At 58.3% G+C, this 57,186-nt stretch carries 56 protein-coding genes, 2 tRNA genes and 1 other RNA gene (2 of these 59 running past the window's edge); 33 read left to right on the forward strand and 26 right to left on the reverse strand.

The genetic code is table 11. From position 1 onward, the window contains the following. Positions 1 to 315, forward strand: partial view of a hypothetical protein gene (locus tag BLW03_RS21245; protein ID WP_432279818.1) — the 3' portion only. 294 nt of this gene lie to the left of the window's left edge; 315 of the gene's 609 nt are visible here — the last part of the coding sequence; its start codon lies beyond the left edge, outside the window; the stop codon is at positions 313 to 315. Continuing rightward, positions 243 to 653, forward strand: coding sequence for a UBP-type zinc finger domain-containing protein (locus tag BLW03_RS01330; RefSeq protein WP_083350245.1), 411 nt, complete (start codon positions 243 to 245; stop codon positions 651 to 653). Before BLW03_RS21245 ends, BLW03_RS01330 begins: the two co-directional genes overlap by 73 nt. A gap of 634 nt (positions 654 to 1,287) precedes the next feature. Here the strand turns inward: BLW03_RS01330 and BLW03_RS01335 are convergent. After that, positions 1,288 to 1,379: transfer RNA gene (locus tag BLW03_RS01335), tRNA-Ser, on the reverse strand. Between the two features lie 451 nt (positions 1,380 to 1,830). Between BLW03_RS01335 and BLW03_RS01340 the strand changes: the two genes are divergently transcribed. The 8 genes from BLW03_RS01340 to BLW03_RS01375 all read left to right on the forward strand — a co-directional run bounded on the left by BLW03_RS01340 (position 1,831) and on the right by BLW03_RS01375 (position 11,173). Beyond that, on the forward strand, positions 1,831 to 4,308 hold the full coding sequence (locus tag BLW03_RS01340; RefSeq protein ID WP_074652000.1) for a ribonucleoside-diphosphate reductase subunit alpha: 2,478 nt from the start codon (positions 1,831 to 1,833) through the stop codon (positions 4,306 to 4,308). 193 nt (positions 4,309 to 4,501) lie between these two features. Further along, positions 4,502 to 5,554, forward strand: a complete 1,053-nt coding sequence (locus BLW03_RS01345) for a ribonucleotide-diphosphate reductase subunit beta (protein ID WP_074652001.1) — start codon at positions 4,502 to 4,504, stop codon at positions 5,552 to 5,554. Between the two features lie 86 nt (positions 5,555 to 5,640). Beyond that, positions 5,641 to 6,279 (forward strand): helix-turn-helix domain-containing protein, encoded by a 639-nt coding sequence (locus BLW03_RS01350; protein WP_244501910.1) that lies wholly within the window; start codon positions 5,641 to 5,643, stop codon positions 6,277 to 6,279. A 100-nt stretch (positions 6,280 to 6,379) separates the two neighbouring features. Then, the gene (gene pabB, locus BLW03_RS01355) at positions 6,380 to 8,440 is read left to right on the forward strand and encodes an aminodeoxychorismate synthase component I (protein WP_074652003.1); all 2,061 of its coding nucleotides are present in this window, start codon (positions 6,380 to 6,382) and stop codon (positions 8,438 to 8,440) included. A gap of 184 nt (positions 8,441 to 8,624) precedes the next feature. Then, entirely contained in the window at positions 8,625 to 9,404 is a 780-nt protein-coding gene (locus BLW03_RS01360; RefSeq protein WP_074652004.1) for a ZIP family metal transporter, read from the forward strand. 342 nt (positions 9,405 to 9,746) lie between these two features. Then, positions 9,747 to 9,968, forward strand: a complete 222-nt coding sequence (rpmB, locus tag BLW03_RS01365) for a 50S ribosomal protein L28 (RefSeq protein WP_074652005.1) — start codon at positions 9,747 to 9,749, stop codon at positions 9,966 to 9,968. Positions 9,969 to 9,973: 5 nt separating this feature from the next. Continuing rightward, positions 9,974 to 10,126 carry a 50S ribosomal protein L33 gene (gene rpmG, locus BLW03_RS01370; RefSeq protein WP_014785918.1) on the forward strand — a complete coding sequence of 51 codons (153 nt, stop codon included), beginning with the start codon at positions 9,974 to 9,976 and terminating at the stop codon, positions 10,124 to 10,126. Between the two features lie 189 nt (positions 10,127 to 10,315). Further along, positions 10,316 to 11,173: a hypothetical protein gene (locus BLW03_RS01375; protein ID WP_074652006.1), complete on the forward strand. Its 858-nt coding sequence runs from the start codon at positions 10,316 to 10,318 to the stop codon at positions 11,171 to 11,173. 80 nt (positions 11,174 to 11,253) lie between these two features. Here BLW03_RS01375 and BLW03_RS01380 read toward each other — a convergent pair whose 3' ends face one another. The 6 genes from BLW03_RS01380 to BLW03_RS01405 form a co-directional block, all read right to left on the reverse strand. Then, positions 11,254 to 12,306, reverse strand: coding sequence for an aminopeptidase (locus BLW03_RS01380; RefSeq protein ID WP_074652007.1), 1,053 nt, complete (start codon positions 12,304 to 12,306; stop codon positions 11,254 to 11,256). A 109-nt stretch (positions 12,307 to 12,415) separates the two neighbouring features. Then, positions 12,416 to 13,681, reverse strand: a complete 1,266-nt coding sequence (locus BLW03_RS01385; RefSeq protein ID WP_074652008.1) for a pyridoxal phosphate-dependent aminotransferase — start codon at positions 13,679 to 13,681, stop codon at positions 12,416 to 12,418. 217 nt (positions 13,682 to 13,898) lie between these two features. Further along, positions 13,899 to 15,002, reverse strand: a complete 1,104-nt coding sequence (locus BLW03_RS01390; protein WP_074652009.1) for a carboxylate-amine ligase — start codon at positions 15,000 to 15,002, stop codon at positions 13,899 to 13,901. A 112-nt stretch (positions 15,003 to 15,114) separates the two neighbouring features. Continuing rightward, a complete protein-coding gene (locus tag BLW03_RS01395; RefSeq protein WP_074652010.1) occupies positions 15,115 to 15,621 on the reverse strand; it encodes a hypothetical protein in 507 nt (168 codons plus the stop codon). A 125-nt stretch (positions 15,622 to 15,746) separates the two neighbouring features. Next, positions 15,747 to 16,769: an ATP-grasp domain-containing protein gene (locus tag BLW03_RS01400; protein WP_074652011.1), complete on the reverse strand. Its 1,023-nt coding sequence runs from the start codon at positions 16,767 to 16,769 to the stop codon at positions 15,747 to 15,749. A gap of 42 nt (positions 16,770 to 16,811) precedes the next feature. Next, a complete protein-coding gene (locus tag BLW03_RS01405) occupies positions 16,812 to 17,522 on the reverse strand; it encodes an esterase family protein (protein ID WP_074652012.1) in 711 nt (236 codons plus the stop codon). 63 nt (positions 17,523 to 17,585) lie between these two features. Here BLW03_RS01405 and BLW03_RS01410 point away from each other — a divergent pair, with 63 nt between their 5' ends. The 8 genes from BLW03_RS01410 (at position 17,586) to BLW03_RS01445 (ending at position 23,132) form a co-directional block, all read left to right on the forward strand. After that, complete coding sequence (locus BLW03_RS01410; RefSeq protein ID WP_074652013.1) at positions 17,586 to 18,431, forward strand: alpha/beta hydrolase; 846 nt, start codon at positions 17,586 to 17,588, stop codon at positions 18,429 to 18,431. A 442-nt stretch (positions 18,432 to 18,873) separates the two neighbouring features. Continuing rightward, positions 18,874 to 19,125 (forward strand): 30S ribosomal protein S16, encoded by a 252-nt coding sequence (gene rpsP, locus BLW03_RS01415; RefSeq protein WP_074652014.1) that lies wholly within the window; start codon positions 18,874 to 18,876, stop codon positions 19,123 to 19,125. Between the two features lie 206 nt (positions 19,126 to 19,331). Continuing rightward, a complete protein-coding gene (locus BLW03_RS01420; RefSeq protein ID WP_280138039.1) occupies positions 19,332 to 19,565 on the forward strand; it encodes a KH domain-containing protein in 234 nt (77 codons plus the stop codon). Beyond that, entirely contained in the window at positions 19,566 to 20,135 is a 570-nt protein-coding gene (gene rimM, locus BLW03_RS01425) for a ribosome maturation factor RimM (RefSeq protein WP_074652016.1), read from the forward strand. A gap of 83 nt (positions 20,136 to 20,218) precedes the next feature. Continuing rightward, positions 20,219 to 21,040: a tRNA (guanosine(37)-N1)-methyltransferase TrmD gene (gene trmD / locus BLW03_RS01430; protein ID WP_074655693.1), complete on the forward strand. Its 822-nt coding sequence runs from the start codon at positions 20,219 to 20,221 to the stop codon at positions 21,038 to 21,040. Between the two features lie 97 nt (positions 21,041 to 21,137). Next, entirely contained in the window at positions 21,138 to 21,494 is a 357-nt protein-coding gene (gene rplS / locus BLW03_RS01435) for a 50S ribosomal protein L19 (RefSeq protein ID WP_014785931.1), read from the forward strand. 133 nt (positions 21,495 to 21,627) lie between these two features. Further along, positions 21,628 to 22,410 carry a ribonuclease HII gene (locus BLW03_RS01440; RefSeq protein ID WP_244501912.1) on the forward strand — a complete coding sequence of 261 codons (783 nt, stop codon included), beginning with the start codon at positions 21,628 to 21,630 and terminating at the stop codon, positions 22,408 to 22,410. Then, positions 22,395 to 23,132: a PIG-L deacetylase family protein gene (locus tag BLW03_RS01445; RefSeq protein ID WP_083350247.1), complete on the forward strand. Its 738-nt coding sequence runs from the start codon at positions 22,395 to 22,397 to the stop codon at positions 23,130 to 23,132. Before BLW03_RS01440 ends, BLW03_RS01445 begins: the two co-directional genes overlap by 16 nt. On the opposite strand, the gene BLW03_RS01450 is transcribed toward BLW03_RS01445, so the two are convergent. Then, positions 23,129 to 23,815, reverse strand: a complete 687-nt coding sequence (locus tag BLW03_RS01450) for a protein-methionine-sulfoxide reductase heme-binding subunit MsrQ (RefSeq protein WP_074652019.1) — start codon at positions 23,813 to 23,815, stop codon at positions 23,129 to 23,131. The genes BLW03_RS01445 and BLW03_RS01450 overlap by 4 nt on opposite strands. 130 nt (positions 23,816 to 23,945) lie before the next feature. Next, positions 23,946 to 24,908, reverse strand: a complete 963-nt coding sequence (msrP, locus tag BLW03_RS01455) for a protein-methionine-sulfoxide reductase catalytic subunit MsrP (protein ID WP_074652020.1) — start codon at positions 24,906 to 24,908, stop codon at positions 23,946 to 23,948. Positions 24,909 to 25,072: 164 nt separating this feature from the next. On the opposite strand from msrP, the gene BLW03_RS01460 reads away from it, so the two are divergent. The 4 genes from BLW03_RS01460 to ligD all read left to right on the forward strand — a co-directional run bounded on the left by BLW03_RS01460 (position 25,073) and on the right by ligD (position 31,594). Further along, complete coding sequence (locus tag BLW03_RS01460; protein WP_083350248.1) at positions 25,073 to 25,861, forward strand: 2-keto-4-pentenoate hydratase; 789 nt, start codon at positions 25,073 to 25,075, stop codon at positions 25,859 to 25,861. A gap of 3 nt (positions 25,862 to 25,864) precedes the next feature. Beyond that, positions 25,865 to 27,454, forward strand: a complete 1,590-nt coding sequence (gene aceB / locus BLW03_RS01465; RefSeq protein ID WP_074652022.1) for a malate synthase A — start codon at positions 25,865 to 25,867, stop codon at positions 27,452 to 27,454. Between the two features lie 206 nt (positions 27,455 to 27,660). Further along, complete coding sequence (locus BLW03_RS01470) at positions 27,661 to 28,686, forward strand: non-homologous end joining protein Ku (RefSeq protein ID WP_074652023.1); 1,026 nt, start codon at positions 27,661 to 27,663, stop codon at positions 28,684 to 28,686. Between the two features lie 79 nt (positions 28,687 to 28,765). Continuing rightward, positions 28,766 to 31,594, forward strand: coding sequence for a DNA ligase D (ligD, locus tag BLW03_RS01475; RefSeq protein ID WP_074652024.1), 2,829 nt, complete (start codon positions 28,766 to 28,768; stop codon positions 31,592 to 31,594). A gap of 7 nt (positions 31,595 to 31,601) precedes the next feature. Here the strand turns inward: ligD and BLW03_RS01480 are convergent, their stop codons facing one another. After that, entirely contained in the window at positions 31,602 to 32,705 is a 1,104-nt protein-coding gene (locus BLW03_RS01480; protein WP_074652025.1) for an aldose epimerase family protein, read from the reverse strand. 176 nt (positions 32,706 to 32,881) lie between these two features. Here BLW03_RS01480 and ssrA point away from each other — a divergent pair. The 5 genes from ssrA (at position 32,882) to BLW03_RS01505 (ending at position 37,276) form a co-directional block, all read left to right on the forward strand. Then, positions 32,882 to 33,236: a transfer-messenger RNA gene (gene ssrA, locus BLW03_RS01485) on the forward strand. Positions 33,237 to 33,497: 261 nt separating this feature from the next. Continuing rightward, positions 33,498 to 34,607 carry a DUF5700 domain-containing putative Zn-dependent protease gene (locus BLW03_RS01490; protein ID WP_139285054.1) on the forward strand — a complete coding sequence of 370 codons (1,110 nt, stop codon included), beginning with the start codon at positions 33,498 to 33,500 and terminating at the stop codon, positions 34,605 to 34,607. A gap of 241 nt (positions 34,608 to 34,848) precedes the next feature. Then, on the forward strand, positions 34,849 to 35,913 hold the full coding sequence (locus BLW03_RS01495) for an SDR family oxidoreductase (RefSeq protein ID WP_074652027.1): 1,065 nt from the start codon (positions 34,849 to 34,851) through the stop codon (positions 35,911 to 35,913). A 114-nt stretch (positions 35,914 to 36,027) separates the two neighbouring features. After that, positions 36,028 to 36,114 (forward strand) — tRNA-Leu (locus BLW03_RS01500). Positions 36,115 to 36,235: 121 nt separating this feature from the next. Continuing rightward, positions 36,236 to 37,276: a tyrosine-type recombinase/integrase gene (locus tag BLW03_RS01505; RefSeq protein WP_074652028.1), complete on the forward strand. Its 1,041-nt coding sequence runs from the start codon at positions 36,236 to 36,238 to the stop codon at positions 37,274 to 37,276. A gap of 108 nt (positions 37,277 to 37,384) precedes the next feature. Here the strand turns inward: BLW03_RS01505 and BLW03_RS01510 are convergent, their stop codons facing one another. The 3 genes from BLW03_RS01510 to BLW03_RS20250 all read right to left on the reverse strand — a co-directional run bounded on the left by BLW03_RS01510 (position 37,385) and on the right by BLW03_RS20250 (position 39,102). Then, positions 37,385 to 38,176 carry a hypothetical protein gene (locus tag BLW03_RS01510; RefSeq protein WP_074652029.1) on the reverse strand — a complete coding sequence of 264 codons (792 nt, stop codon included), beginning with the start codon at positions 38,174 to 38,176 and terminating at the stop codon, positions 37,385 to 37,387. Between the two features lie 444 nt (positions 38,177 to 38,620). Then, entirely contained in the window at positions 38,621 to 38,872 is a 252-nt protein-coding gene (locus tag BLW03_RS01515) for a hypothetical protein (RefSeq protein WP_083350250.1), read from the reverse strand. Positions 38,873 to 38,874: 2 nt separating this feature from the next. Further along, complete coding sequence (locus BLW03_RS20250; protein ID WP_139285055.1) at positions 38,875 to 39,102, reverse strand: hypothetical protein; 228 nt, start codon at positions 39,100 to 39,102, stop codon at positions 38,875 to 38,877. A 434-nt stretch (positions 39,103 to 39,536) separates the two neighbouring features. Here BLW03_RS20250 and BLW03_RS01525 point away from each other — a divergent pair, with 434 nt between their 5' ends. From BLW03_RS01525 to BLW03_RS01550, 6 genes are all read left to right on the forward strand, one after another. Next, positions 39,537 to 40,331: a hypothetical protein gene (locus BLW03_RS01525; protein WP_074652031.1), complete on the forward strand. Its 795-nt coding sequence runs from the start codon at positions 39,537 to 39,539 to the stop codon at positions 40,329 to 40,331. 306 nt (positions 40,332 to 40,637) lie between these two features. Then, on the forward strand, positions 40,638 to 41,069 hold the full coding sequence (locus tag BLW03_RS01530; RefSeq protein ID WP_074652032.1) for a hypothetical protein: 432 nt from the start codon (positions 40,638 to 40,640) through the stop codon (positions 41,067 to 41,069). A gap of 151 nt (positions 41,070 to 41,220) precedes the next feature. Further along, positions 41,221 to 41,925 (forward strand): hypothetical protein, encoded by a 705-nt coding sequence (locus BLW03_RS20075; RefSeq protein WP_083350251.1) that lies wholly within the window; start codon positions 41,221 to 41,223, stop codon positions 41,923 to 41,925. 25 nt (positions 41,926 to 41,950) lie between these two features. After that, positions 41,951 to 42,214: a hypothetical protein gene (locus tag BLW03_RS01540; RefSeq protein ID WP_074652033.1), complete on the forward strand. Its 264-nt coding sequence runs from the start codon at positions 41,951 to 41,953 to the stop codon at positions 42,212 to 42,214. Further along, on the forward strand, positions 42,211 to 42,744 hold the full coding sequence (locus BLW03_RS20755; RefSeq protein ID WP_074652034.1) for a hypothetical protein: 534 nt from the start codon (positions 42,211 to 42,213) through the stop codon (positions 42,742 to 42,744). Before BLW03_RS01540 ends, BLW03_RS20755 begins: the two co-directional genes overlap by 4 nt. Before the next feature lie 6 nt (positions 42,745 to 42,750). Then, positions 42,751 to 43,593, forward strand: a complete 843-nt coding sequence (locus BLW03_RS01550; RefSeq protein WP_074652035.1) for a GIY-YIG nuclease family protein — start codon at positions 42,751 to 42,753, stop codon at positions 43,591 to 43,593. 575 nt (positions 43,594 to 44,168) lie between these two features. Here the strand turns inward: BLW03_RS01550 and BLW03_RS01555 are convergent. From BLW03_RS01555 to BLW03_RS01620, 13 genes are all read right to left on the reverse strand, one after another. After that, positions 44,169 to 44,423: a hypothetical protein gene (locus BLW03_RS01555; RefSeq protein WP_074652036.1), complete on the reverse strand. Its 255-nt coding sequence runs from the start codon at positions 44,421 to 44,423 to the stop codon at positions 44,169 to 44,171. A gap of 10 nt (positions 44,424 to 44,433) precedes the next feature. Further along, positions 44,434 to 44,970: a hypothetical protein gene (locus BLW03_RS01560; RefSeq protein ID WP_074652037.1), complete on the reverse strand. Its 537-nt coding sequence runs from the start codon at positions 44,968 to 44,970 to the stop codon at positions 44,434 to 44,436. Positions 44,971 to 44,994: 24 nt separating this feature from the next. After that, on the reverse strand, positions 44,995 to 47,439 hold the full coding sequence (locus tag BLW03_RS01565) for a GDSL-type esterase/lipase family protein (protein ID WP_083350252.1): 2,445 nt from the start codon (positions 47,437 to 47,439) through the stop codon (positions 44,995 to 44,997). A gap of 35 nt (positions 47,440 to 47,474) precedes the next feature. Next, complete coding sequence (locus tag BLW03_RS01570; protein ID WP_170834922.1) at positions 47,475 to 49,286, reverse strand: hypothetical protein; 1,812 nt, start codon at positions 49,284 to 49,286, stop codon at positions 47,475 to 47,477. Between the two features lie 1,458 nt (positions 49,287 to 50,744). Then, a complete protein-coding gene (locus BLW03_RS01580; protein WP_074652041.1) occupies positions 50,745 to 51,185 on the reverse strand; it encodes a DUF6950 family protein in 441 nt (146 codons plus the stop codon). Next, the gene (locus tag BLW03_RS01585; RefSeq protein WP_074652042.1) at positions 51,185 to 51,742 is read right to left on the reverse strand and encodes a DUF2163 domain-containing protein; all 558 of its coding nucleotides are present in this window, start codon (positions 51,740 to 51,742) and stop codon (positions 51,185 to 51,187) included. The genes BLW03_RS01580 and BLW03_RS01585 overlap by 1 nt, the downstream gene beginning before the upstream one ends. Continuing rightward, a complete protein-coding gene (locus BLW03_RS01590; protein WP_074652043.1) occupies positions 51,735 to 52,439 on the reverse strand; it encodes a hypothetical protein in 705 nt (234 codons plus the stop codon). Before BLW03_RS01590 ends, BLW03_RS01585 begins: the two co-directional genes overlap by 8 nt. A gap of 66 nt (positions 52,440 to 52,505) precedes the next feature. Beyond that, positions 52,506 to 55,196: a hypothetical protein gene (locus BLW03_RS01595; protein ID WP_074652044.1), complete on the reverse strand. Its 2,691-nt coding sequence runs from the start codon at positions 55,194 to 55,196 to the stop codon at positions 52,506 to 52,508. After that, positions 55,186 to 55,647: an HK97-gp10 family putative phage morphogenesis protein gene (locus BLW03_RS01600; protein WP_074652045.1), complete on the reverse strand. Its 462-nt coding sequence runs from the start codon at positions 55,645 to 55,647 to the stop codon at positions 55,186 to 55,188. Before BLW03_RS01600 ends, BLW03_RS01595 begins: the two co-directional genes overlap by 11 nt. Then, entirely contained in the window at positions 55,590 to 56,006 is a 417-nt protein-coding gene (locus BLW03_RS01605) for a hypothetical protein (protein ID WP_074652046.1), read from the reverse strand. Before BLW03_RS01605 ends, BLW03_RS01600 begins: the two co-directional genes overlap by 58 nt. 23 nt (positions 56,007 to 56,029) lie before the next feature. After that, positions 56,030 to 56,389: a hypothetical protein gene (locus BLW03_RS01610; protein ID WP_074652047.1), complete on the reverse strand. Its 360-nt coding sequence runs from the start codon at positions 56,387 to 56,389 to the stop codon at positions 56,030 to 56,032. Positions 56,390 to 56,391: 2 nt separating this feature from the next. Continuing rightward, positions 56,392 to 56,856 (reverse strand): phage tail tube protein, encoded by a 465-nt coding sequence (locus BLW03_RS01615; RefSeq protein WP_074652048.1) that lies wholly within the window; start codon positions 56,854 to 56,856, stop codon positions 56,392 to 56,394. A gap of 75 nt (positions 56,857 to 56,931) precedes the next feature. Then, positions 56,932 to 57,186 carry the 3' portion of a DUF3168 domain-containing protein gene (locus BLW03_RS01620; RefSeq protein ID WP_074652049.1) on the reverse strand. Its footprint extends 135 nt past the window's final position, so only the last 255 of its 390 coding nucleotides appear in the window; its start codon lies off the right edge, out of view; its stop codon occupies positions 56,932 to 56,934.

Below are 57,186 nucleotides of genomic sequence, written 5' to 3' on the forward strand. Positions count from 1 at the left end.
CGTCACCTCTGGACCGGGGACACTCGTTTCGCTATTGATCCTTACGGCATACCTCGCAAGCCGGAACCTCACGGAGAACATCCTCGACACACGGGAATCTTCCTCGCGGTGGTCGTGTCCAACGTCATCGTCTACGTCTGCTCCGCGCTGCGGCTCACATCCATCGTTTCTGAGTCGACGGCTACCGGCATCCCCGGGTCATCAGCTTTATCCTGCTCTGCATCGGCATTCAGTCGCCTCGAATGGCTTCTCCATACTCTCGAAGGCGACCTTCCCAAGGCACACAACGGCATAACGAAAGAGGACTCTCAGTGAAAGGCATCAAGCCATCCGCACTCCCAAGTGGAACTGGTTGCGTCGAATGCGAAGCCACCGGGGCATGGTGGCTCCATCTTCGTCGGTGCGCCGAGTGTGGACATATCGGCTGTTGCGACAGCTCTCCGGGTCAGCACGCCACAAAGCACTTTCACGCCACACAGCATCCGATCATTCGGAGCTTTGAACCAGAGGAAGACTGGTTCTGGAACTTCGTAACAGAGTCTGAAGTGGCCGGTCCTCCACTCGCTCCGCCTCAGCACCATCCGCTGGCCCAACCCACACCAGGGCCGGAAGGACGCGTGCCGAGCAATTGGCAGGACCTGCTGCGTTCCTGATTGCCTGTGGGGGACTTCCAGGACGGTACGATTGATTTGCCCGCGGGCCTTCCTGCAAAAAACGTCGAAATCTACTCTTTCGGGTGGTCCGTTCTTCGCTCGTGAACAGGTGTGAAAGCCCAACGGCACAGCCGTGCGTCTACCTGCATACCACCTGGTCATGTTGCAGGAACCCGAGAAGATTGCCGAGTGGTGGAGGACGCTGCGCTTCGCGCGCTGGCGAAGTAGTCGAGGTCAGGCAGGGTCGCGACGCTCTGCCGTCCTCTACGAAGCCGTGCATATACGTGATCCTGCTGGGCTTTGTAGTGTTCGATGGAGTCGCGGGAGCAACAGCGGTTCTACTTCTCCCGGGCTGGGTCCATCCGAAACGGTCCGCGAATCACGATGAACTGGATCTTTTCAACCGCCACTAGAGCGCCTGAAGCCCCGCGGTTCGACTCTTGCCGGGACTGCTGAGGTATGGATGAGCCGAAGAAGACCTGGCTGTTCACGCAGTGCGATCCCTGCCCTGCGGCTTAGTCTTTCATGGGGAATGCTGGTCCAAAGGCTGGATCTGGCAATCCAGCGCCGCCGGTCTCGATAAGACCTACATATACTGAGGCTTACCGTCGGATCCTGCGACAGAAATAAGGTATGGCGGAGAGTGAGGGATTCGAACCCCCGATAGACTTACGCCTATGTCTGATTTCGAGTCAGGTGCATTCAACCGGGCTCTGCCAACTCTCCTACCTGGATGAGTATAGAGGTTTGCCTCGGTCCCGGCAAACGTTACCAGTAGTTCAAGCACGAAGGTCCCGGGCTGGGCCGCTCTCGGCGTCATTCACTATCGAAGCATTTTCTCGAGCTTCGGGACCACATTTCCACGGGAACTCTTCGTACAGTTGGAGTTGCGGGTGCGCGGCCATTAGAGCACCACAAGAGCGGTCGAAGTTTTGCACCGATGCCCCACATCTTGTGCTTGCGTGCACACCCGGCCCGAGCTACAGTACATCTACTTCAGATGCAGTGCTCCGGACCGCTCCCCGGCGGACGCCACGCAAGCGAAGTAAAAGCGAAACAAGCAACAGTCAGACGATGGTTGAACGCAAGGCGGTCTTGCCGGAAAACACATCGCCCGAAACGAAGTCATCCACACCCATTTCGGCCGCGCCGTCCTACGGCGCATGCAAGGAGCATCATGGCGAGCACGACCGTCCAGACCAGCCTTTCCGACATTCTTCCCGGCTTCCCCGCCCGCGAAGAGACACCTGTCATGCACGTCAAGAAGCGCAACGGCGCCCTTGAACCCGTGGACGTGAACAAGATCGTCCGCGCCGTGCAGCGCTCTGGCTACGGTCTGCAGCACGTGGACGCGATCCGGATCGCATCGAAGACCATCGGCGGCCTGTATGACGGCGCCACCACCCGCGAACTGGACGCCATCTCCATCGATACTGCGGCGTCGCTCATCGCGGAAGAACCGCAGTACTCCAAGCTGGCGGCTCGCCTGCTGCTGGCGACGATCCTCAAGGAAGTCGCTGGTCAGAACCTGCACTCCTTCTCGCAGTCGGTCGAGTACGGCGCGCAGGTTGGCATCGTCTCGCCCGCCGTGGCAGAGTTCGTGCGCATCCATATGCGCAAGCTGAACCAGGCCATCAAGGAAGATAACGACGATCGCTTCGAGTACTTCGGCCTGCGCACCGTCTATGACCGTTACCTGCTGCGCGATCCCCTCTCGCGGAAGGTCATCGAGACGCCTCAGCACTTCTTCCTGCGCGTCGCCTGCGGCCTCGCGGGTACCGCGCATGAAGCGATTGAGTTCTACAACCTGATCTCGTCGCACGACTACATGCCGTCATCGCCGACGCTCTTCAACAGCGGCACGAAGCATCCGCAGATGTCGAGCTGCTACCTGCATGACAGCCCGCAGGACTCGCTCGAGAGCATCTACGACTCCTATAAGGACGTTGCGCTGCTCAGCAAGTTCTCCGGCGGCATCGGCCTTGCGTTTCACCGTGTGCGTAGCGAGGGATCGCTGATCCGCGCGACGAATGGTCTGTCGAACGGCATCATCCCGTGGCTGCGCACGCTGGATTCCTCCGTCGCCGCTGTCAACCAGGGCGGCAAGCGTAAGGGCGCATGCTGCGTCTACCTGGAGCCGTGGCACGCGGACATCGAAAGCTTCCTCGAACTGCGTGAGAACACCGGCGACGTCTCCCGCCGCACTTACAACCTCAACACCGCCAACTGGATTCCGGACCTGTTCATGAAGCGCGTGGATGAGGACGGCATGTGGTCGCTCTTCGACCCCAAGCTTGTGCCCCAGTTCCCCGACCTGTTCGGCGAGGAGTTCGAGAAGGCCTACATCCAGGCTGAGGAAGACAAGATCTATTATCGCCAGATCAAGGCGCGTGATCTGTACGCCCGCATGATGCGTTCGCTGGCCGAGACCGGCAACGGCTGGATGACGTTCAAGGACGCCTGCAACACCAAGAACAATCAGACCGGCAAGCCGGGCAATGTCATCCACCTCTCGAACCTGTGCACGGAGATCACCGAGGTCACCAGCAAGGACGAGACAGCTGTCTGCAACCTGGGCTCCGTGAACCTTGGCCGCCACATGAAGGTGGATGAGAACGGCAAGACCGTATTCGACTTCGAGAAGCTGGCGAACACCGTTCGCGTTGCCGTACCCATGCTCGATCGCGTCATCGATATCAACTTCTACCCGGTGCAGCAGGCGCTGAAGGCGAACAATCGCTGGCGGCCGGTGGGCCTTGGCGTCATGGGCCTGCAGGACGTCTTTTTCCAAATGCGTCTGCCCTTCGACTCGCCGGAAGCACAGGCACTCTCGACGAAGATCCAGGAAGAGATCTACTACTACGCCATGCTCGCGACGACGGAGCTTGCGGAGAAGAACGGACCGCATCCCTCCTTCGACGAGACGCGCCTGGCCCAGGGGCAGTTCCAGTTCGACCTCTGGAAGATCACGCCGAGCGAGCCGGAGCGCTGGGATGCGCTGCGTGCGCGCATCAAGAAGTCCGGCGTACGTAACTCGCTGCTGATTGCGATTGCCCCCACAGCAACCATTGCCTCCATCGTCGGCTGCTATGAGTGCATTGAGCCGCAGATCTCTAACCTGTTCAAGCGCGAGACGCTCTCCGGCGAGTTCCTGCAGGTGAACCGCTACCTCATCAACGAGCTGAAGGCGCTTGGCATGTGGAATGAAGAGATGCGTATGAAGCTGAAGATGAGCGAAGGTTCCGTGCAGAACATCGAGGACCTCACCGACGAGCTGAAGGCGATCTACCGCACGGTGTGGGAGGTTCCCATGCGCAGCCTGATCGACATGGGCGCGGCTCGTAACGCGTACATCGACCAGGCGCAGTCGTTGAACCTGTTCAGCGAGTCGCCCAACATCGGCCGCCTGTCGTCCATGTATATGTACGCATGGAAGCAGGGCCTGAAGACGACCTATTACCTGCGCTCGCGTCCTGCGACGAAGATCGCAAAGGCCACCGTGCAAAAGGCCGCCATGTCGTCCAGCCTGCCGCAAACCGCACAGGCGCAACTGCAGAACGTCTCCGTACCAGAGCCGGAGCAGAAGCCCATTGACGCCTCAGCAGCCATTGCGTGCTCCCTTGAGAACCCTGAGAGCTGCGAGGCCTGCCAGTAGCTTTGAGAACCGGCGGCCGCTGATGGCCGCCGGCCTCTCAACCAGGTTCCAAATCAATAGAGCACGTAACGTCTCGTGGCGAAGGGATCTGCTCTGTTGTCGTCCGGGCGGGACGTGATATCGACCTCCCCGCGCAAAGAAATCGTTGTCCGCCGACGAACCACATTCGATAACAGTTCAGGAGAAATCCAACATGTCCACGATTGCAACACCCGTCACTACGGCTAACTCCGTCGCAGCACCCACATCCATTCTCGATCCCGGTATGTGCCTCACGCTCCGGCCCATGAAGTACCCGGTCTACTACGACATGTTCCGCGACGGCATCAAGAACACGTGGACCGTAGAGGAAGTCGACTTCTCCACCGATCTTGTCGATCTGCGCGCGAAGATGAGTCCGGCTGAGATTCATACCATCAAGCGCCTCGTGGCCTTCTTCGCCACGGGTGACTCGATCGTGTCGAACAACCTTGTACTCAACCTGTACAAGCACATCAACTCTCCAGAAGCACGCCTCTACCTCTCGCGCCAGCTCTATGAAGAGGCCGTGCACGTGCAGTTCTACCTGACGCTGCTCGACAACTACGTGCCGGACCAGAAAGAGCGCGAGGAGGCCTTCGCCGCCGTGGAGAACATTCCCTCCATCCAGAAAAAGGCCGAGTTCTGCATGAAGTGGATGGACAGCATCCAGGCGCTTGACACGCTGGTGACGCGCGATCATCGCCGCCAGTTCCTTCTGAACCTCATCTGCTTCGCGTCGTCTATTGAAGGCCTCTTCTTTTTTGCGGCGTTTGCCTACGTTTACTTTTTCCGTTCGAAGGGCCTGCTGCACGGCCTGGCGTCGGGTACCAACTGGGTCTTCCGTGATGAGAGCTGCCACCTTGAGTTTGCCTTCGAGGTCGTGAACACCGTCCGTCAGCAGGAGCCCGACCTTTGGGACGCCGACCTGGAGCGCCAGATCATCGAGATGCTGGAGGAAGCCGTCGATTGCGAGGCTCAGTTCGCGGACGATCTGCTCTCCGGTGGCGTTGCCGGCCTGTCCGTGCGTGACATGCGCGCGTACCTTGGCTATGTCGCCGATAGCCGACTGCAGCGCCTCGGCATCGCGCCGCACTTCAAGACCAAGAATCCCTTCAGCTTCATGGAACTGCAGGATGTTCAGGAATTGACCAACTTCTTCGAGCGCCGCGTATCGGCTTACCAGACTGCGGTCGAGGGTGAAGTTGGCTTTGGCGAGGATTTCTAAACTTCGACCCTTTCCTGTTCACCAAATCAAGAAGCTGCCCAGACATCCCGGGCAGCTTCTTTGGGTTGTTCATCATCTCAAAATGCATGCGAGTGGAAGAAGAAGTCCGCATCCCCGACGCGGTGGATGTGGTGGAACCCGATCAGGTCGAATCCACGATCGAAGCAAAGCAGATTGGCGATCGCATCCGGCGTCTCCGGATGAAGCGCTCCATGGGCCTGGTCGAGCTCGGAAAGAAGACGGGCCTTTCGGCCAGCTTTCTCTCCCAGCTCGAAACGGGGCGCGTGGTCCCTACCGTGCGCAACCTGGCGCGCATCGCCATTACGTTCGGCAAAGACCTCTCCTATTTCTTCCGGGATGAGCAGCCCATCACCTTCCGCATTCTTCGTCAGTCAGAGCGCGTGCGCCTGCAAAAGAACGCCGGGGCAGTGCCGACCTTCCTGTCCGAGAATCTCAGCGGCCTGATCGCCGACAGCAGCATGGTGCCCTGCATCGCGGAGTTTCGCGGTACGGAAGAGGAAGTCTGCTTCCGCCCGCGCATCTTTGAAGGCATTGAGTTCACCATGGTCGTCGAAGGCAGTCTGACGCTCGTTTCCGAGATGGAGACACGCACACTCGAGTCCGGTGACGTCGCCTGGCTGGACGCCATGCGCAAGCGGCAGTACACCTGCGAGCCTGGTGAGCGAGCCCGCGCCATCATCATCACCCGCCCTAACCGCAATTAGTCTTACCGACCGTCCCCAAACGGGTGCCCACGTCTCGCGATGAGATGTGGGCTTTTCGTTGTTGTGACCGTAGTCGACGGAGACGCGAGACACTAGAACAATGCTGCCCGTTCCAACAGACCAGCCACAGCGGTGGACGCCTCTCCCAACCTCTTGGCGCGACACAGCCCTGAAGCATCAAGGCACGGTCCTGCTCGAGTCTTCTCTGCCGAGCCCCTCGCAACGCCATTCCTATCTCTTCACCGATGCACAGCGCATACTCACCGCAGACGCACCCGGCGATCTGGCACCGCTCTTCAACGAAATTGAGCAGGCACTCGCAGGCGGCCATTGGGTCGCTGGCTACCTGACCTATGAAGCCGGTTCTCACTTTGTTGATCTTCCTTCGCAAGCCACGCAAGAGCCGCTCGCAGTCTTCGGCATCTACGACGCACCACGCATCTTCAACCACGTCCGTGAAGCGTCGGCCGAGCCGACAGTTCCACCTTCTGCGCCCCTCCCCATCGCCCCCATGCTGCGCATCCGGCGGGACGACTATACCTCTGCGATTGCCCGCATCCAGGGGTGGATCGCCGCGGGTGCAACCTACCAGCTCAACTTCACGACCCACGCCGCCAGCCCCTACGAAGGCGGAGCTGAGACGATCTACGATGCGCTGAAGGCGCAACAGCCGTGCAGCTACGGTGGCATCCTACAGCTCTTGCCGGGTCGAACGATCCTGAGCTTTTCGCCGGAACTCTTCTTCCGCGCAGCACCCGACGGCACACTGACCACAAAGCCGATGAAGGGCACAGCCGTGCGCGGAGTGGGCGCCGAAGAGGACGATCTTCTTGCCGACGCGCTGCGCGCCGATGAAAAGAACCGCGCAGAGCACGTGATGATCGTCGACCTGCTACGCAACGACCTGGGCCGCGTCTGCGAAGCAGGCAGCGTGGATGTCGATCGACTCTTCGACGTAGAGCGTTACCCCACACTGCTGCAAATGACATCGACGATCACCGGCCGCATGCCACCGCACAAGCCCTGGTACCAGGTTTTCCAAGCGCTCTTTCCGTCGGGCTCCATCACGGGCGCACCCAAGCGACACACGATGGAATTGATCACACAGGTTGAAGCGGGCCCACGCGGCGTCTACACCGGAGCGATCGGCTACTTCGCACCGGACCGCAGCGCCTGCTTCAACGTCGCAATCCGCACGGTCGTGCTCGATGGCCACACGATGGAATTAGGCGTTGGCGGCGGTATCGTTGCGGACTCCACCGCGGAAGGCGAATACGACGAATGCCTGCTGAAGACGTCCTTTCTGCACCGCGCAGCGCAGCCCATAGACCTGATTGAGACCATGCGCTGGAGCAGCACCGATCCGGATGCCCCACGGACAGCCACTGCTCTGGATGTTCCACCCACCGCCACGGAACCGGGTGACCCATTCTTACGGAGCAAGGATGGGCTATTCGCTCAAAACGCGAACCAGCATAAACCACCGGCCCCTGGTGCCGACTCACAAAGGATTTCTCAGAACATCCCACTACTTCTATCCCACCTGCAGCGCCTGGAAAGCTCCGCGGCATCACTTGGCTTCCGCTTCAATACCCAATCCATACTCGAAGCCATCACCAAAGCCGCCGCCACATGGAACGGCCAGCCAAAGCGCATCCGGCTGCTACTCCACTGTGACGGGACCACCGAGATACAACACGCCGAAGCCCCATGCTGGCCGAGTCAAATGAACGTGACACTCTCATCACGAAGCGTCTTGGGTGAAGCTCCGCATCTGCGTCATAAGACCACCTTCCGTCCCGAGTATGAACCGGCATTCCGCGAAGCCGTTGCAGCGGGTTACGACGAAGCACTGTTCCAAAATGATCAGGGAGAGATCACCGAGGGGTGCATCTCGTCGCTGCTCGTCTGCAAGCATGGCCGCTGGTACACGCCCCCACTCCGGAGCGGTTGTCTTCCCGGTATCTACCGAGCAGAACTCCTCAGAGCAGGCCTGCTGCAGGAGCGAGTCATCACTCTGGACGATCTTCGAGAAGCCGAGCACGTATGTCTCTGCAACGCCGTCCGCGGAGCTGGCTGCGTCGCCTCCCTGCAACTCCCCCGTGGTGAGCGCATCCGTTACAAGATCGCCACCAAACCACCGCAACTACCGGCGTGGTAGAACCGGAAGGTAGACATCCAGAGTCTTGGCGGCCGGAGCGCCTTCACGGTATTGGCGATCAGGACAGCTTCAATCTCGGATTGGCATGGCTTCAGCCCTGCCAATCGGCAAACCAAACGGGATCGGCTTCAGCCGCTGAGGGAAACCTTGGCGATCCAACGCACAGCAGGAACGAGGAAGAGTTTTGGAAGCAAGCATTGCCGTAGCGGCAATCCAGGTGGTGGCCATGGCGGCAGCGCTTTGGCTGAGCGCGCGGCATCGCCTGTTAGAGCGCGGCATGGGATACCTGGTGAGCCTGGCAGTCGGTGTTCTGCTGGCGACGGCGCTCCTCCACATCCTGCCGGAGGCGATTGTCGCCGTCGGCAACCGTCCGGCGCTCTGGTTCACCTTTCTCGCCACCATCTTCGCTCTCTTCTGTTTTGAGCGGATCTTCGCCACGCTGACCGGTCACCCAGTCGAGACACCCGCCCAAGGCGAGCCTGACTGCGGCCCGCACCATCATCACCATCATGAGCACGGTTCGCGGCCTGTTTCGTTGATCTTCGGCGGCATGCTGCATAGCTTTGTCGATGGTGTCTCGGTCGCGGCCGCCTTCGCAGCCGGGAGGCGCATCGGCTGGCTCACTGCCGTCGCCATCACCCTGCACGAAGTTCCGCATCGCATGGGCGACTATGCCCTGCTGCGCCACCTGGAGGTCTCGCCCGCGCGAGCGCAACGCTTCCTGCTGTTGATCGCTGCCGCCGCCATGGCCGGCGTTGCGGTCGTCGGCTTTGCGGGGCATACCTTCGCCGCGACGAACTGGCTCCTGCCGGTCAGTGCCGCAAGCTTCGTCTACATCGCGCTGGTAAACCTGATGCCGGAACTGCCGGGAGAAAGCACCATCCGGAGTGTCTGTCTCCAACTCGCCTGCATGATCGCCGGAGCCGTTCTGGTCGCCATGATCCTGCGAGTGCCCGGCAGCTAGAAGCCAGACAGCGGACGGCGCGACGGAGCGGGCCTCGTTTTCTATCAAATTTCGCATCGAACCCGAAGCCCGTTCGATACAATAAAGACCAGCGTAAGGCTTCGATGGAAGAGCAACTCCAGCGGAATGATGGCTTTGCATCGGTTGCAGCCGACCGCGCGAGTTCTGCGAGACGTTCGCGGCCCCGTTCGCTAACCGGAGCGGGATAGCATAACGCGAACCAGTTGTGATTCCCCCTCGGTAGGAGTCGAAACACAAGAAAAGCTTGGAAGATTCTGCGAAAATCGTGACATAATCGTAGGGTTGGTCTGAAACATCAGGCCCGGCATCAGGAGATTTGGTATGGCGAAGGTATGTCCCATCACCGGCAAACGGCCGATGGCTGGTAACAAGGTGTCGCACGCGAACAATAAAACGCGTCGCCGCTGGGAGCCGAACCTGCAGTGGAAGCGCATCTGGGTTCCTAGCGAAAAGAAGTTTGTGCGTATGCGCGTGTCCACACGCGGCCTTCGCACCATTAACAAGATGGGCGTCGAAGCCGCTCTGCTCCAGGCGAAGGGATAACGGACATGCGCACAATCATTAAGCTCGTCTCCAGCGCCGGAACCGGCCACTTTTACACCACGACCAAGAACCCCAAGACCACCAGCGCAAAGCTGGAGTTCAAGAAGTACGATCCGGTCGTGCGTAAGCATGTCTCGTATCGCGAAGCGAAGATCTAACTCTTCCTTCAATACATCTCTCGCAACGCCGCGATCTTCGGATCGCGGCGTTTGTGTTTCTGATAGACGTGAATTCCTGAGGCCGACAGGCGACTTAGGCGAGTCGGTTGCATCTACCAAAATGACGCATGCCTTCCCTGTTGTCCGGAAACAGTTTGGCGGCCAAGTCTCACATAGGAGATTACCAATATGTATCACTCCGTCCGTTCGCTCGCGCTTTGCGCAACACTTTCCGTCGCCATGCTCGCAGGCTGCCATAGCAACAACTCTGCCACCGCCGGTTCCACCACCGTTCGCATGCCGGATGGCAGCACGCAGGTTATCGCTGCAGGCCAGCCACTCCCGGTGGGTTCAACCGTAATCGCTGTGGGCAATGGATCGAACGCGATCTCGCCCGCCACCGGCACACCGGTCGCCGTTGCGCCGGGCGGCACGGTCACCCCCGCTCCGGCAGCACCGCCGGCAGCCGCACCGGGCTATGCGCCGACAACGGCCGCTGCACCGGCGCCCGCCGCAGCCCCGATCGCACCGGCTCCCGCGCCCGCACCGTCGCTGGTTGTCCCCGCCGGAACTCGCGTAACCATCCGCACCACGGAATCACTCTCGGCCGAGCATAGCGGTGGTCCCGGCACCGGCTTCACCGGTGTCCTGAATAACGCCATCGTGGTGCATGGGGTTACCGCCTTCCAGCGCGGCACCTCCGTCCGCGGTGAGATCGTCAGCGCCAATGGCCGTGGCCACTTCACGGGTGCCGGCGCCATCGGCATCGAGCTTACGAACATCGGCGGCTACCGCGTGCAGACCAGTGAGTACGTCGCTCGCACCAAGGGCCGTGGCAAACGGACTGCGGGGTTCATCGGCGGAGGCGCAGGACTTGGCGCGCTGATTGGTGGCCTCGCAGGCGGAGGCAAGGGAGCACTGATTGGCGGCATGTCCGGCGCCGGAGCAGGCACAGTTGCAGGTGCCTACACTGGCAGCCGCGACACTATCATCCCGTCCGAGAGCGCGATCACCTTCCGGCTACGCAACGCCATCGAACTCAAGTAACAGGCAGCACCCGTACCGACAGCAAAGGGGCCACGAAACGGCCCCTTTTCTAGTTCACCAGTCGTCAAAACTGTGGACCATTACGGCTCGATGAGAAAGACGCCGTCGCGCATGATCTGCGACTCACCCTCAGCATCACCAAGCCAGATGTTGAAACCCAGACCGACGACGTCGATGTGTGTCGACGACTTCCATGGAGCACCCGTGTGCGCTCCATATGGATCGCCGAAAGCGATGTGGATACCCGGAAACTTCTCGTCCTGCAGGATGTTGCCGATGACTTCATGGACACCGATGTTGGTGCCGATCGCGAACTCGCCGACGCGGTCGCTGTTCTCATCGGTGTGTGTGTAAGCCCAGAAGTCGCGTTCGAGTTCCTTGTTCTCGCAGGAGATCCGCACAATGCGGTTGTTCTCGATCGCGATCGACAATGGCGTGTCCCGCAGGATGCCGTAGCGCGCGCAGAGGAAGTCACCGACAACCCCATCGACCACGAAGACACCATTGACCTCACCGGGAGCGGTGAAGCACTCGCCCCCGGGCAGGTTTCCCCACTTTTCGGTGGAGATGATGCCCGAAGTCTTAAACCACTTGTAGCTGGGATTCAGCTGCGCGTGAATGTCGGTCCCGGCGGGCGTCGTTGCGCGCACGTAGGTGGCTTCGCGGACACGATCCAACACGGCCTGCGACAACGCGTCGACTGCGTTGAAGTCGGCGCGCATTCCCTGAACCATGATCTCTGGCGTGACGTTCACCATGTGCGCATGACGCATCCGCCGCCGGTTCACGACGTCCGTCATCTCCATGCGGCTGCGGAGTTCGTTTGGCTGAACTTCCACGGCGAAGATGCTGACCTGGCTTGACTCCATATCTTCAAGTACCGCCGCAGGCATGCCTACGAGCGGCCGCGGAGCAAGTTCTTCCAGCACGAAGCCGTTCCAATGGCAGCCGATCCGGTCGAGTTCAACGGCGATGGACGCGGCGATATGCATCGTCTTCTCGTCCGTGATCACCGTGACCTTTTCGCCGGGCTGAATGCGCAGGCAGGTCGTGACTGCGTTGCGAGCGCCCTGGCCAAACGACGGCGGAAAAGGCACTGAGGAAAGACGCGTCGAGGTGTAGGCAGCTGGCATCGTTCTCCTTCAGATGCTCTAAGGGTACTCCGCGGGCGCGTCAATCGCTGAAAATGGAAAACCCCGGCGTAAATCGCCGGGGTTCTCCATTTCGCCTGTGAAGGCAGGGTTAGCTGCGGTACAGCTCGTGCGGGATGTCGTTGATGTCCAGGTGAGCAGCCACCGGAGCGGTAGGCGTGTTCATGACCTTGGTGAAGGCCGTCTGGAACTTCTTCATCTCGTCCGGCGTACCCACGGTGACGCGGACCATGGTCGGGTAGATCGGCCAGACACGGCCGATAGCAACCTTCTCACCCAGCATCGCGCGCTGCACTTCAGCACCAGGACGCTTCACATCGACCATGAACATGTTGGCCTGGGCGCCCGGGATGAAGGCATAGTTGTTCTTCTGGAGGTACTCAAGCGTGGCGTCGAGCGTGTCCTTGTTGATCTTGCGACGCAGCGGAACCAGCTGCGGGTCGTTCAGGCTGGCGGCTGCGGCTGCGGCCGAGGTCAGCGAGATCGAACCGATCTGACGGTTGTTCGAGGTAACGGTCTCGAACTTTGCCAGCAGGTCAGGGCGTCCGAAGGCGAAGCCGGCGCGAACGCCTGCCATGCCGTAGATCTTCGAGAACGTGCGCAGAACGATGACGTCCTTATCGGCAGCGACCATGTCGATGACGGAATCTTCGGTCGAGAAGTGGTGGTAAGCCTCATCGACGATGACAACCGAACCAGCCGGCTTGTTCTTCACGAGCCACTCGATATCCGACTTCGGCGTGATGGTGCCGGTCGGGTTGTTCGGGTTCACGATGTAGTACGCACCGGGATTCGGATGAGCAGCGAGCATGGCCTTCACGTCATACGCGTAGGTCTTCTTGTCCAGCGGCACCTGGATGTACTTCGCCTTACAGGTCTGTGCAGCGCGGAAACCCTGCTCGTAGGACGGATCGCCCAGGATGAGCGCCTTGTCCGGTCCAATGTTTGAGTACAGGGCGAGATCCAACGGTCCGCCCGAACCCGGGTAGATGCGGACGTAGCCCGGCTTCAGCTGGAACTGGTCGCTGATGGCCTTCGTCATCGCAGTCGAGTACTCGCGGTCGTAACGTCCGCCCTTCTTGGCGGCGGAATTGATCGCCTCAAGAGCGACCGGAGCCGGTCCAAGCGGGTTCTCGTTCGAAGAGATGATGACCGTATTGGGATCGCGCGGTGCGCGTCCGCCGCCCATGTCATCGCCCATACCGCCACCACGGCGGCCGGTCTGCGGCGCTGCCGGTGCAGCCTGCATCGCGAATGCGGGCATGGATGCCACTGCTGCCGAAGCAATGCCAGCGGTGCGCATAAAGGAACGGCGTGAGAAATACTGTTGGGCGGAAGCGAAGTTCTTCAAATCCATACGACTCTCCTCAGTGAGACTGCGGTGAACGAATCGAGGTACACGTCGGCGACACGACGCGACTTTGCGTTTGCAAGAAAACGTGGAACTGAAGCTTGGAATCGCCATGCAGGACGGCAATTTTGCATGGGGATTTCCTTCACAATAGCGTGAATTCTTCGCGAATGCGCAACCGCAGACAACTTTTTTTCGCAGCCGTCTGGAAACGTTAGGTTTCCTACAGTCCCGCGCGAGTCTCGGACGCCATGTAGTCCACCACTGCGCGCAGATCGTTCGTCTCGCGCCAGACTTTCAACTGCCTGTCCGCGCCGCTGCCGTTCTGCAGCATCGAGCGAATGTAGTTGATTTCGTTGCGTGATCCGAGCTCGTCGACCACATCGTCGATGAAGTGCAGGTACTCCTCGATCAGCTCGCGCTCGGGAACTTCCGTTTCTTTTCCAAAGTCGATTAGTTTACCGTCCAAACCATATCGAACTGCCCGAAACTTGTTTTCCATCAGCAGCGCTCGCGAATACTGGCGGAAATCGACATTATTCGCGTGCAGGCAGTGCAGCTTCATCGCGGTCGCCTGGATCAGAGCGGCGATCGCCACGGACTCCTCCGCGCGCATGGGAATGTCGCAGATGCGCACCTCCACCGTGTTGAAGAACGGATGCGGCCGAACATCCCACCAAAGCTTCTTGGCGTTGTCGATGCTGTTGGTCTTAATCAGCAGGTTTACGTAGTTCTCAAACTCCGAGTAGGAGGCAAAGCTGTCCGGGAGATTCGTCCGCGGGAAATTCTCGAATACCTTCGCGCGATAGCTCTTGTAACCTGTGTCCATCCCCAGCCAGAACGGCGAATTGGTTGAAAGCGCAAGGATGTGCGGCAGGAAGTACCGCAGAGAGTTCATGATGCGGATCGCCGCCTCGCGGTCCTCGATGCCCACATGCACATGGAGGCCAAAGATCAGGTTTGCGCGCGCGACCAACTGCAGATCCTCAACAACCTTGTCGTATCGCGGATCCGGATAGATCTCCTGGTTGCGCCAGTCGGCAAAAGGATGAGTCGCGCCGGCCACCAGCACCAGGCCGTTCTCTTCGGCCAGGCGGATCATGTTGCGACGCAGGTCGTAAAGATCCTCGCGAGCCTCGTGAATGTTCTGGCAGACGCGCGTTCCGACCTCGATGACGGACTGATGCATCTCGGCCTTCACACGCTCTTCCAGCCGCAGCTTGCCGTTTTCCAGCATCTCCGTCGCCACGTGTGAGCGCAGGTCGCGAGTCACCGGGTCAATGGTCTGGTACTCCTCTTCAATGCCCAGCGTGAACGAGGGTCGCATAGCAAACTCCGATGCCGCGGACGGTACCTTGAGTGGCTTTGGGGCTTGCCAGTCAAACGGGTCGCGGGTGAAAACGAGAGTAGCATCGCAAACCGCGCCGACGCCCCGCGCCTTAGTTCCCGGAGTTGCGGTTCAGGTTCTCGTACCAGCGCGTGGGCCGGACAAACACGATCAGTTCGCCGGGCTGTGGGCGGACGGCGACCGTGCCGCAACCGTTCTCTGCTGCAAGGCCCGACTTTGCAATCTCGGCCATGTTGTAGCCCTGCGGTGGGGCATAGCGCGCCGGCCTACGGCAGTCGTTGTAGTCAAGCGTGGTGACAATCACTCGCAGCGGGTCGCCGACAGGCGCCGGCATCAGCCCGACTCCCCGCGCCCCCGTAGCCAGCTCGTAGCCTGCGCCCGATGGCTCGTCATACCAGAGCTTCACGTGACCGTTCGCAATGGGCTGCCCGTTCCGTCCGTCCATCAGTCGAACGCGAAAAACGCGAGTGTCCGGGGCCACGTCCACCGACGGTGAAGTCACGGCGGGCTCGGGGGGCGGCGGCACCGCGATCCCCGCTGGAGCTCCGGTCTGTTGCTGCGCAGAAGCGATCCCACCCAGCAGCAGTAACGACAGCAACCTCCACCGCGGCCGGGTGCCCCATTCTTTGCGAAGCAAAGGCTGGGGTATCACGCGATACCCCGTTCTTTCGCGATGAAGCCACGAAAAAATGGGGCACCCGGTCTTGTTCGTATCCTTAGACATCACTTGATCGGTTTCTTCTGCCGGACAGCCTTTGTCGCGGCGGCCTTCGGCTCAGCTTTCTCTGAAGGTGTTGATGCTGTTGACGGAGACTGGTAGCCGAGGAACGACGACCAGCGCAATTCCGGCGGAGCTCCTTCGTTCGCCAGCGCCCGCTCAACAGCAAGCTCTGCGACCTTCTCTACAATCCAGTTGAAGTTCTCTTCGCCAACTGAGACTCGATCCGCATCCGGAGCGGGATTCATGAAGTCGATGGCATAGGGAATGCCGTCTTCTACTGCAAACTCGACCGTGTTCAGGTCATACCCGAGCGCCTTGCACAGAGTCAGTGCATCCTTCTCGACGCGTGCAAGCAGCGCAGGATCGTAGGTCGGCGGGTTCATCACGTACCGCTCCGCATGCGGACGCGATGGGTCGTAAGGCATGATGCGCACATCTTTCTGTCCGACGACGTAGCAGCGGAAGTACTCGCGGAACTTGACCGCGGCCTGCAGGGTCATACAGAGAGTGCGCGTCTGGTCATAGGCTTCAAAGAACTCGCGCTCATCATGAACGTGGAAGACATCTTTCCAACCGCCACCGTCATGCGGCTTCAGGAAGGCCGGGAAGCCAACGTACTCGAAGACGCTCTTCCAGTCGTACGGGTACGGCAGGTTCCGAAAGGAGATGTCGTTCGTGTCGGGCGGCATCTGCTTGCTGGGCAGGATCACCGTCTTGGGCACAGCCACGCCCAGTTTCGCGGCGAGCGCGTAGTTGAAGAACTTGTCGTCGGCAGACCACCAGAAGGGATTGTTGATAACGTGCGTGCCCGTCAGCACAGCGTTCTTCAGGTAGGCGCGATAGAACGGAACATCATGCGAGATGCGATCCACAATCACGGAGTAGCCGCAGGAGACGGCTTCCTTCACCGGTCCAATCGCAACGAACTCTGCCGTGATCCCGTTCACGTTCATGGAGTTCACCTTGTCCACGAATGCCTGGGGGAAGGTATTCTCCATGCCAAACAGGATGCCGATCTTCTTCATGCTGATCTCCTACGTTGTGGATGCAGAAATGGTGTCACGCGGTCACAGATAGGTTTGCAGCATGCGTCGCCAATACGGCCAGTCGTGCCCGGTGTTGTCGCCCCACACGTCCAGCCGAACGGGAATGCCTTTACTTCGCAGGATCGCGGCAAGGCGCTCATTGTCGTTCCAGCACTGATCGTGCTGCCCGGTAGCCAGGACGTAGGTGTTGTGCCGGAACTTATCCAGATACCAGTGATCATTGAGGTTTGGCAGGAAGTCCATGGGCAGCGTGTAATACACGTCATCGTCATAGTGCCCGTTCAGAAAGCGGGCCAGGTCGAAGGCACCGCCCATCGACAGCATGGCGTTGATCTTATCCGGGTGGCGCAGCGCCATACTGGCCGCGTGAAAGCCACCGAAGGAACATCCCGCCATGGCGATCATCTGGTTCCAGTTCTTGTAACGAATGTGCGGCAGCAGTTCATGCATGATGTACTGCTCATATTGCAGATGCCGTGCAATCTGCCACCGTCCGCTTACGTTCGTGTTGTACCAACTCTCCGCGTCCACGGAATCCACGCACCACAACTGGATATGGCCGCGATTGATCTCACCCTCAATGGCCGCGACCATGCCCTGGTCTTCAAACTCGTAGAAGCGCCCGCAGGACGTGGGAAAGACAATCACAGGTAAACCGTCATGGCCAAAGACGAGCCGCTCCATGGGACGGCCAAGCGCAGCAGACTGGTCGACGTGGTATTCACGGTGCATGGTGGGGTGGCCTCCGGTAAAACCGTGCTCGCGCTCTGCTACTCTTCGAAGGAATCTTAGTTCATGGAATTCGTTGCCTCCCAGCCCGACACTGACACACATCTGACCGTGCCAGGACCCATGTTGGCGGACGCTGAGGCGCAGGGCCGCTACGTCCGCATCCGTGACTGGGAATCGAAATTCCTTCCGAACTCACGCGACATCTTTCTCTACCTGCCCGAGGCGTACCTGCAAGAGCCGCAGCGAAGCTTTCCCCTGCTGGTCATGCACGACGGACAAAACCTGTTCGACGGCGACCTGTCCTATGTGAAAGGTAGTACCTGGCGAGCCGGCAGCACGGCAGACGAAGAGATCGCAGCGGGCCGGGTCGAACCGTTGATCCTGGTAGGCGTGGCGAATACCGGCGCGGACCGCATGGCGGAGTACACGCCAACGGCGGACGCCAGGCTCGGCGGCGGTCGCGGCCCTTTCTACGCACGCATGCTGACCGAGGAACTGCTGCCGATGCTGCGCGAAGAGTATCGCGTGCTCGCCGGGCCGGAACATACAGGCATCGCAGGTTCGTCACTGGGCGGACTGATCTCGCTTGCCATCGGTCTGCGCTTCCCGGAAGTCTTCGGCCGCATTGGTGTTCTGTCGCCTTCCATCTGGTGGGATAACCGTACGATCCTGCGCGATGTTCGTTCCCTGAGGACCACGCTGCCGCTGAACATCTGGCTGGACATGGGCACGGCTGAGGGCCTGCGACACGTTCGCGACGCTGACCTGCTGTCGCAACTGCTGCAGACCAGGGGCTGGCAGCAGGGTCGTGACCTTCGATACCAGAAATTTCCCGGTGCTCTCCATAACGAGACGGCCTGGGCCGACCGCTTCGGCGAAGTCCTGCGCTTCCTGTTCCCCGCGCTTTAGAACCGCACAACCCATCACGCCGGGTAACCCATCAGGCCGGGTGCCCCATTCTTGCGGAAAAGGGTGGGGGTATCGCGCATCAGCGGGACAGCTTCCACGCTGCCAGACGTTCTCCTCCAACTCAGCTGACCCGGCCTGAGCTAAGAACCGCCACAGATATTGCGCTCGGCGCGATGCCCCACCCTTTTCCGCAATGGAGCCGGACAGAGTGGGCGGCCGGCACCCTTCCTGCGGCAGCGATCGTAGGTCGAATTACAGCCTGACCCTCCGCAGGTACATCAGCAGCCTTGTGTTCCGGCCGGAAATGGCCCACAATAGATAGGTTGGAAAGAGCTGCGCGCCGTTGCTTCACCCGGCCGGCAGAATCTCTGCCGCGGCAGTTGGCCCCGTTGGACGGGGTAACCGAGACATCTTTTAAGAGTGAGGAAGTAAACCAGTGGTCATGATTCGTCTGGCGCGCGTAGGCGCCACCAAGCAGCCGTACTATCGCATCGTTGTCATCGAGAAGGATCGCGCCCGCAACGGCCGTTCCATCGAAGTGGTTGGTACCTACAATCCCCGCACGGAGCCTGCAACGGTCGACCTGAAGCATGATCGCATCGCTTACTGGACCAGCGTCGGAGCACAGATGTCGGACATCGTTGCCAAGCTGGTGAAGAACGCACCTGCGGCAGCTGAGCCCGTCGCAGCGTAACTCTCCTTTCCCGTTTAAAGCCACGTTTCGATCGCATGGCGCGATTGCAGCGTGGCTTTTTGCTATCTGGATACTTCGTCGTGGAAGAGATCGTTTATGCTCTAGAAACGATTTTTCTCCAAAGGTACGTTCTTCCTGAAGAGCAGTTCTAAGTTCACCCCAAGGTACGTATGACGGACACTCCCCCACCCAGCTCTGTGCAGCAAATGTGTGACTTGATCTCCGGGATGGCCACCGCACTGGTGGACCAGCCCGAAAAGGTCCGAGTGGAAGCCGAAAGCTTCGATTCTGAGACCGTTATCCGCCTGTACGTGGCAGAAGACGATTTGGGCAAGCTGATCGGAAAGCAGGGCCGCACCGCTCGATCGTTGCGAACTATCCTTGGCGCTGCCGGTAGCAAGCTGCAGCACCGCTTCAGCCTCGACGTGAAATCGGAATAGATGACACAGAACTCCAAAGAGTGGGTGACGCTGGCACGCGTGGTCCGGCCCCAGGGCCGCCGAGGCGAAGTGTTGTGTGATCTGTTCACGGACTTTCCGGATCAATTCAAAGATCGCCCAGAGGTCTCGCTGCTTACCCCCGGGGGCCTCCGGACGGACGGTTTCGTCGAAGACCACTGGATGCCGGTCGGTCGCAGTGCCGGTCGAATTGTTCTCAAACTCCGCGGATCTGAATCGATTCAAGAGGCAGAGGATCTGGGCAAGTCAGAAGTTCAAATCGCGGCTGATGAACGAGTTGCGCTTGACGATCAAACCTATTACGTGAACGATCTGATTGGCTGCGTTTTAACCGATGGCGAAACGGAAATCGGCACGGTCGACGACATGCACTTTCCCCAGGATCCGCAGGGTAAGCGAATCGAAACGGCCGCGGCCATCTTCGTCGTAACGCGGGCCAACGGCGATGAAGTGATGATCCCCTTCGCGAACGACTTCGTGGCGAAGATCGACATCACCGCGAAGCGCATCGAGATGCAGCTCCCCCACGGGCTCGTCGACATGAACGGCTAAGGTTGGGGCAATGCCAGCGATGAAACAATAGCCATATGCCGTCCGTGCCCGATATCACGATCGAACCCGAACCGAAGCAGCCTTTGCGCTTCGATATCGTGACCATCTTTCCTGACTTCTTCGAGAGCACGCTCCGCAACGGCGTCGTGGCGCGCGCCTTGATCACGGGCATCGCGCAAATCGGAACGGTCGATCTGCGCAGCTTCACCCATGATCGTCACCGCACGGTGGATGACCGTCCGTTCGGTGGCGGCGAAGGCATGGTCCTCAAGCCTGAGCCCCTCTCCGAAGCGATCGAGTCCCTCGGAATCTCTCCCAAACCCGTTCGCGACACTACTCGCGAGACCGTGATCCTCCTCTCCGCACAGGGCTCACGCTTCACGCAGGCGGTGGCCCATGAACTGAAGTCGATGCAACGGATCGTCCTGATCTGCGGACGGTACGAGGGTGTGGACGAGCGCGTGAATGAAATGCATTGTGACCGCGAACTTTCGATTGGAGACTATGTGCTCTCAGGCGGAGAGCTCGGGGCCGCCATTATCGTCGATGCGGTGACACGCCTTCTTCCCGGTGTTCTGGGCAATCCTGACTCGGCGCACTACGAGAGCTTCGGCCACGCGCATGACTCTGCCCGCGATGAGAATGCCCCGCCCCAGGCTGTAGCAGCTTCTGCTGGTCTGCTTGATTACCCACACTACACTCGGCCCGCGGAGTTTCGCGGCGTCGGTATTCCAGAGGTCCTTTCGGGCGGTGACCATCTTGCCATTCGCCGCTGGCGAAGGCAGCAGGCGCTTCAGAAGACGCTGCAGAATCGACCAGACCTGCTTGCAGAAGCACCTCTAACCAAGGAAGAACGCCGCTACCTGGAAAGCCTTCGAAAAGCAGCTAAGTTGAACCAAGACTGATTCCCTCAAACGGAAATGCGATTTCGCCCGTCCAATATGGTTTTTTGGCGTCAGTTGGGATAAACTGAACAACGACTCTAAGTAAGGAAACAGCATCATGTCGATTCACCCCATCATGCAGAAGCTCGCGGCTAAGCTCGAGCGCACCGACCTTCCGGAATTTGCTCCCGGCGACACCGTCCGCGTGCAGGTAAAGATCAAGGAAGGCGACAAAGAGCGTCTTCAGGCATTTGAGGGCATGTGCATCGCCCGCAAGAACGGACCCCAGGGTTCCTTTACGGTTCGCAAGATGAGCTTCGGCCAGGGCGTGGAGCGTATCTTCCCGTTCAACTCGAAGGTTGTCGACAAGGTCGAGAAGGTTCGCTCGTACGAAGTACGCCGCGCCAAGCTGTTCTACCTCCGCGGTCTGCGCGGCAAGGCTGCTCGTCTGCGCGAAGTGGGCCGTACCGCCTAAGCTTCTTTTCCGCCTCAAACTGGAACGAGCGCCTTCGGGCGCTCGTTTCCCTTTGTGCCGGAGATTCATCAAGAGCCATTTGGGCCGGTACATTTCAAGATCGCCCTGCGCTTTGTACACTGGCATAATAAGCATGCAAATTCCCCTCCCCATGCGCCGCAAGCGCCCGATGATCCCGGAAGGGCAGACCAAGCAGCAGATGTTGCGCGACCTTGTTTGCTCCGACGCACCCGAGCAGGCACTGCGTTACCACGGCTTTTGCTGCATCGCCGGTGTGGACGAAGTTGGACGAGGAGCTCTTTTCGGTTCCGTGGTCGCCGCGGCGGTTGTGTTGCCGGAGCGCACCACAAGGCTGCAACGCCTGGGTTTACGCGACAGCAAGCAGTTGACTCGCGAAGAACGTGAGCAGCTTGATCACGAAATCCGTAAGTGCGCGATTGCGTTTGCAGTCGGCGAGGTCGACGCTGAGACCATCGATCGGATCAACATCTATCAGGCATCGCGGCTGGCGATGCGCCTGGCGGTGGAGCAGCTCGGCTGCGTCCCGGATCACCTTCTGATTGACGCGATGCGCATCGATCATTCCTGCGCGCAGACGAAGCTGATCTACGGTGATTCCCTCTCGGTCTCCATTGCCGCTGCGTCCGTGCTGGCAAAGGTGCACCGGGATGCGCAAATGCGTGAATGGGATCTGACGCACCCACAGTATGGTCTTGCGTCACACAAGGGCTATGCCACGCCGGAACATCGCCGCGCACTAGAAGAGCACGGACCTACGCCGTTGCATCGTAAGTCTTTCGCGCCCGTTGCCAGGTTCTTCGGTGATGAAGCGCTGGAGCAGGCCGTGGCTATGACGGAACTGCTCTTCGACGAAGCAGAGTTACAGGAGGAGTTCGAACCTTGCCAAAGCGCCTGATGTGCGTCGTAGCCCACCCGGATGATGAGTGTTTTGCCTTTGGCGGGGCCCTGGCTCTGGCAACGAAAGCTGGTTACGAGACCTACGTGGTTTGCCTCACCGACGGACAGGCTGCGACCAATCGCGGCGATTCCGCAGATGGGCAGGATCTGGGCCGCATGCGTCGTGACGAGTTCGCACGGAGTTGCGAGGTACTCGGCGTAACCAAGCACGAGACACTGGACTACCAGGACGGCCGGCTCGAATTCGAAGAGTTGAATGGCGTAGCGAAAAAGCTCGTCGAGCGCATGCGCACGTGGAAGCCGCAGATCGTACTGACCTTCGGTCTGGACGGATCGCTGAATGTGCACGCCGACCACACCATGGTCAGCTGCTTCACAAGCGCTGCGTTCCACTGGTCGGCACGCACCAAGCGCTTCCCTGATCTTGGACTGCCACCGCACGCGCCCCAGCGCCTCTTCCACCAGAGCACTGAGTTCACCTTGGCAGACCGCGAGCCGCAGCTCCCGGCGCCGTGGACAGTGGAACTGGATGTATCAACGGTGAAAGAGGTCAAGTTTGCTGCCTTCCGTGAGCACACCTCGCAACTGGCCGTCATGGAAAAGGTCCGCCCCTATTGGGAGAAATTCGGCGACCGGGAGCACTACACGCTTGCTGGAACCTTGACTCCCCAGGCCGCTGTGCTCGCACAGAGCATGTTCGACGGTATCGTCGAAGATTAGGCAGCGACACGCACTGCAGGCTTCTTCTTCATCCAGGTATAGGCGGGCCGCGCCAGCAGGAGTACCAGAAGAACAGCCGTGTCCTTCCATGGCGCCAGTACGCCTTTCTTGACCAGCCACCAGTAGTGAATCGCGCCGAAAATCGCGGCGATATAGACCATGCGATGAAGCGTCTGCCACGGCCTGCCACCCATGCTGCGCATCACTCGCTGCGGCGACGTCAGTGCGAGTGCCAGCAGAATGACGTACGACAGAAGACCCACCTGAATGAAGCGGCGCTTCTCCACGTCCTCGACCATCGTTGGCCAGACAGCAACCCAATCCTCACGCAGCACATGGAACTGTCCTTGGCGCGCAGCATCCAGCGCACCCGTCAGATCGAAGCCGCTGAAAAGCAGAACATAGGTCAGCAGGTGCAGCGTTGCGTAAAAGAACGCGAACAGGCCCAGCATCCGGCGGAAGCGAATAAGCCACGCAAGCTTCGGCGACAGACGGCGGATCGGCGTGACTGCCAGAGAAATCAGCAGCATCCAGATGGTCCAGTCACCGGTCCAGTGGGTAATGCTCTGCACAGGATCGGCACCGAGTTGGTCGGTATGGAAGCTCCACAGAATGCCGAAGAAAGGTGCCAGGGCAAGCAGAAAGACAAAGGGCTTCAGGATCTTGATCGTGCGATTGGACATGGGCTCGCTATGGAAAGGATTCTCGGACAGGGCCGCCGAATTTGAGTGAATCGGGCGAGAGAGTTCGACTTAGATCGTATGGGCCGCCACACAGACTCTGAAGCGAGCCCATGGCGGCCCACGCGCCGTGTTAATAGTTCTTGTTCAGATCCATGCCCTTGTACAGCGAGGCCACTTCGTTGCCGTAACCATTGAACGGCAGTGTAGCGACCGTGCGCGGGAAGACACTGGCATCGATGCGGCGCTCGTGTGCCTGGCTCCAACGCGGATGATCGTGGCTGGGATTTACGTTCGAGTAAAAGCCGTACTCCGACGAGGAGATGTCATTCCAGGTCGTCACCGGCTGCTTGTCCGTAAAGCGGATACGGACGATTGACTTGGCGGACTTGAAGCCATACTTCCAAGGAACAATCACGCGGACTGGTGCGCCCTGCTGGTTCTCGAGCGTCTGCCCATAGGCACCGAAGGTCAGCAGCGTCAGTGGATGCATCGCCTCGTCCATGCGAAGGCCCTCGGTGTAGGGCCAGTTGAAGCCACCGGGCAAATCCATCTGGCTGCGATCAGCCAACGAGAAGAATTCGACATACTTCGCCTCAGGTTTCGGCTGCGCAAAGTTGATGAGGTCCGCCAGCGGGTAACCTACCCATGGGATGATCATGCTCCAGGCCTCAACGCAGCGGAAGCGATAGGTACGGTCCTGCAGCGGCTTGTATTTCAGCAGCGTGTCGATGTCGACCGTCTTAGGGTTGTTGCAGAGACCTTCGATCTTGACGGTCCAAGGCCGCTGCTTCAGCTTGCCCGCATTTGCCTTGGGGTCCGCTTTGTCCGTGCCGAACTCATAAAAATTGTTGTAGCTGGTTGCCTTTCCCTGTGGCGTGATGGCGTCGCTTATGGCGGGCGCCTGACCGGGGACCGTCGGAAGCTTGGAGGCGGCGTGGACTGTGGGGGTAAACAGAGGTGGCATCTTCTGGTGCCACTCGTATGCGAGGCCCGCTGCTGCCAGTCCACCGAAGATCAGGTTTCGCCGATTCAAAAAGCTTTCGCGCGGCGTAATCTCAGACGACTTGAACTCCGGTGCTTTGCCAATCAGCATGTGCCCTACCTCTTCCTTCTCACGCAGCTTTCGCTGACATCCCCAGTTCGCAACAGAACATTGCGCCGTCTTAGTATGACGTGCGGGCGCGACCACCGGTTTGCGTCCAGCCTCACATTGCGAAAGACTTGTGCGTGGGTATTCGCACCACGAAAGGTAGATTCATGACGATTCCGGCAGCACGCGAGGCAGTTTTACGGCAGACCGCGGACATACTTCTCACAGCGCGGCGCACCGCCTCACCGATCCCGGACCTCCCCGCAGATCTGCACCCCGCCAACGAAGCCGAGGCGTTTGCCGTACAGGACGCCATCGTGGAAGCCTACCGCCCCATTGGCGGATACAAGGTTGGAGCACGCGGCCCAGAACACCAGCCCTTCTTCGCTCCTATGCCTGCAGCATGGATGGGCGAGAACGGCGCACTCTTCCGTGGCGATAACCATCGGCTGCGCGGCGTTGAGGCGGAAATCTGCTTCCGCATCGGCACTGCCTTACCGCCCCGCGATGTCCCCTACACGCGTGACGAAGTTTTCGGAGCGATCGAGAGTTGCCATCCAGCGCTTGAGATCCTGGAGTCGGCTTTCACTGATCCCACCGTTGTCTCGCGCGAGTGCATGCTGGCCGACCTGCAGATGCACGGTGGCTTCGTCGCCGGCCCTGCGGTACGGGACTGGCAGACGATCGACTGGTCCCAGGAGCAGGTCACGCTTTCTGCAGACGGCGCGATCCGCGTGGAGAATACCGGCTCCAACCCTGGCGGCCACGACCTCATCCGCTTACTGGTTTACATGGCGAATGAAGGATCGAAGCGCACCGGCGGCCTCAAGCGCGGCGACTGGATCACCACTGGCAGTTGGACCGGCGTCACCTGGACGTCGCATGGCACAGAAGTTGTCGCGAACTTCAGCCATGCTGGGCGCGTCAGTCTGCAATTCGCGACGGAGAAGTTGTAAGCCATGCCGAACATTGCGTTTAAAACACCGCTCACCGCAGCGGACGAGCAGATCCTTACGCCAGAGGCAATTGCCTTCCTCGGCGAACTCCATCACAACTTCAACGAGCGACGCCTTGCACTACTGCAAGCGCGCATCGAGCGCCAGGCACGGCTGGATGCGGGCGAGCGACCGAACTTCCTGCCGGAGACGGCCCGAATTCGAGAGGCTGCATGGCGCTGCGCCCCGATCCCAGCCGACCTGCAGGATCGTCGCGTCGAAATCACCGGGCCCGTTGAGCGCAAGATGGTTATCAACGCCCTGAACAGCGGTGCGAAAGTCTTCATGGCGGACTTTGAAGATTCCACGACGCCAACGTGGACGAACCTGCTGGAGGGCCAGGCGAACCTGCGTGACGCCGTCCGCCGCAACATTACCTTCGAAGACCCGAAAAGCGGTAAGAGCTACAAGCTGAACGAGAAAACCGCAGTCCTGTTCGTACGGCCACGCGGCTGGCACCTGCCAGAGCAGCACATGACTGTCGACGGCCAGCCGATGAGCGGTTCCCTCTTCGACTTCGGTCTGTATCTCTTCCACAACGCGGCAGAGTTGCTGGCACGCGGCTCCGGGCCGTACTTCTACCTGCCCAAGATGGAGTCGCACCTGGAAGCGCGGCTCTGGAATGACGTGATCGTCTTCGCGCAGAATCACCTCGGCATCCCGCAAAGTTCGGTACGTGCGACCGTGTTGATCGAGACAATCCTTGCAACCTTCGAGATGGACGAGATCCTCTACGAACTTCGAGATCATTCTGCGGGCTTGAATTGCGGCCGCTGGGACTACATCTTCTCGTTCATCAAGAAGCTCGCGGCAGACAAGAGCATTTTGCTGCCTGACCGCGGACAAGTAACGATGGCGACGCACTTCATGCGTTCGTACTCGAAGCTTGCCATCAAAACCTGCCACCACCGCGAGATCAGCGCTATGGGCGGCATGAGCGCGTTCATCCCGATCAAGAGCGATCCTGAGGCGAATGAGCGTGCGCTGGCGCAAGTTCGCGCGGACAAGGAGCGCGAAGCCGGCGACGGTCACGACGGCACATGGGTTGCTCACCCGGGGCTCGTCCCAATCGCCATGGAGGTCTTCGACCGCCTGATGCCGGGACCGAACCAGATTGAGAAGAAGCTTGAGGACTACACGGTCACCGCAGATGACCTGCTGCAGATCCCGAGCGGCCAGATTACGGAAGCCGGTCTGCGGCAGAACGTCGCCGTGGGTCTAGGCTACGTGGAGGCATGGCTGCGCGGCATCGGCTGTGTGCCGCTCTTTAACCTGATGGAGGATGCGGCCACTGCGGAGATCAGCCGTGCGCAGCTTTGGCAGTGGGTTCATCACAATGCGACGCTCGCCGATGGCCGGGCCGTTACGGCTGACCTTGTCGACACCATCATTGACGAGGAGCTGGGCAAGACCAAGCCGACCGTGGATGCGAAGCGGTTTGCAGCCTACGAGCGCGCGGCGACGATGATGCGCGACCTCGTCCGCAGCGACCGCTTCGCGGACTTCCTGACGCTGCCCGCCTACGCTTCGGTCCTCAAAGAAGGCCTGGCATAGGGGAAGAGATGGCTGCCCTGCGTCTCGATTCTGAGACGTGGGTTCCACACAACGCCGTGAAGAACCTAACCCACAGGGCGCCAGCCTTTGTTGACCAGTCGGGTATTCACCAGTCAGTAACGGCATTGACATCGCTGTGCCTGCGATACATCCTGCCATTGCCCCGTAAGAATCACACAACGGTACACAGGGAGCAGGTAATCGCAATGGCTCGTCCATATTGGTCAGGCACCATCCAGATTTCGCTCGTCTCATTCGCGGTGAAGTTCTTCGTCGCCACCGAAGCAAAGAGCCAGATACGCTTCCACCAGATCAGCCGCTCCACCGGCGAGCGCGTTCGGCACCAGAAGGTGCTGGCGTCTTCGCTTGAGGAGAACGATGGTGGCAGCGGTGAGGACGAGTCCCAGGCATCGTCGACCGTCGGTAAAGACGATATCGTCAAGGGCTACGAATACGCCAAGGGCCAGTACGTGATGATCGAGCCCAGCGAAATTGCCAATCTCCGCGTGCCGTCGAAGCATGCCATCTCCATTGAGCAGTTTGTCGACGAGAGCGAGATCGATCCCGCGTACTTTGAGAAGCCCTACTTCGTCGCTCCCGATGGGGATGCGCAGGCGGAGGCCTTCGCCGTGGTCCGGGAAGCAATGGGCAAGGCCGGCAAGGTTGGCATCGGCAAGATTGCCTTTGCCGGACGCGAGCACGTCGTTGCCATCATGGCCAGCAAAGACGACGAGGGCCGCGGCCTGATGGCGTACACCATGCGCTACCAGGAAGAGTTACGCAATCCCAACGTGTACTTCGCCAGCATTCCCAAGGTGGAGATCGAAGAGGATCAGCTGGAACTCGCGCAGCAGCTCATCAAAAAGAAGACTGCGAAGTTCGATCCGAAGCGTTACAAGGATGGCTACGAGGTTGCACTCAAGGAACTCGTCGATGCAAAGGTCCACAACGAACCGATCCCTGTGGAAGAGCCAGCACCGAAGCGCGCGAAGGTCGTCAACCTGATGGATGCGCTGCGTAGTAGCCTCGCTGGCAAAGCCGATGCGGATGACGAGACTGACGCGCCGCCTCCCGGAACCAAGAAGACGGCTGCAAAGACCGAGACGAAGAAGTCTTCAAAGAAGAGCACGGTCACCGAGATGCCGCGTCGCGATCAGGTGACTCCGGAACGCAAGAAAGCATCGGCAAGCGTCAAGCCTGCGAAGGCTTCGCCCCGGCATAAGTCGGCCTAGGATACCGGCAACGACACACACAGGGTGCGGCTTCGGTCGCACCCTCTCTCTTTGGCAAACTCAAGCATCATAAACACCCATGGCAAAGGCGAAGAAAGCCACGAACTCTGCAGTGTCCAGCGCGGGCGATGCTGTTGACGAACAGCTTGCTCGTTACCGCTCCATGCGCGACTTCAAGGTCACGGCGGAGCCCAGCGGCGCAGCGAAGTGGAAGACGGTTGAGGCGCTGCCCTTTGTCATTCAGAAGCACGCTGCTACGCGGCTCCACTATGACTTTCGGCTGGGCTGGAATGGTGTCCTGAAGAGCTGGGCCGTCGCCAAGGGGCCCAGCTACAACGTGCACGACCGGCGGCTGGCCGTGCAGGTGGAAGATCACCCGATGGAGTACGGCGGCTTCGAAGGCATCATTCCTCGGGGCCAGTATGGCGGCGGTACTGTGATGGTGTGGGACCAGGGGACGTGGGAGCCTCACGTCGATGTTGAGGAGGGCCTGCGCAAAGGCTCGCTGAAGTTCGGCATCAACGGCACCAAGATGCACGGCAACTGGACGCTGGTCCGCATGGGTGGCAAGGCCGCGCAGGGGGGCAAGCCAAACTGGCTCCTCATCAAGGAGCATGATGAATTCGAGCGCGGCCCGGACGACCCGTGCATCACGGAAGAGATGCCGAATTCGGCAGTGACGGATCGATCGCTCGAAGAGATTGCCACCGCCAGCACCCATGTGTGGAACAGCAAGGAGACCGCCGGCGAAAGCCAGGCCTGGTATCGGGACCGTGCACGTGACGCCGACACCGCATCCACGGGTGTAAAAGCTGCCGTGAGATCAGCGAGCAAGCCGGCCGCGAAAGGCCCGGGTAAGCTCGCGGCTGCCTCTGCGATTGACTTCAGCCTGATCGAGAAGCTGCCCAGGGAGCGGCTGCCGGAGTTCCTGAAACCGCAGCTTGCGGGTGAGACAACGGCACCACCGGCTGGCGATGAATGGATGCATGAACTGAAGCTTGACGGCTACCGCGTGCAGGCGCGGAAGCATGGCAACAGCGTGGAACTATATACACGCAGCGGGCTCGACTGGACGCACCGCATGAAACCCATCGCAGAGGCCGTGAAGAAGCTTCCGGTGGAGGATGCCCTCCTTGACGGCGAGGTGTGCGTGCTGGATGACAAGGGCCTTTCGAGCTTCGCGCGTCTTCAGGCTTCGTTTGAGAAGAACGAAAAACATCCGCTCACCTTCTTTGTCTTCGACTTACTGCATATCAATGGGCATAACCCGCGAAACCTGCCGCTGCGCGAACGTAAGGCGCTGTTGCAAAGTTTCGTCACCGGTGATGCCGACGTTCGAATGAGCGAAGATCTTGTCGGCGACGGCACAAAGATCTTTCATGCCGCTTGCGAACTGCACGCGGAGGGCATCATCTCGAAGCGAGCGGACGGAGTCTACTCCCCGGGCCGCAGTGCGCAATGGGTGAAATCGAAGTGCGTCCACGAACAGGAGTTCGTCGTGGGCGGATGGGTCGATCTGTCGAACGGCACACGAGGCATCGGCTCGCTGCTGCTGGGCTATTACGACGACGCGGGAAAGCTGATCTATGCGGGCCGTACCGGCACCGGCTTTACGCAGAAGATCCACAAGATGCTACGCGATAAGCTCGATGCGCTGGAGCAGAAGACGATGCCGTTTGCGGCAATCAGTGCAGAAGGTCGACGCGGCGCGCACTGGGTCAAGCCGAAGTTGGTCGTACAGGTCCGTTTCGCGACGTGGACCGCGGATCAACAGGTCCGGCAAGCCTCGTATCAAGGTCTGCGCGAAGACAAAGCTGCTGACGAAGTGCGGCGCGAGATGGGGCCACCGTCAGCGAAACACAAGATAGCTGCATCGCCGGTGAAGGCTGATCTTGCAGAGTTGAAGGCACCGAAGAAGCCTCTCCCGAAAGCTGCGAAGGTCAGCGTACGGGACCAGAAGATCGCACTGGTGAAAGGCTCACTGCCCCCGTCAAACGAAGGCTCGCCGATGCCGGCCATTCGGCTCACGCATCCCGACAAAATCGTCGATCCCGAGAGCGGCGTGACCAAGCAGAAACTTGCCGAATATCTATGGGCCGTCGCGCCGCAGATGTTGCCGCCCATCGCGGACCGACCTCTGAGCCTGGTGCGATGCCCAGAAGGTTCGTCGAAGCAGTGCTTCTATCAAAAGCATGTCAACCACCTGCTGCCGAAGGGCGTCGGCTCAGTAATGGTAGCGGACAAAAAAGGTGGCGCACCGGAACCGTACATCACGCTGAACGATGCGGAGGCTCTCGCAGGCCTGGCGCAGATGTCCGTGCTGGAGATTCATCCGTGGGGCTCGCGAAATGAGCACCTGGAGGAGCCCGATCGCATCATCATTGACTTGGATCCGGATGAGAGCCTGGCGTGGTCCACGGTGTGCGAGGCAGCGCTGGAAGTTCGCAGCCTGCTGGATGCGATGAAGCTGAAGAGCTTTGTGAAGACAACTGGCGGCAAGGGACTGCACGTCTGCTTCCCCATCGCTCCAGAGCACGACTTCGCGGTGATGAAGGCGTGGGCGCATGGTCTGGTTCAGGCCATGGAGAAGGCGCGTCCGGAGCTCTACCTGTCGAAGATGTCGAAGGCTGCTCGGACCGGCAAGATCTACCTGGACTACCTGCGGAATGAGCGAGGCGCTACGGCCGTGGCGCCTTACAGCATGCGCGCCCGGGCTGGGCTGCCGGTTAGCGTTCCGCTGGAATGGGAGGAACTGACGGGCAAAGAACGGCCGCGTTTCACGGTTGAGGACTTCGCAGAGTGGCGGCACCGGCTAGCGAGCGATCCCTGGAATGCCATGCTCTTGGTAAGACAGAAGATCAGAAAGGACGCGCTGGAGCGCTTCGCCGGGAAGACGAAGCGCTCCTGAGCGCCGATTACTTCGTGACGCCGAAGGTGAAGACCGTCATTGACTGGAAGGTTTGACCCGGCTTCAGCAATGTGGTCGGGAACGCCGGATGATTGGGCGAGTCTGGGAAGTGCTGCGTCTCGAGACAGAAGCCGCCGCGACGGACATACTTCATTCCGCCAGTGCCGGTATTCACGCCGTCTTTCATGGAGTTGCCGGTGTAGAACTGAACGCCTGGCTCCGTCGTCGAAACGGTGAGAGTACGGCCTGATCCCGGATCGCTGACCACTGCGGCCGTATGCAGCACACCGGCTTTGCCGTTGAGGACCCAGTTGTGGTCGTAGCCACCGCCCAGCTTCAACTGATCGTTCTTCAGATCGATGCGCTCCCCGATGACGTGCGGCGTGCGGAAGTCAAAGGGCGTGCCAGCAACCGGCGGCAGATCGCCGGTGGGGATCAGCACAGAATCGACCGGCGTATAGCGGTCCGCGTCAATCTGGATCTTGTGATTGACGATGGTTCCATTCCCTTCACCGCCCAGGTTGAAGTAGGAATGGTTCGTCAGGTTCAGCACCGTGGACTTCGTCGTGGTGGCGCTGTAAGCAATCTTCAAAGCATGGCCCTGCAGCGTGTAGCGAACATGCGCGGTGAGCTCGCCGGGGTAGCCCTGGTCCCCATCGGGCGAAACCAGCGTCATCTCGACGCCCTCAGGAATAATCTTCGCCGTCCATACGCGCGCGGAGAAGCCATCCGTGCCGCCGTGCAGCGACTGACCATTGTTGTTGATGGGGACGTGATAGGTTTTGCCATCGATCGTGAACTGGCCCTTCGCGATGCGATTGCCGTAACGTCCGACGACCGCGCCAAAGTAGGTGCCACCATCATTGACATAGCCGTCAAGATTTGCGGAACCGAGCACAACGTCTGCCGTCTTGCCGTGGCTATCCGGTGCGAGGATACTCTGGATCCGCGCGCCGTACGTGATGATCTTTACTTCCAGGCTGGCGTCTTTCAGCGTGTAAATGTCGACCGCCTTGCCATCCTTCGTGGATCCGAAGGAAGCCTTGGATACCTGTGCCTCTAAGCTCATACCCATCAATCCCAGCGCCAGCAGCGCAATCGCATGTTTCATCGTCCGGTTCCTGCCTTCCACCGCTGTAATCGCGGCACCGGCGAAGTATAACCGCCAACGCTCCGTCCCGCGAGACGCCGTGTGTATTCAGTGGTATGTCCCACTGTGACGATCTATACTGATATCAGTTCTTTGACAGCGCTGCATTTGCAACGCTCGAAGCTGCTCCACCAAGTGGGGGCGTCATGGTTTCGACGGGGTTGCTTGTGGCAGAGAGGCATGCCGGGGTGTGGACACCCGTAATCGCTCACAAAACTATAAGTGCCGAACCTCAGTTCGCTCTTGCTGCTTAATTAGTTAATCAGCCGATCGCTCAAGCTTCGCCTACGGGCCTGTACCGATCGTCGCACAGTAGGCTGGTCAAAGCTGTTCCGTCTGTACGGCAATGACGAGATCGATCAGACTGGTCGCCGGCGCATCTTCGTCCGTTCTAAGTTCCGGTGACGAGACAAAAATGAACAAGGAAAAAGCATGAAAGCTCTCTGTCGTTGGTTTCTTCGGACGGGAGTTCGATTCTCCCCGCCTCCACCACTTCCTTACAATCTGCGCTTCACACCTCCCCGATTCAAGTCGGGGGCGATCGGCCCGTTGTTGTTTGATGAATGGCGCTGCAGCTCCGCATGCGCGTTGACGTGGCAGGTCGACAACGTACTCCTGCTGGTCCGCGCGTCGATCTCCATCGAGGATGATGTTCTGCAAAATGTGCTCTCTTTTGACAAGAAACGTCTCCGCTGGCTCCTCGATCCTTGAGTAGAGGCCAGGCCGTTCCGGCTCCGGAGGCGTTCCAAAACGATGAAACGGTCAGCAATGAAGATTATGGCGATCGTCGTCTTCGCCTTGATGATGGGCAATGCGAAGGCAGTCGTCGTAGCGATGAATGCAGATTCCGCGACAGCCGTTCTTACTGCCTTAGAGAATCCCGCGTTATCCCGCGAGGAATGCCTCAGAATCGCGGCGATGCCTGGCAATCAGGGCGTGATACGTAAGTCGCGAGAGTTCGGCTTCGACACAAACACGCAGAATTTTGCCGATGCTCTCTACGCCTCGGCGCGTGGCATAGCGCCAAAGGATTCGCTTGCCAGGTCATACTACTTCGACATAGTGAAGCAGAAGACGCCGCAGATCCGCGCGTTGATTCGGCAGATTAACGCGAACCCAGATAACTTCCAAGGCGCAATCCAGAAGCGCCTTGCTCCGTTCACGCCGCAAGGAACTGACTTGCCGCTGCAGGGGTACATCGTAGCTGCGGGTGACGGAGGAGGCTATGCATTCGGGGGGACCGACTTCTATCTGAATCTCGGAAACATGAACGACTTCTTAAGCGCGAGAGTGACCACGGCACATGAGCTCTACCATGCGATTCAAGGTGTCTTTGCAACGTCTCGTGGGAGCTTCGGCGATCTTCCTCTTCTCGAGGGACTGAGCAAGACGACGCAAGCATGCCTGAAGACAAAGCAGCTCTTTTCGAATCTCTACGAAGAAGGTTCTGCGGTCTACGTGCAGGGTTCTGGACCGTCCGAACTGGATAACGGGACTTCGGAGATCGCAAACAGACAGAAGGCCGATCTCGAAGACGGTATCAGATATGCCCGGGCCAATGCTTCTCTGCTGGAGATGTCTGTCATCTCGCTCAACGCCCCCGAGGCTATGCCGTACGACGATGTATATCGCGTCGATTTCTTCGGACATGGGTTCCTGTACAGCACCGCCTATCTCATGGCCAAAGCCATCGTGGATCAGGACGGACCTGGTGGTCTCAGTGCTCTGCTTGAACTTCCGCCCGAGCAATTCATTCTTCGTTACACGCAGCTCAGGGCATACGGGAAAGGCAATGACCATCCGAAGCTCGGATCGAATACGATCCAGGCCGCGAGGTCTTTGCCGAAGGTCTGTCCTCGCTAAAGCGCGAGCGAAGCAACCGTTAATTTTCCTTCTCGCGTTGTTGAGCATCCGCCCGACATTTTGCAAAGCCTGACTTGCGATTTCCCTTCGCATTGCTTTATCTGCAAATTGCAGGCAGGAGGGCGCGACATATTGGCCCTGCGTTAGTGCTTCCGTCGCATACTCACTGACTTTCCGCTTCTCCCGCCGCCTGCAGACCATCTAATTCCTGTCAAGCAATCGGTTCACGAAGAGGAGTTTCATGTCTCAGAAGACAGCACTGGTAGTCGGCTCGACCGGCATCGTTGGTCTTAATCTCGCCACGCATTTGGCCGAACAGGATTGGGCCGTCTACGGGTTGGCACGCAAGCCGGCGTCTGCTCCAGGCATCCACGCCGTCGCGGCAGACCTTCTTGATCCGGCTACGCTCGCTAACGCTTTAAAGGAAGTCAAGCCGACGCATGTCTATATCACCACGTGGATGCGTCAGCCGACCGAGGCGGAGAACATCCGTGTGAACAGCGCGATGGTCCGCAACCTTTTGGCAGCAGTCGCTGTATCGAATTCGGTTGAACACGTTGGTTTGGTGACAGGCCTGAAGCACTATCTGGGACCGTTCGAGGCATATGGCAAGGGCAAGCTCCCCGCGACCCCCTTCCGCGAAGAGCAGGGTCGGCTTGATATCGAAAACTTCTACTATGCGCAGGAAGACGAAGTCTTCGCGGCAGCCAAGCGCCAGGGCTTTGGCTGGAGCGTCCACCGTCCGCATACCATCATCGGCTATGCCGTCGGCAACGCCATGAACATGGGCGTCACGCTTGCCGCCTACGCCTCCATCTGTCGCGAAACGGGTCGGCCCTTCGTGTTCCCCGGTTCGGCTGCACAGTGGAATGGCCTGACCGACATGACCGATGCACGGCTGCTCGCGCGTCACCTCTTGTGGGCTGGAACGACTCCCGCGGCACGGGACCAGGCATTCAACGTCGTGAATGGCGACGTCTTCCGCTGGAGCTGGATGTGGGAACGCATCGCCGACTGGTTTGGCATCGACCCTGCACCGTTCCCCGACACGATTTCGCCCCTGGAAATACAACTCGCCGACGCCGCCTCGATCTGGGCCGATATGGCGCAGAAGTACAAACTGGCTGAACCGAAACTGGAAACGCTCATCTCTCCTTGGCACACAGACGCCGATCTGGGCCGGCCAATAGAAGTGATGACCGACATGAGCAAGAGCCGCAAGCTGGGCTTCCTCGACTACCAGGCCACGGATGACAGCTTCTTCGACCTCTTCACACGCCTACGGGAGAGCGCTCTGATCCCGTAAGGGCTCTTGTTGCAAGCCATTGCGTTCCCTGGTTATCAGCGAACCGAATCGGACCTGATCGAGAAGTTCGATCAGGTCCGACCTTTGCGCGAAATACAGATAAACTTGAAGGACGCCCGGATGGTGAAATGGCAGACACAGCGGACTTAAAATCCGCAGACCTTAACGGTCGTGCCGGTTCGAGTCCGGCTCCGGGCACCAAACAAGACATCTAGAATGAACCACATGGCCTTCCCGTAACCGGGCGGGCTATACTGCTTGCGACAGACGGAAAGCGTCTGTGTGTCGGTTTATGTGTCGGTTTGCACCGCACGGAGGGTCTATGGGCCGTAAGGCGTCAGCAGCACTTAAGGTTCGAGGTGTGTTTCAGCGGAAGGAAGACCCCGGAGTCTGGTGGATTCGGTATCACGCACATGGGCAGATGAAGCGTGAACGAGTCGGGCTGAGCAAACAGGAAGCTATCGATAAGTACCGGCAGCGCAAGACCGAGATCAAAGCCGGAAAACAGCTGCCGCGCAATCTGAAAGATGCAAAGATCACATTCCAAACTCTGATCGATGACGTGCTGGTCTACAGCGAACGTCACCACAAAGACACCCGCAACGTGACCTCCCGATGCGCCATCATCGGCAAGGAATTTGGAACTTGGGCTGTCGAAGACATCCGTTCTAAGCACATCGAGTCTTGGCTTCACGAACGCAGAACGCCAACCGGTGCGAAGCCATCCGGCGCAACCTTCAACATCTACCGCTCTCTGTTCTCCCTCATATTCAGACAGGCGATCAGAGACGGAAAGGCCACTGAGAACCCGGCCAAAGGGATCAGAAAGAAACCGCTGCGGAATACCCGAGAGAAACAACTAAGCCCTGATGAGTTCACCAGGATTAAAGAGATCGTCCAGAGACGATGGCCTGACCGTTGGCATGAGTTCGTCATCTCCCTTGGAACGGGCATGAGGCTGTCTGAGCAGTACAACCTCACTTGGCGGTCAGTGGACTTCACCAGGGGTGTCGTCGACCTGAGGAATACGAAGAACGGAGAGCCAAGAGAGATACCGATGGGACCAGAGGTTGAGGCCGCCTTTACAGCTATGAAGGGTCTGTGCTTCGACACTGGACCAGACGGCAGAGTGTTCATCAGCTTGCGTCCGGGAAAGTGGTTCAAAGAGGCCTTGAAAGACGCGAACATCGAAGATTACGTCTGGCACTCAAACCGTCACACCTTCTGTTCACGTCTAGCAAAGAACAACGCTCACATGAAGACAATTCAGAAGCTAGCCGGTCACAAGACGATCACGATGTCAGCTCGGTACATCAAGACCGATGATGAAACTTTGCGTAATGCTGTGACCGGGTTGTTCTAGCCCATCGGAAATGGGTAGTCGAGAGACGATCACATACGAGCCCCATTAGGCTATGACGGACGATGAGATTTGCTGAACGCCGACACAGGGTTTAATCCAACTGGCTAGTCACTCTGGTGGCAGCACAGTCTGGTCAGGCACACATGCGTATGCACGCATCGGGAGCTTTAGAAGATTCCGCTGCGACCCGACAGTGTGCATGGCGCCACCGTACGTGCGATCAAGGCCTAGCGCAATCTTCTTGGCGTCAAATTGCAGTATCGCTGTAGAGCGAATTCCGTCCGTGTCGGTGAGAACAATCTGATATTCGCCTGTCCCACTGCGTTGCAAGCTGTCCGGAGTAGATAGGAAAAGCCAGCCTTCGACAGTTTGACCGGGACCAATACTCTTGGTCAGCCGTTCGTCTAGATAAGAGAACTCCACTTCGTAAGCTTGCGACGGATCAGCAACTACTGCGTAATTTCTCCCAGCATTCCAAGGTACACGAGTAAGCTCCAACCACTCGCCAGAATCCATCTTTTCTTTGATCTCTAAGTCGCCTACTGTGGCCGCCAGCGCCGTGCCGTTTCGGACCAGGATGTACAGTGCGGTCGGTTCGGGAACGACGACTTCGCCCGCGCTCGTGTTGCAAACCCGCTGGAATTCAGACCGCATCGGGTCAATCTGCCGACCTCCCATCACATTGACCAAAGTTGCTGAGAATTGCTGAGGGGGCTGATTGTTACTGTATACAACTAGAAAGCCCGCACACACGAGAATCAAGGCAAGTATGCTCGCTGTTACGATCGAGAGTCTTCGTTCGCCTGGCCCTTGCAAGAAGCAGGCGATCAGAGCCACCAAAAAGCTAACGCCAAGGCTCTGCACCCACCCGCTGTTGACGATAATATTCGCAGCACGCATTGAGTCATAATAGCCGGGGCAGCACTCTCATCGCGTCGCAGAGAAACAATCATTACTGAATACCGATTTCTAAAGATGCCCGTGACTATTTAGCTAGCTTCGGCCACTCGGTTTCGGCGGTCCGTCGCCAGCATCCCTAGATGACATCGCACATCTCGACGATAGACGTGCCTCGGGTCAGCCAGACCAGCCTTTGTCTTCGTCTGGAGGCGATGAGGTTGGCTTCTTGGAGCAGCACACATCTGAGGAAGTTGCTAACTTTCAGGTCCTCCCATTGGACCATTACAGAGATCGTGGAGACCACCTGCGAGGAAGGACGCTGGTCATCATTCTTGCCAGGGTGAGATTGCGCGTGTAGCGACAAGCAGTCGGATAACACGTAAATAAAGGAGCCTCATCCTGTGGGCAGAGGGATATCTAGATCATTTCACTCCAGAAAATACTTCATCGCTTCAGCTTCCTGTATTGCTCTTCGTTGAGCTTTAACTCGATCCCGCCCACGCCAGTCCGAATCCCCATCTCCAGAGCTTGCTTCCCTGCTAGGTCACGTAGCCCACCAGCACGCTCAACCATGTGCTCGATCTTGTCTGGGTCGCGAAACGTCAGGTCGCGCAACTGTTCCTTCCCCGTCAGATCAGTGAAGCGGATGAGCCAGTCTTCCGACTGGCGAAGGAACCGCATGTGAACACGGTGCATGTCTATCGCGCTCCCTGCATCAGTGCTTTGCGCTTCTCGTATCCCGTGCGGGGATCACGTTTGCCCGCGTCGACCAACAATTGGTACTGGCGTTCGTTTAGGAACACGATGGTTCCGGCATGACCGAAGGTCTGGATATGCTCGCGCATCTTAATGTCGCTGCGTCTGATCCAGCGATGGACAACGTCGAGGCACTCGTCGCTCGTATCGCGTAGCAGCCAGAGACTCAACGGTCCGTTCCTTCTGTCTGCGTCGGAGAAGCAAAGGGTCCACGCCTCCCCCGCTCTGCCCATGATGAACGCATATACCGCGTGGATTACCTGAGCGGGGTCAGGCCAGCAGGATCTGCATAGAGTCAGATGTGGGACGGTCAGACTGTCGTCCAGGCGAGTGCCGCAGGCCGCGCAATACTCACCGTTACACGTGGCAGACCAGCGAGCAAGCTCTTCACCCATGTGCGCATGTGTAATTTCTGTACGGGACTTTATTTGAGCACTCACAGGCTTAGAATAGGCGATGAAAAAGCGAATGTCATCCACAGGGTGTTGATGAGCCCTGCCCACCTGATTCCGTGGAACGAGACCTTTCCTCGCCAAAAGATGAAACATCCACACACCACGGCGGGCTAGTATGCCCGTATAAAAGACGTACTCAAGGTGCAACGATGCCCGATGTCCCCGAAAGCCAAGGCGCAAAGTCGGACACGACAGCTAGGAGGTCCGAAACGGCACCAGAGTTGCCGTTCGTAGCGGTCTTCAGCTGGCTGGTCGCAATCGTCATCGGCCTTGGACCGATTGTCTTCGCCATTGTTCGATGGCGAACTGTCATCGCTTACTCGAATGCATCCATGTCGTGGATCGAAGGACACGGACCGTTAGCTGTACTCTCCTACACCTTGTTCACGCTCTTGTTACCACTTCCGGCTCACATCGGAATGGTCTTCGTACTCTACAAGACTCTGTTCAAGCGGGCTGGCAGCGATTTCAGATGGATCTATAGCTTTCTGACATACGCGCTAGTGTTTAGTCTCTATCGAGCAGCAGCAACTCCTCTCGTCAAACGTTTATTCCCTGAACTTGTCTCAAATCATGAGGTCTTCTTCAGGTGGTCTCTCCAGGTTCAGGCCGTAATCTTCCTAGCTATAGTGGCGTCGGCCATATACATCTTCAAACAGAAAGCCCTCACTACGTTTGGCTTCACTGAGGTCATCGTCGCCTTAGTTTCCAATGCGGCACTTCTGAGCAAAGTGGACCTCACTACATTCCCGCGTGTTCAAATGCAATCTGGAAGCGCTGTCGCTCTCATTGTCTTCACGTATCTTCTGAGTCGTGGGATCGGGGACATCTTCGACGGTCTCAATAAGCTGAAAACGAAACACGGTGACCGGGTGATCCAGTGGTTCAGGGCTGAGGCTTCACCTGTGACGTCCAAAGCCGAGAGCCAAGATCCTCCTGCATAGCTGCTTATACAGCAGGCTCGCGCTCTCCTCAGCGGCTCTTCTGAAATAGCTATCGCGAAGCGTGGTCCTGGCCGTCCGAAGAAGGCTAGCGACTGCAACTCAGAAGACCGCCTCGGGTCCCCCATCAAATGCGGTGAGGCATGTCATGATCGCCGAAGCCAAAGCTTGCATCGCTGCTCCACAGACGAAGCGTTTGGGCCGCAGCGAAGGCGGCAGCTAAGACTGCCGGATAAACAGAAACGGCCCGTTCCAATGACGTGTCGCGCGTCATCGGAACGGGGCCTGTCAGATCGTACAATTGTTTAGATGCAACCTCAAACGGTTACGCTCATCGTCGCTGTGATGGGCATCGCAGGAACGCTAGCGGGCGGCATGGCGTCACAGTGGATGACACGACGTGCTCAGCACAAGCAGTGGCTCCGGGACCAGCGTAAGCAGGAGTGGAGAGAACTCCTTAATACACTTACTAAAGCGTTCGCAACAATCATTCGGCTGGAACAGGTTGGAGTCGCCTATGATCCCGATTCCCAGCTTGAACTCGCGGCTGCGAAGGAATCCGCTAACAATGTCATTCGGGACCGGATCTTCATAGCACCGGAGGTCGGCGACATGAACGTCCTCCGGGCTTGGACGCTAATCATGAACTCGTCACGCCGGGGCGACCTCAACGATGCTCAAAACCGCTTCCATAACCTCGCTGCGGATATCGTGCTTTCTGCACTCAAAACGAGCGAATGAGCTGCTGGCCGCCACGCCAACGGTCTGAAGCGAAACGTCTCAGTAGTCGTATCAGTGACAACGACAACGAACTGAATCGCTCAATGAGTGTGGCAAGAAGTCAATGTGGCCGCGTCCAGGGTTTAAACTTCTGCATACAAGCACAAACTACATGAGCCGCATCTGGACACTTGATAGTACTTCAACGAAGGAGTCTGTGTTGGTCGTTAAGAGAACGCTGTGGCTGCTACCGCTTCTAACCTTGACCCCGGTGCACAGCGTGAGCCAGCAGCCTACCGGCTACCAACTAGCTGGGACAGCAATCAACACAACTTCATCCAGCGATCCCATAGCTGCCCCAATTCAAATCGTCGTACGCGGGGACGACTGCAAGCTGACCGTTTCACCTCCGCTTACAGGCTCTGGTGTATGCATCATCAAGAACTTCGTTCCTGCCTCAGGGCAGATCGAGATTATTTCCTTAGGGCCACCAATAATCGCATGGAGTGGAGTCATCAAAGGCAACTTCGCGAGTGGAACTTACAAAATCGACAACGGGTCACAGACAGGCTACTTCTACACGGCTCTTCTGGGGCAGCCACTTGTCATCACTTCTCCGCAAAGCGTCACAAATATCCCCGTTCGACGCAGCATGTGCACACCGGCAGTCGAGTCTTCGATTTCAGGAGAGGTTGAGGGGTGGAGCGGCGAGACAATTTTCAAACTAGATAATGGTCAGATTTGGCAACAGGCTGAATACGATTACAACTACTTCTACGAATACCATCCAGACGTCACGATCTACGAAACGACCAGCGGATGCCGGATGAAAGTGGAAGACGAGGGAGAAACGCTCCTAGTGAAGCGAATCAAATGACGAAAGCAACGTCTAGACTAACTGCATGAATACCCTCGAAATTCTCTACGCCATCGATCTAGAAATCAGCAAGCTTCAGCAAGCCCGCTCTATTATCAGCGGGTATTCTGATCCGGTCATCAAGAGACGCGGTCCGGGACGACCGAAGAAGACCGTAACCGGACCGCAGAAAGCCACACCAGTTACTCAGGTCAAGGCCGTGAAGCGTGGAATGAGCGCTGAAGGTAGGGCTCGCATCGCTGCTGCGCAAAAGAGGCGTTGGGCTGCCGCGAAGAAGGATTCCAAATGAGAAGCCTACTTGCGGTCTTACTGTTGGCGGTCGTAGGCGCTTCAGGCTGTCTCCATGCGCAAGCTCCCGCAAACGACTTGGAGAAAGCCTGTGGTCCGAAGGACATCAAGCTTGAGACTTCTCTCAGCGCTCCCACGACGGTGATCCCGGAGCCTGCTAGTGGGAAAGCCCTCGTGGTGTTCGTCGAAGACATGAGACTAGACCGCCCCGGCCATAAATGCTTCAAGTGCACCGACGTCTCCATTGCACTGGCGGCAGACGGAGCCTGGATCGCCCAAGACAAGGGCTTCTCTCATTCAGTAGCATTGCTCAATCCCGGTGTGCATCACCTGTGCGCGAGGACTCGTAAAGGGAACAACGACACGCCGTCAATGTTGAGTCTGACCGCTGAGGCTGGCGCTACCTACTTCCTCATAGCCATCCCGCAGTACGAGTTCGATTACTACGTCGAGCGATTCACACTTGCCGACTCGGATGAGGGCCGATACCTTACCGCCATTTCCAAAAGCGCAATGACGCCCGTTCAGTAGGAGCCGATGCCCATTTTCTTTAATTCCCTGCTCGTTGAGGCCGAAATACAGCTCGACCAAGTCAGATTGCTGAGACATCAAGACAACTCATCAGCACAAGGTCGGACTCCCTACGAGCTATGGCGGCAAGACGACCAGTCAGCGTTCGATTCCTACCAAAGCGTTCAGAACCCAAGCAGACAAGCAGGCTTAGGACCGGCCAGCCTCTGGGCGTCGTTCGTCGTCACACCAGATGGTCGCACGCTGTTCGCTGGACTGTACCGCTCACAGCTTCAGGGACTCAACCAGGTCAACATTCCGCATGCACACCGGGAAGGGTTCATCGAAGCCGGAACCTGTGACGTTTACACCATAGAACTTGATGAGAGGTTGAGCGACCTCCGCGGCAAGCTGTTTGTGGATTGGGGTCCCGGCACACGTCAGTGGGTCCAGCGTGCGGATAATCAGAACAAAGTGGTCACAGAGCTGCTGACTCGATTCAAGGAACCTGAATTCCCCGGCTACCTTAACTTCATCCAGCCGCTCTCGCAGATCGAATCGTCACTACCCACCACTTGGGTTTCATCTCTGAAACAAGTGCAGGGGGTATACCTCCTAACCTGTCCGCTGACAAAAGAGCTTTATGTGGGGTCCGCGACTGGTGTGGACGGCTTTTGGGGACGGTGGTCCCAATATGTGTCGAACAATCATGGCGGCAACATTCAGTTAAAGAGCCGCGACCACAGTGACTATCAAGTTTCGATCTTGGAAGTCGCAGGGAGCGGGACAACTACGGAAGAGATCATAGCAATGGAGGATCGGTGGAAGAAGAAGCTTCAAAGCAGGGAGATGGGTCTGAATTCCAATTGATTGCATCTCGGTGCAGACGCCCTTCACGCAGAAAAGGCCCCGACTCTCTGACGTTAAACCGTCAGAGAGTCGGGGCTTCAGACTGCTAGTCAGTGCTCTAGGGAAGCGTTATCGTTATTTCGTGCCGTTTCAGAGTAGGGTCCGCTGACTGAAGTCGCAGCTTGCCGCTGTGACCTCGTGAGCCACGGCTACCTTCGTTTAGTTGCACCTCGCCGTAGGGATCACATGACCAGCGTTTGCGAGTCCCAACATCTCCGAGCGCAATGGCACCTTTTTCCCATATCGCGCTCCTGCAGATTTGCAAGCCGTTCATGCCTTAAGGCACGTAGTAGAGATGTACGGGCAATATCCATAAAGCAGTTCTTGAGGTCATCGTTATCCATGTCTCGCACGGCTTCGAAAAGCCTCTGAGCTTTATTCTTCAGGATTTCTGCGACCAGGCGATTCGCATATACGAACGTGGCACACGTTTCGAGATCAGAAGATTCGAGCGACGATCCGTATTGATGCGTACTTGGCATGTGTGAAGAAACCCGAAGGAAGGATGGATGTTGCGCTCGCTCTGAAAGCCGAAGCTACGGCAAGGGTGTCGTAACGGTAGTCGTTTCTCTGTGTTCCATCGAGGACCCTGCCGGGATTGCCATCTCCGGATATTTTGCTTGGACGGCTGTGGTGAGATTGCCTGCAAGAATGTGAAGGCTGTTGTGAACCCAGCGGTAGCCGGGACCACTCTTAGCGTCAGGGTCCGGCATACCGCCGACTATTGCGCTGAAGAGCCAGTAGCACAGGATCGCTAGCGCCGCAGGATGGAGTTCGATCAGATGGATCACATTTCCCTCCTTACCTAGCCAGTTCCAGCAGACGCTTCGCCAGCAGGAACAGCGCTGGCGACATGACATGCGCGATCCCCAGCAGCAAGCCAAAGATCAGAACGGCGCGCACAGTGTCATTGTTGAGCACGAAGCATGCAGCCTTGAGTACAGCGTTGCTCGTACCTGAAGCCCAACGCAAAAGCTTCATTTGAGTCGCGAGTTCCGTCTGCTCAACTTCAATCTTGCTGACACGCTGTACGAGAACGGCACGAAACTCGATGTCATCCTCGTGCCACTTGTCTCCATTACTTGCGATGGACTCAAGCAGTTCTGTCTGTCTAGAGTCGGAAGCCATGAGCACAGCGACATCGGCCTTCAGGTCCGATGTCTGCGCGGCTACGTTTCGTACAGCCTGATCGGTGGTGGTTAGGCGGCGGTCGATCTCGTCACGATGGTCTTTCAACTTCTGCTCCAAGGTCGTCGCCTGTTTCTCTGTGGCCTCATCGATACGGAGCTGTATCTCCGAGTCAAGCAAGCCACCTTGTTCGTGGATTGTTAAAGTCATTGCATCTCCGGTGGGTGCGATTGGCTAATAGATCGTGCGCCATGCATATGCGTTCGTGGCATCCTTCGCACACACCTGCACGGTGTCCTTCGCGCCGGTAGCGCCAGCCGCGTACTGCAGTTGGCCAGCGATGAAAGCTGTACATGACGGGGCGACGGTAGGAGACAGCGTGATCCATGACTGACGGCTGCTAGGCGAGTTGCCCAGAATCCGATTGATGGCAGCTTGCACGGCAGTCGTCACGATGGCATAGCCAGCATCAGTCAGGTGCGTACCGTCGCTGTTGAAGTAGGTCGCGTTTGTGTTCGTACCATCGGCACCGATGTGTGAGTCAGCGCCGAGATCAACGAACTCATCCGCAAAACCCTTCCAGCCAGCCCGAATCAGAGCATTGAAGGCGTTCTTATTCGCGTCGTTATTGACGCGGGAGATCATGTCAACAACGACAACCTTCCAGCCCACGCGCTGACGCGCAAGAGCGTAAGCTCGCAGGTTTGCATAGGTCTGCGCTGGGTTAGATACCCCGAAGGCAAGATCGTTGGTGCCTGCCCATATGACAAGAGTGTTGACACCGGCTCTCGGCTCGAACAGAGGATCAACCTTAGTGGGGGCCTCAGTAAACAGAGCAGCTATAGTCCATCCCGAAACGGCCACGTTGCGTACCTTCGCAGGAGCCGTGAGTGCGGTGGTCCAAGGGTGCGTACCATTCTGGCCGTAGGTCAACGAGTCGCCATCCGCGACGACCTGATCTTCAGTCGTGGGATTAGTCGTCGTCGGCTGAACTCCTCGCGCCAGCGTGCTGTTCTGCATTGCGGAGCAGTTCTGCGCTACCTGAGCCTGTGTAAGAGGCGTGTTGTAGAAGAGGGCGTAATGGTAGGTCGTGGGAGCGTAACCATCGGAGGCCGAACCGCCGAGATTCAAAGCGATCGAACGTAACGCGGCGACCTGCGAGAAGTTGTTGCCCTGCCCGTAGTAGATTGCCTCCGTGCCATTGATGTACTCGTGTTCAGGAGTGCTCGCGGTCGGCAGGACAACGGTGACGCAGACCGCCGTACCGACAGCAGAGCTGAAACTAGCGCTACCTGCGTTGCCGCCATACCAAGTTTCGACTGAGCTGTCGTTCCCCAGCGCGTTCTGATTCAGCTGCTTGCTGGTGCCGAAGAGGACGAATCCATTGCCGTAGAGGTTTCCCCCGTCGTTGTCGATGATTGGGAAGTACGATGCTCCCGACTGACCGGTAGCGGTGAGGTCCGGCCACGTGTCCAAGAGGATCTGGACAGTCTGGAAGCCCGCGCTGATCGCGAGTGGAAAGTGCAAAATCGCAGAGGTGCTGGTGGTTATGCCTGACGGAACTCGGTTGGCAGTCCCAGCCCAGGTAGCATTGTTGCCTGCACCGGAGATGTCGTACTCGGTCGTGCCCGCACCACCCGTCAGAGGGTAGTGACCGATCAGCCCTGTGGGAACAATCTGGGGGATTGATCCCACGGCAGCCCCATTTGTGCCGTTCGTACCAGCCACGCCTTGCGGGCCAGTTGCACCCGTAGCTCCGGTGGGGCCTTGAGGTCCGGTCGGACCGGCTGGGCCGGTAGCTCCTTGCGGAATAGTGAAGTTGAGTATCGCTGCTGACGAAGTACCCGAGTTCACCACCAGAGCGGATGATCCAGCCGCACCGGTCGTGGTCGTGCCAACACTGACGGAAGCCGCTGTGCCGTTCGTTCCATTCGTGCCAGCAGGCCCCGTCGCACCAGTAGCGCCGGTGTCGCCTTTCAATCCCTGTATGCCTTGAGGACCGGTTGCACCGGCGACGCCCTTCACACCAGCAACACCTTGAGGTCCATCTGCACCGGTTAATCCCATAGGACCTTGCGGACCGACACTACCAGTCAGACCTTGAATTCCCTGCGGACCAGCGGGGCCAGTTTCGCCAATGGGACCAACGGGGCCGATGGGTCCTACGGGGCCGACCAGAGAGTCAGTCGCCGGGAGGTTAGACACCTGTGGTGAGTACACATCGAAGTTGCATGCACCACCATTGCCGTTGACACCAGCAACGCACCATGAGTTGGTGACAGCAGGTTGGACCTTCTCATAGCCGGAGTTGAAACCGCCAAGCAGAACATTGCCTGAGCGGTCGTCCTTCACCACGACATCGAAGCACATATTGAGCGGGGCTGTGAGCGACACGTCAGGTACAGTGACCGTGAATGCTCCCTCACTGACCGATGCCGTGTAAGGAACTTTCGCGAATTGGCTGTCGTTTGCCCGCCCGCCAAAGGCAGTGGAGGTTGTGCATAGCGTCGGTGTGAATGAAACAGTGGCATTGCTGATGGGTCGAGAGCCACCGAGCTTGCTGGCGCTGACTGTCACGTATCCAGCGGGAGCTTGGGCCGCAGCAACACCGCTGAACAGGAAGATGGCAGTCACTAGCGGACGCAGGTTCGCGCACGCTGCTAAGAGCAGACGAGACATGTGGGAGTCCTTGTGGGTTGGTGCGAGAGGAGCTGTTAGTTGCAGCTTGTTATCGCGCCGTTTACGACGTGGAAGGTTACAGCAGCGCCGGGACTATAGGTGCATGACCCAGTAAGCTTCGTCCCAGTTGCGGTTACTGCCCCTGATACATCAAGGTGAGTCTCAGCTTCGTCAAAGCCACGAATGTAATGGATCAGGTTGCCGCTACCCGCGTCTACCCATCCGTCTTCGTGCACTACGTTGGCCGAGGCCGCCGTGTACGGGACGAGCGTCAAGCTGTGAGTAGCAATGTCGGGGTTCCCGGCGGGATACATCGCTGGGGTATTGTCGTCGTGGTAGCCAGCGCCAAACATCATGCCTTTGCATATCGGCGTGAAGTCCATCACATTTGTCAGCAAAGCGGCAGTATCGTTCGGATTCGTTTCGATGACCGGGTATCCGAAGGAAGTCTTTCTTTGCTGAAATCTGAAGTAAGGAGCGGCGCGAACGTTGTTGAGCAGATCGGAGCAGCCGCCTTCATTGTTTGGTAGGAGAACCTTGTTATAGCTGCCTCCTAACGCGACCCAGCCAAGCGACTGGTTGGTAGAGTTGTTTGTTTCCTCAGCTTGGAAGAGGATGGCGTTCGGCAAAGCGTCAGCCAGACCATTGACAAGGCCACCGTTCCACTGCACCTGTGACTCTTTCGCTCCGGTATCGAAGCCGTATCCAAACCCAGTCACACTCTGTTGGCCAGTCTCATCGAAGAGTGAGTTTTGTCCGTGCATGAAGACTGCATAGCTAACACCGCATCCGCTGTTCTCACCGGTCAGGATCACATTGCCGCGAGACATGATTGTGCTGTCAGCCAAGTTGAAGATCGTGCCGCATCCGTTGACGCCAATCTTATAGAGTGAGGCGTTATCGAAGACTGGGAAAGCAGTGCTGGTAGCTTCCTGATTGAAGATCGTGAAGCCCTCGTCAGAAACGTGCCGGAAGTTGTAATCGTTGTAGAAGAACGAACCTCCGCCAGCCAGCGACGGATCTTGACGACGCGTTACCGCGACCGTGTCAGCTGTTCCGCCGATGTCGGTCAGGTAGATGCGGTTACGCTCAAAGTAACCGCCACCCCCGAATGCTGGCGCATTCACGTTGACCATGTCCAAGCCTCGCGTCGAACCATTGAAGCGAAGCTGCACATCCATCCAAGTGAAGAAGGTGCTGCTCTCCCACCGAATGCTCGATCCAGCCGTAGCCATGTTGAGAGCGAGGTGCACGATCTCCCCTGAACCGTTCGGACCTCCGTTACGCGCCAGCACCTTCACACCTTCGGGGTCTGACCCCGTGTAGGTGATGGTGGAATTCATTCCATCTAGCTCAGGAGCATAGATATAAGGAGCGCTATAGCCGTTCGGCACGACGAGCGGGTTCGAGCAGGTGTAGCTCTGGTTGGGCGAAAGCACTACTCTGGCCGAAGCCGCAGGAGCGCTGGCGGTACCGGCAACAGATGCGAAGGCATTTGCGATCTTCGCGCAGATGTCAGCGCCATCGAATGAATCAGCGTACAAGACAGCACCTAGCGACTGTGGCGTGAAAGATGAGCCACAACCCGCAGGACCGGTCACACCGACTGCACAGCCGGGAGGTCCGAGAGCGCCACGTTGACCGCGCACGGTCGGCAGAGCCACGGGTGTATCCGGGGTGAGCTGATCAATGTGGCAGACAGCACCATCGCACCAGTCATTTGCTACAGACGTGGGCTGAACATGGCTGTAGGTGCCACCGATAGACTCGCCAGATACGTTGTCCACCACTGTCAATGCAAACGTCGCATTCAGCGGGTTGGACTGGCTTCCGTCGGGAAGATACATTGACCAGCTGCCACCTGATACAGGAGCGCATCTTTGGCTCACGGTCGTGACAGAGCCTGAGCCAGCGCGATAGGAGAAGGGCCTGTTGTTGAGCACACCCTGGGCGCAGACGGTGTCCGCCGTCCTCGGCTAGCCATTGATCCGATGGATAGCCATGAGCGGGGTCCATTGCGTATTGCGGAAAGTTAGTCGGCTGAAACGCGAATCCGAAGTTGTTCTGGATTGTGCCGTCGTACCACCCGTTGGGGTCGTAGAGGTTTCCCGCTGCGTTATAGGGGAAGTTGGGAGCTACATACGTCCCGGTCACGCGGTTGAAGCGATCTTTTAAGGATCGATAGGGGTTCCATTGAAATGCATTCGCGAGAACGACGTTCTCATCGAAGGTGAAGCTAGGTCCCTGCCAGTACGCTGGCCAGATGTACCATTGCCCACCGATGCGGCTTATACGCCCTGCGGCTGCAGACATCATCGTGGAGATGACGTCTCCAGTTCCTGTTCCTGTATCTCCGTGCCAGCAGCACGCATAGCGCACTTCACTGCCACCCCCGGCTAGCTCCACCGGTTCATCACAGACATTCGCTGCTGCTATGAGCTGAGGAATGTTGATGTCATCGGTGTATGACATCCCGAGACCGAACACCGGATCGCACATGCGATCCGCAACGATCAGAGCCCAGTTCGTAGTGAATCCATTGGTCTGGGTACGCGGATCGAAGATGTCACACTTGCCGTTGACGTCGAACCTGATTTCAGGCTCAGACGGAAACATGGAAGTGTCGTACTCGATCTTCAGGTAAACGTATGTGCATCCGCCGACGTAGGGGTTGCCGTTTGCCGTTGTAGCCCAGTGGGGATCGTTAGCATTCAGCGAGGCAAGAACGTCACCCGAGACTTGCTCGCCGAAGCGAGCTTCACAGAAGACGAGACCGCCGAAGTTATAGGTGTTGCCATCTGGTCCGACGTGATCGTTGTGGTCGGCCTGACCGCCAAAGTTCACACCGTTCCGTGTGGTGTTGTACTGGCTGGAAGTATCCCAATACACTTTCCGGCCATCCAGGTAGAGACCCAGTATGCTGTGGCAAACATGCCCAGCAATCACGATCACTTTGTTGTATTGGTCGTGGTGCGATCCAGTCGTCGAGGAGTAGATGAGCGTTCCACCAACGCGTTGCATGCCGAGGATCATCTGCCGATTGGCTGCTGGCTGGCGTGTGGTGATGTTCTCGCCACGATTGCTCATCAAGGCGTCAGCAATTGCACCCGCTTCCATGGCGATGCCTTGGATTGCCAGCTCTGCCATGATCTTGTCGTAGACAGGCGAAGCAATTAGGGCTGGGTCAAGAAATGCTGCAGCGCCCATAGCAATGGCCCCGCCGATCATGGCGAGGCCGGTGATGGCCTTGGACATAGAGTTTCCTGTGGGCTGTCCTACGGAGCGGTAGGACAGCTAGCGTTGGCCTAGTAGGTCCAAGCGCGATGAACTGAAGTGAGAGGCATACAGAGCAGGCCAGCGTCACCGGGGGAAACGACTTCGCGTCCAGCTAGCGACACGAGGCCAGCGGCAATTGAGTCGTCTGCATTCCTGTAGAGGACCAAGTCGCCACGCTGCGCCATGAGAGGGAACATACGCTCGATGAGGCCGTGTCGCCCCGCGCACCAGACGACCGCCTCTTCGAACGAAGTACCGCTGGTGACGTCGTGAATCTTCTGCATGGCTCCGGTGTTCGTTGTGTAGCCACGAAGCTCCGTCATGATGTCCACGCCAGTGATGGCGAGGACGCCGTCTGCTGCAAACGTAGCGCAATCGTTGGTTCCCCAATCGAAGGGCTCGCGTGCTCGTGCTAGCAGGAAGTCGTGGTACTCACGAGTCGCCCAATGAGGTTTTCTTTGTAGAGGCATTAGGCTTCACCCCACTTGAGGCTGATGTCGTTCAGGGATTCAACCCATCCGAACGCCGTATCGTCGGCATAGCCGTTGGCGTGTTGGTCAGCGGATGTATAGCGCCTGGACGATGGCCGGTTCAGCAGCAGCATCCGGCTCTCTAGCTTTAGAGTGATGCTCATGGACTGGGGCGTTACGTTACTCGTCGGCGTATCGACCACTCCGCTGAAGAACAGATAGGGAGTACCTATCAATAGGCCTTGCGACATGCAGCCCAGCCAGCACTTTGCTGGGGCTAATGGCTGGATGTCGCTCTCGCATTCGGTCGCGATCTTGGGATCAAGACCAGAGATGGTCAGGCTGATGCCGTCAGCTTGTACTTCAGTTCCCTCTTGGGTGGCGGATATGCCGCCCAAGGTGCCAAGACCGAGGAAGGTCTGACCGCTGAAGGCCACATTGAATGGGGCGGAACAGAGGTACATCGTCTGCGACCGAAAAGTCAGCATGACGAACAGCACAGGCGAGAATACCGACTGCGTGAGTTGCGCTCTGAAGGTGGGATCGAGGTTACGCAATTGCTGCACCTCGCCACTCAACGAACTTGAAGCTGATGGTTGTCAGCCGCGTGTAGTCCGCGTTCCATGTGCGCTTGCTGTCTGCGAGCCGAAACAATCCCTTGCAATCGTGGAGAATGATGCGTGTTGCGTCCGTGGGCTGTTCACGCAGTGAAGGCCAAACGGTCAACGTAGCTGTGCCGTCCGTGCTCATGACCGGGAACAGGTTTCGGTAGAACCGAAAGCCAATCTGTAGCCAGTCACCTGCCTCAAGAAGACGTCCAGCACCGGACCAACCCCGAGTCACGAGCTGATTGCTACCCGGTAGATTCTGGGTGGCGATGGTCGCAGTGGTCACTAGCGGAACGCTGTCCTGGGGATTACCGCGAGGTCTTGTCTTTGCCGGGTCACCAATCATGAAGGCGTTGGCTTGGCCGCGCAGAGCCATCAAGAAGCTAATCCACTGGTCCGCCTCAGCTTGGGTGAGAGGTACCAGCGAGAACGTGCCGCCGATGGATTCGGCACCCGGCCATGGCTGGATTTGCGTCTGGCTCCCGTAACCGCTTGTCACGACAGCGGCTGGGTCATCAATGTCCCACTGCACAGTGCGGAAGCCAGGAGGCTCGTACTTAAAGAAGGCGCTTTGGTGACTATTAGGTGCAGGAAGGTCAACGAGCGTGATCGTCTGTCCGCCGACAGTGATGGTCGATAAAGCCACAGGAATCCTTTTGGGCAAGAAGAAGGGCCGCGCAATGGCGGCCCTTGTGAGGAATGGAATTGGATCTTAACTTTGCTTGGACGTAGGCATCCGGCCCTTGCGATCCTGTGCCGCCGCCTGACTCGCAGCCGCGATCTGCGGAGCAGCACGCATCACCGCACGGTTCGCGGCAGATTCAACTGCAGCAGGGTCGTTCGAACCACGCGCATCGACCGAGACGTTCCAGTGATGAGTGTCACCACCGCCAAACATAGACGCTGTTCGCGAAGCGTTGTTCACGTAGCCAGCAGAGCTTGGGGTAATGAGTTCGGGGCCGCGCTCGCCGACAAGGTATGTCGTGCCCGCGTTGATGTTGCCACCCACCGCCCTGCCGCCACCGAAGAGACCAGCAATAGAAGCCCAGGGGCTTGAATCACCGGCTAGCGAACGAATGGCGTCAGTCGAAGGCATTGAAGGCGCTGCGAGGTTGGCGACAGAATCAGAGAGATGTAGGACACCGCCGCCGATGTTGAAGAGACCAGCTACTCCCCCACCAGACCCGGCAATCATCACGTACAGCGGATTAGAACGTGAACCGTCAGGCTTAGAACCTAAGCCGAAAGCTCCCAGAACCGAAGACTCTGCTGTCTTCAGTCCATAGTTCGCAAGCTGCCCTGCACCGGAGCGGAATGTTCCGCCCACAGCGTTCCCAAGTTGGCGTCCGAGGTGATGCTGTCCGCGCTCGCCGATCTTACCTAGCGCGTCGGATAGATCGCTGTTAAGGCCATCGACAGTGGACGAGTACAGTCCGGCGATCTCTCTAGCCGTGTCCTTTGAGGAAGCCAGCCAGTCATCGTTTACCTTACGCAGAGAACCACTGATGGAAGTGGCTGCTACTGCGGCGGCATCCTGGACATTCTGAAGATCGAAGGCCGACTTGAGTTCGACCATCTGTTTCGTGATTTCATTGCGCTGTGCATCAGCGTTGGGACCTGTCTGAACAGCGTCATAGGAACCTTGCAGACGTGCCCAACGCTCAGCATATTGCTGACTATGGAGCGCTTGTGTCTGAAAGGCTGCTTCGTTCGGACTTATCTGACCTGACTGAACACTATCGCGGATCTGCGACTGTGCCATCGCATACTGCGCCTGACGCTGTGCATCACGGAGTGCCTGACCTGAGGTGTATGCGCTGGCGATACCTTTCGCGTAGGCATCTTCCTTGGGGAAGATTGCCTCTGTCGCTTTCCGCTGTTGCCCGGCAAGCTGTATCGACCACTTGAGTGCTTCCTCGCCCTGCTTGCGATTCTCGTCGTTCAGAACCTTCAGTGATTCGTTAGCCTTCTTGTCGGCGAAGAGATAGTTCTCGGTACCGGATTTTGTTGCATTCTCGCGGTCAATCCAGAATTGAAGTACGGCTTGGGCCGACGCTTTACCAGCTGCCTGCATGGCAGCGAGGTCATCGTCCCACAGCTTCCGCTGCTCTTCCGCAGCTTTCTTAGCTGCTGCATTGGCATCACCGGCTAGTTGTTTCTGACTGGTGAGTCGGTCCTTCTTTGCAGTGAGGGTGGCGTTCTTCGCGCTGCTATCGTCATAGTCCTGCTCGCCGTAGACGAAATCTTTGACACCGTTAAGGATGTTAAGGTTCTCATCTTGAGAGCCATGCAGCTTCGCGTAAGACTCTGAGCGGCCGTTCGTCACCCTGCCGGTCCGGGCATCTACGTCGGCGGTGAACTCGCTCCCGCTACGCTTCGCGATCTCACCGTTCACATACGAGAGGACGGCATTGCGACGGGTAGCGATGTCACCTTTGGTCTTATCAAGGTCGGCTTGCGATGCGCCGCTGTGTACCTGATCTCGATACTGACGGGACAGGTCACGAAGGTCCTTCATCTGGCGCTTGACGTCGTCGGAGACGAGGCCGGTGTCACCTTTGCCCAGGAATAGCTGGGCATAGATGCCTGTCTGGTTCTCTTCGAGCAGCTTGCGGAAGCTGCCGTAAGCGTTGTTCGCGCGGTCAGCAGCATGATCTGCGGCGATGGCAAGGTCTGCCATTGCCAGCGCCAACGTATTGACCGGCTTGTGCTCTAGATGAGCGATGCTGATCTCTAGCTGGGCATTGGCTTTGTGAAGTTCATCGTTGCTAAGCAGGATTGGGCCGTTGATGCCTTCGAAACCGTCCTTGATGCGCTGCGCCGTTTCCAGCGTTTCCTTCCGCATCTGGATGAACTCTTCAACGCCGTGGCCCAGCGCTTCACCGAGGGCGAGAGCGCCAGCGATTGGGAAGGCGATCTCTGCCACCTTGGAGAAACCCGGCAGCATAGAGGCGAAACTTTCACCGGCACGCAGGCCGCCGCCACGGAGAATGGCTGAAGCCTGTTGCTGGCGTGTTGGCGTGTAATGCTGCTCTGTGGCCTGTAGCTTCTGCGCCTCTTCACGTTGAAGACGCAGAGCCTCTTTCACTGAAAGAATGGCCTGAGCCTTCGCTTCTTCGGCGGTCACGGTCTGCTTGCTTGCAGCGGTGGCATCGACAGTGAGTTGCTTATAGGTGCGGTTGATGCTCAGTAGTTCCTGCGCATACTCCTGCTGGATCTTCTTGAGCTGTTCTGTTGATGCACCAGCTGCCTGTGCCTGAAGGCGTTGCTCGCTAAAGCTGTCCTTTGCCGCTTGCTTAGCGGTGTACAGCTCCTTCTGCATGGCGCGGATCTCGGCAGAACTAGCTTTGATCGGGGTGATTAGTCCCTGTGCGTCTGCGGAGAATACGACTTTAGCTGCCATTGATAGCGCCTTCGACCAGAGCGGTCATGGTGGTCACATAGGCGTCATGAGCGGCTTCTGCCGTCGTGTCAATGACGTTGCGAACAAAGGGATGTGGTGGTGTACGCTTCAGGGCGTTCTGGGCTTTGGCGGTGGGATTCTCGTGGCCTTCATCAACGAAGCGGGCGACGTAGCCGAGCTTGCCAAAACCGACCGTGAGCGTGCTGTCTGCGCCAAGGTGACCCACGCTAATACGTGAGGTCACGGCTCCCTTCAGTTCACCCGGCCTCAGGGCTGTGCCTGTGGGTGTTTCCGTGCTGTACGGCGTTGCTGCCACCAATGCAGGACGGATGACGTCATTGGCAGCACGTAAGGCTTGCCGTTGGAAGTCATCTACCTGTTCTGGAAGACTATCTAGGGCTGCGAGTACCTCATCGAAGCCGGTGAGCTCGATGTCTGCGGAGTCGGACATGACTCTTCCTTGATCTTTGTGAGCAGTGGGCCGTGCCCCTGCTTCAGCTCTGCGGCGAGTTGCAACACCTTCGCCATATAATCCGCGTGGGCAACTTGCTTCTCTTCGGAGATTGCCTGCGTGGGCGATTCGCGATTCGTGAAGGACGGATGGTTGGGCATGAACTCAATCGCGCCGACGCCATCCTTAGGCGCACACATGCTGCTGTTAATCACAGCTGCCGTCGTGAAAGCCGCAGTCATCTCGCGATGAAGCATGGCCTCTCTGTGGCGGTCGTACAGCAGATGGAACTGTTTGGGCGTCAGACGCCAGAATTCGTCCTCACTGAGACCAAGGTCGTAGCGACCCTGTGCCCACATGCTGGCAAGAGTCTGGCCCAGACCTACTGAACAGCCTGGGCCTCGGCTTCCCCCGGTGCGTCATCGCTGACTACAGGGATGGATTCGGCCCATGCAGCGACGACGGCTTGCTGGATGACACGCTGATTGCGCCAAGTCACCCAAGAGCCAACCTCTTCCAAGGTGACCGTGTCGTCGTACGGCAGCAGACTTGCGAACAGTAGTGCACGCAGAGTGGTAGCAGACATCACTTCAGCGGCAAGAGCTTCACGGAACAGGTTCAGACCCGTCAGTTTCTCTACGTGGGCGATAGCGTTCAGGTCGAACGCCAACTGGCGTTCTTTCCCTGCGATTTCAAGGAACACATCAGGACGCGTGGAACCAACAGATGCTTGGAACTTCATCGTTAGGCTCCAGCAGTGTCGGTGATCTGTCCGGTGATCTGAAGGTCTATGTTGTACGAGCCAGCATCGTCAAGAGACAGGTTTGCTAGGCCAGAGGTGCTGACATAGGCAGCGAACGAACGCAGCAAGCCGGTGGTCATTCCCACCTGTACGGGATACTGCACCTTCACCGCAAGGACCGTCTGCGAGTAGAAGACGGAATTGAGCATGAGCTGGCCCGTATCAGTCTGATCCGCAATGACGGCTAGCGTCACTGTGCCGGGATCAATGGTCGTAGGCAGGCTAGTCTTAACCGCACCGGCAGTGGACAGAGATGTCGTGTCAGCGAAAGAGGTCTTCGGAGCGCTGAAAGTGACGGTCTTGATGCCATTGACGGATGTGAAAGTCGTACCGTCCGAGCTAATAGACAGGGTGCCGCCACGTCCGGTGAAGGCGTGAGAGGCAGTCAGATTTGAGGGAGAGGACATGGGAGATGGCTCCTTGAGCGCAAAGGGGTATGCCCGCCTTTCAAGCGGGTTCATGAGTCTGGGTTGATCAGCGGTTTAGCGGGAGGCGATGATCCTGTAGTCGGTCGTCACGCGGTAGTACCGGGCAACCGATTCATAGGTATCCATCTGCGAGAGCAGAGTGGCTGCAGCGACGGCTGTACCGTCCGGCAGCGTGCCAAGGAAGCCCTCAATGGCGTTCTGGATGGCCTGCGCGGCACGCCGCGCGTCAGCATAGGTTGTTGCCCACGTGTCGATCTGCAAACGGACCTGCACGAGGTCCGTGAATCCGTTCAGCGTTGGGCTGGTAAC

It is taken from the genome of Terriglobus roseus (assembly GCF_900105625.1).
Taxonomy (GTDB): Bacteria; Acidobacteriota; Terriglobia; order Terriglobales; family Acidobacteriaceae; genus Terriglobus; species Terriglobus roseus_B.

Coding starts and splice junctions, on each gene's coding strand:
- BLW03_RS01330 (WP_083350245.1), top strand. CDS start 243: ATGGCTTCTCCATACTCTCGAAGGCGACCTTCCCAAGGCACACAACGG.
- BLW03_RS01340 (WP_074652000.1), top strand. CDS start 1,831: ATGGCGAGCACGACCGTCCAGACCAGCCTTTCCGACATTCTTCCCGGC.
- BLW03_RS01345 (WP_074652001.1), top strand. CDS start 4,502: ATGTCCACGATTGCAACACCCGTCACTACGGCTAACTCCGTCGCAGCA.
- BLW03_RS01350 (WP_244501910.1), top strand. CDS start 5,641: ATGCGAGTGGAAGAAGAAGTCCGCATCCCCGACGCGGTGGATGTGGTG.
- pabB (WP_074652003.1), top strand. CDS start 6,380: ATGCTGCCCGTTCCAACAGACCAGCCACAGCGGTGGACGCCTCTCCCA.
- rpmB (WP_074652005.1), top strand. CDS start 9,747: ATGGCGAAGGTATGTCCCATCACCGGCAAACGGCCGATGGCTGGTAAC.
- rpmG (WP_014785918.1), top strand. CDS start 9,974: ATGCGCACAATCATTAAGCTCGTCTCCAGCGCCGGAACCGGCCACTTT.
- BLW03_RS01375 (WP_074652006.1), top strand. CDS start 10,316: ATGTATCACTCCGTCCGTTCGCTCGCGCTTTGCGCAACACTTTCCGTC.
- BLW03_RS01380 (WP_074652007.1), bottom strand. CDS start 12,306: ATGCCAGCTGCCTACACCTCGACGCGTCTTTCCTCAGTGCCTTTTCCG.
- BLW03_RS01385 (WP_074652008.1), bottom strand. CDS start 13,681: ATGGATTTGAAGAACTTCGCTTCCGCCCAACAGTATTTCTCACGCCGT.
- BLW03_RS01390 (WP_074652009.1), bottom strand. CDS start 15,002: ATGCGACCCTCGTTCACGCTGGGCATTGAAGAGGAGTACCAGACCATT.
- BLW03_RS01400 (WP_074652011.1), bottom strand. CDS start 16,769: ATGAAGAAGATCGGCATCCTGTTTGGCATGGAGAATACCTTCCCCCAG.
- BLW03_RS01405 (WP_074652012.1), bottom strand. CDS start 17,522: ATGCACCGTGAATACCACGTCGACCAGTCTGCTGCGCTTGGCCGTCCC.
- BLW03_RS01410 (WP_074652013.1), top strand. CDS start 17,586: ATGGAATTCGTTGCCTCCCAGCCCGACACTGACACACATCTGACCGTG.
- rpsP (WP_074652014.1), top strand. CDS start 18,874: ATGATTCGTCTGGCGCGCGTAGGCGCCACCAAGCAGCCGTACTATCGC.
- BLW03_RS01420 (WP_280138039.1), top strand. CDS start 19,332: ATGTGTGACTTGATCTCCGGGATGGCCACCGCACTGGTGGACCAGCCC.
- rimM (WP_074652016.1), top strand. CDS start 19,566: ATGACACAGAACTCCAAAGAGTGGGTGACGCTGGCACGCGTGGTCCGG.
- rplS (WP_014785931.1), top strand. CDS start 21,138: ATGTCGATTCACCCCATCATGCAGAAGCTCGCGGCTAAGCTCGAGCGC.
- BLW03_RS01440 (WP_244501912.1), top strand. CDS start 21,628: ATGCAAATTCCCCTCCCCATGCGCCGCAAGCGCCCGATGATCCCGGAA.
- BLW03_RS01450 (WP_074652019.1), bottom strand. CDS start 23,815: ATGTCCAATCGCACGATCAAGATCCTGAAGCCCTTTGTCTTTCTGCTT.
- msrP (WP_074652020.1), bottom strand. CDS start 24,908: ATGCTGATTGGCAAAGCACCGGAGTTCAAGTCGTCTGAGATTACGCCG.
- BLW03_RS01460 (WP_083350248.1), top strand. CDS start 25,073: ATGACGATTCCGGCAGCACGCGAGGCAGTTTTACGGCAGACCGCGGAC.
- aceB (WP_074652022.1), top strand. CDS start 25,865: ATGCCGAACATTGCGTTTAAAACACCGCTCACCGCAGCGGACGAGCAG.
- BLW03_RS01470 (WP_074652023.1), top strand. CDS start 27,661: ATGGCTCGTCCATATTGGTCAGGCACCATCCAGATTTCGCTCGTCTCA.
- ligD (WP_074652024.1), top strand. CDS start 28,766: ATGGCAAAGGCGAAGAAAGCCACGAACTCTGCAGTGTCCAGCGCGGGC.
- BLW03_RS01480 (WP_074652025.1), bottom strand. CDS start 32,705: ATGAAACATGCGATTGCGCTGCTGGCGCTGGGATTGATGGGTATGAGC.
- BLW03_RS01490 (WP_139285054.1), top strand. CDS start 33,498: ATGAAACGGTCAGCAATGAAGATTATGGCGATCGTCGTCTTCGCCTTG.
- BLW03_RS01495 (WP_074652027.1), top strand. CDS start 34,849: ATGTCTCAGAAGACAGCACTGGTAGTCGGCTCGACCGGCATCGTTGGT.
- BLW03_RS01505 (WP_074652028.1), top strand. CDS start 36,236: ATGGGCCGTAAGGCGTCAGCAGCACTTAAGGTTCGAGGTGTGTTTCAG.
- BLW03_RS01510 (WP_074652029.1), bottom strand. CDS start 38,176: ATGCGTGCTGCGAATATTATCGTCAACAGCGGGTGGGTGCAGAGCCTT.
- BLW03_RS01515 (WP_083350250.1), bottom strand. CDS start 38,872: ATGCACCGTGTTCACATGCGGTTCCTTCGCCAGTCGGAAGACTGGCTC.
- BLW03_RS01525 (WP_074652031.1), top strand. CDS start 39,537: ATGCCCGATGTCCCCGAAAGCCAAGGCGCAAAGTCGGACACGACAGCT.
- BLW03_RS01530 (WP_074652032.1), top strand. CDS start 40,638: ATGCAACCTCAAACGGTTACGCTCATCGTCGCTGTGATGGGCATCGCA.
- BLW03_RS20075 (WP_083350251.1), top strand. CDS start 41,221: ATGAGCCGCATCTGGACACTTGATAGTACTTCAACGAAGGAGTCTGTG.
- BLW03_RS01540 (WP_074652033.1), top strand. CDS start 41,951: ATGAATACCCTCGAAATTCTCTACGCCATCGATCTAGAAATCAGCAAG.
- BLW03_RS20755 (WP_074652034.1), top strand. CDS start 42,211: ATGAGAAGCCTACTTGCGGTCTTACTGTTGGCGGTCGTAGGCGCTTCA.
- BLW03_RS01550 (WP_074652035.1), top strand. CDS start 42,751: ATGCCCATTTTCTTTAATTCCCTGCTCGTTGAGGCCGAAATACAGCTC.
- BLW03_RS01560 (WP_074652037.1), bottom strand. CDS start 44,970: ATGACTTTAACAATCCACGAACAAGGTGGCTTGCTTGACTCGGAGATA.
- BLW03_RS01565 (WP_083350252.1), bottom strand. CDS start 47,439: ATGTCTCGTCTGCTCTTAGCAGCGTGCGCGAACCTGCGTCCGCTAGTG.
- BLW03_RS01570 (WP_170834922.1), bottom strand. CDS start 49,286: ATGTATCTTCCCGACGGAAGCCAGTCCAACCCGCTGAATGCGACGTTT.
- BLW03_RS01580 (WP_074652041.1), bottom strand. CDS start 51,185: ATGCCTCTACAAAGAAAACCTCATTGGGCGACTCGTGAGTACCACGAC.
- BLW03_RS01595 (WP_074652044.1), bottom strand. CDS start 55,196: ATGGCAGCTAAAGTCGTATTCTCCGCAGACGCACAGGGACTAATCACC.
- BLW03_RS01600 (WP_074652045.1), bottom strand. CDS start 55,647: ATGTCCGACTCCGCAGACATCGAGCTCACCGGCTTCGATGAGGTACTC.
- BLW03_RS01605 (WP_074652046.1), bottom strand. CDS start 56,006: ATGTGGGCACAGGGTCGCTACGACCTTGGTCTCAGTGAGGACGAATTC.
- BLW03_RS01610 (WP_074652047.1), bottom strand. CDS start 56,389: ATGAAGTTCCAAGCATCTGTTGGTTCCACGCGTCCTGATGTGTTCCTT.
- BLW03_RS01615 (WP_074652048.1), bottom strand. CDS start 56,856: ATGTCCTCTCCCTCAAATCTGACTGCCTCTCACGCCTTCACCGGACGT.